The organism is Brevundimonas sp. Marseille-Q4549 (genome assembly GCF_976940555.1).
Genome location: NZ_CDRHXG010000001.1, coordinates 1,951,370 through 2,009,040, shown reverse-complemented (window position 1 = coordinate 2,009,040; position 57,671 = coordinate 1,951,370). Strand labels below are relative to the sequence as shown.

Below are 57,671 nucleotides of genomic sequence, written 5' to 3'. Positions count from 1 at the left end.
CCCCCATCAGAGCGATGATCACCACGAACTCGGTCAGCCGCTCGGTGATCTCGGGATAGGTCTGCGGCAGCGGATCGAACCCCACCTGCGGCAGGCTGAACAGCGCGGCCCCAAGCCCGACGCAGACGATCGGCAGCGAAAGCGGCGCGCGCCGGAACACCAGCGGCAGCCACGCCACCAGCGCGACCAGCGCCCCCACCACAAACAGCATGAGGATATAGGGATCGGGCATGGCTCTCCGGAGGATCGACAAGGCGTCGTTCCCTTAATGCGGCAACGCCCGTCCGGTTACCGGTCGTTTCTAGAGGCTATGGTTCCACGCCCCGTTGTTTCGATGAGGAACGTCCACTAATCACCCCGATTTGGCGTCAAGGGCGACTGCTTTCCGGCCTAACGGCCAACATCCGCGTTCGGCGCCAAAGCCCAGGACCGAAATCGACCCGTTGCGGAACTATCCGCTTGTCTCGATCCATCGGCCAGCTAACGTATTGCGATGGAAATCAGCCGCAGAATCGTCGTTGCTGGCGTGGGCTTGGCCGTCACTTCACCGCTTCGCGCGTCTGCTGCGGACATGGAAAGTTCATCGATGTACGGCTTGATCGGCAAAATGACAGCGCAGCCAGGTCATCGCGACGAGCTGGTCAGAGTCCTCATCGAGGGTGTAAGCGGACTGCCGGGCTGTTTGAGCTACATCGTTGCTTTGGACCCGCTAGAGCCGGAGGTGATTTGGATCACAGAGGCATGGCAGAGCAAGGAAGCGCACGGCGCGTCACTCACGCTTCCGGCGGTCCGCGATGCGATCTCGAGAGGGCGACCGATGATCGCGGGAATGTCGAGGGTGGCCGAGACGGCGCCCGCAGGAGGGTACGGCCTCTCGGCGCCTGCCCACTAACATCCGCTTCCCACCCAAAGCTGACCATCGCCGGGCCTGCTTCAGGGCCCGGCTTAGGGTCACAAGTCGATTTGCTCTGACATCTCCCAGGCGTCATCCACCTCGATACCGAGATATCTGACTATGCTCTCCAATCTCCTGTGGCCGATCAGGAGCTGGCATGCGCGAAGATTGCCTGTCATTCTTGTGAATGAGCGAGACCTTAGTGCGTCTAAGGCTGTGAGCGCCGTACCCTTAGGGCTGCGCCATCGGTCTATCAGCCCAGCATACGGCCTGGCGCCGATGTGCTGGCCGCACCGGCTCCGGCTTGGGAACGGCCAGTCGTCTTCAGGCTGGCGCCGCACACTCAGGCGAGCAGCGATCGCATCACGCGCAGGCTCGGTGATCTCAACGGGCACAGGTCTCCCGGTCTTCTGTTGGATGACGACCGACCGCTGACGGAGAACACCGCCTCTCGCCGCATCGCTCACGCGAAGTCGGACCAGGTCGCAGGCGCGTAGTTTCGAATCCAACGCGCAGTTGAACATGGCGAGGTCGCGAAATCTCCTGGCCACACTCAACTGTTGTCGGATGGACCAGATGAGCTTGGGCTTAAGCGGCGCCTTGGGGCCGATTAGACGGCCGGCGTTCCCTGAGGGCTTCGGTTGTAGGAACAGGTCAGACTGTCGCATGCCCCCTTCTCTGAGGTCGCCTGCCTGTCGTGACGCCTGCTTCCAGATAATGAACTTCTGTGCGCCAGTCCCAGACATTCACTGCCGCATTGTTTGGCAATAGCCGCGCCTACTCCGACGGTCGATGCTATGCTGAACGCGGCAACCGTATGGTGAAACAGCTGCCGGCGCCCGGACCGTCGCTTTCCACGCGGATGTCGCCCTTATGCAGATCGACCAGTTGGCGGACCAGGGCCAGACCGATGCCAAGGCCTTCGCTGGATCGATCGTCGGGCCCCTTCAACTGCGTGTACAGCTCAAAGACCCGAGCTTGCATATCCTTGGAAATGCCGACGCCAGTGTCGGAGACGGCGACTTCGACGTAGTCGGGCCCGGCGTTCGCCCGGAGCTGGATCGTCCCGCCCGACGGAGTGTATTTGGCTGCGTTGGTCAGCAGATTGCTGACGATCTGCGATAGGCGGGTGAAGTCGGCTGTGACCCATACGGCTTCCGTCGGTAGGTCAAACGTGAAGGCATGCCCACCCGCGTCGATCCTGGGACGGCTTGTATCGATCGCGGAGTCCAGCACGGTCTTTAACTGCACCCGTTCGAAGCGCAGGGCGATCTTGCCCTGATCGATCCTCGAAACGTCAAGCAGATCCTCGACAAGCCGCGAGAGGTGAAACACTTGGGTCGCCATCCGCTCCCGGATGACGGCGGCTTGATCTGGCTCGCCGGCGCGATCGAGCAACTTCAGCCCTGCGTTCAGGGCCATGATGGGATTGCGTAGCTCATGACCCAAGACCGCCAGGAACTCGTTCTTGCGTTGATCTGCGGCGCTCAAGGCCGTCGCATGCACGTCCAATTCGTCTCGTTGCAGGCGTATCCGCTCACGCTGCTGATAGAGTTCAATGAAGATCTCCGTCTTCATTCGCAGGATATCAGGCTCGATCGGCTTCTGGATAAAATCGACCGCGCCGGCCTCATAGCCGCGAAACCGGCGCTGCTGTTCTGCGCTGCCCGCCGTGACGAAGATGATGGGGACATGACGGACCCGGGCGTTGCCGCGCATGAATTCGGCCAGTTGGAAGCCGTCCATGCCAGGCATCTGCACGTCTAGGAGGGCGAGAGCGACGTCTTCGGCAAGGAGCAGCTCAAGCGCCTGATCTCCGGACTTCGCCTTGAGCAGGTGGAGACCTTCGCGCTGGAGCAAAGCCTCAAGCGCGAGGATATTTTCCTCGAGATCATCAACGAGAAGAACCTTTATCGGGGTGTCGAGGGTCGTCATGCGGCTTCGAGTTCCACCAGATAGTTTGCGATGTCCGCCAGACTCATGGCCGTTGCGCCCGCGCAGGCCGCGAGAGCGGCTTCTGGCATCGCTGACGCATAGGCCTCTGACGGGCGTTCGACGAAGGCCTCGCCACCCCTTTCCATAACGGCTCTCAGTCCGGCGGCCCCGTCGTTGTTGGCGCCCGTCAGCACGACACCGATCAGGCCGGCTCCATAGGCGTCGGCGGCGCTTTCGAAGAGAACGTCAATCGATGGGCGAGAATAGTTGACCGGCTCATCCGAGGACAGGGCCAGCCCGCCATCTCGCTCGACCAGAAGGTGATAATCGGGGGGCGCAAAATAGACGGTTCCAGGAAGGACCCTTTCCTTGTCCTCGGCTTCAAGCACCGCAAGGGCGCAGCTCGCTTGAAGCAGCGGCACGAGACCATTGCCTCGATCCGGGGGGACATGGACCGCGATCAGAATGGGCAAGGGATAGTCCGCTGGGAGGATGGGAAGGATGGCTAAAAGCGCCTGGACGGCGCCGGCGGAAGCGCCGATCACCACCGCGCGTTGTGATGGGACACTCATGCGCCTAGCCTTCGGTAGAGCTTTTCCTGGAGGACGAACTCAGAAAATTCGCCGGCGTGGGCTGAAAACCTCAAACTTTCCTTGGAGCCGAGGCCGAGGAAGCCTCCGCGTGGCAGGGAGTTCTTGAACAGGCCGATGGCGCGATCCTGCAGGGCGCGATCAAAATAGATCATGACATTGCGGCAGGAGATCAGTTGCATCTCGGCGAACACCGCGTCCGTGACCAGGCTGTGATCGGAGAAGACGACCCGGGCGCTGAGGCTACGGTCGAAGACGGCCCGCCCGTAGTCGGCCGTATAGTAGTCGGACAGGGACGAACGTCCGCCCGACTTCTGGTGGTTCTCAGTGAATTTGCGCAGCCGATCGAGGGCGTAGACCCCGGCTTCCGCTGCGCGGAGCGCATCGGGATTGATGTCGGTCGCGTAGAAGAGGGTGCGATCATACAGCCCTTCCTCCTGGAACAGGATGGCCAGGGAGTAGACTTCCTCGCCGGTGCTGCACCCCGCGATCCAAACCTTGAGCGACGGATAGGTGCGCAGATGTGGAAGCACGGTCTCGCGCAAGGCTTTGAAATAGGTCGGATCGCGAAACATCTCGCTGACTTGCACAGTCAGATAGCCCAGCAGCCGGGGCAGCATCGTCGGGTCGTGCAGGACAGCGTCCTGCAGCGCGGTCAGCGTCGGATAGCCCATCTGGTCGCGGGCCTGGACCAGCCTCCGCTTGATCGACGCACGGGCATAGTGACGGAAGTCGAAATGATAGCGCTGGAACAGCGCCTCCAGCAGCAGTTGGATTTCGAGGTCTTCGAGAGTGTCGGCCATGGATCAGCGCGGCATCCACACGCGGACCAGAGAGAGCAACTTATCGACATCCAGGGGCTTGGCCATGTAGTCGTTGGCCCCTGCTGCGAGACAGCGTTCCTGGTCGTCCGGCATGGCTTTGGCGGTCAGCATCAGGATCGGCAGGCCGCCCCAGCGTCCATCGCTCCGGATGCGCTGTGTCGCGGTGAGCCCGTCCATGACCGGCATCATCACATCCATCAGAACGAGGTCTATGGCGGGTGCAGAGGCGGCGGACGCATCGAGCGCGTCGAGCGCTTCCTGCCCGTTGCGCGCGATCTGCACGACGACGCCGCGCGGTTCGAGGACGCTGGTGAGGGAATAGATGTTTCGGACATCATCCTCGACGACGAGGATGCGCCGGCCTTCCAGCACGGCGTCTCGATTTCGCGCCTTCTGGATCATGCGCTGCTGTTCGGGCGGCATGTCGGCGACCACCTGGTGGAGGAACAGCGAGACCTCATCCAGCAGGCGTTCCGGCGACTTGGCGCCCTTGATGATGATTGAGCTGGAGTAGCGGCGCAGTTGTTGCTCGTGGTCCGCCGTCAGATCCTGGCCGGTATAGACGATCACCGGCGGATAGGCCTGCTGACCGTTCAGACTGAGCGTCTCCAGCAGCGAGAAGCCGGAGGCGTCGGGCAGGGACAGGTCCACAACCATGCAGTCGAAGGTCTGCTGTTCGAGGGTTTGAAGGCATTCCGCCGCCGTGCCCACCCCAACCGTCTCGACCCCGCCGCTCGACAGAAGGGCTCTCATGGCCTCGCGCTGGACGGCGTCATCCTCCACGATCAGGACTCGTCGAACGGTCCGGGTGAGGTTCTCCTCCAGGGCCCGAAGGACATCCGCCAGCGCCTCACGTTTGACCGGCTTGGTGAGATACCCCATCGCGCCAAGCGCGCGCGCGGTCGTGGCATGGTCTCCAGCGGACACCACATGAATCGGTATATGGCGGGTCTGGTCGTCGCGCTTCAGCGTGTCCAGGACCGTCAGACCGGACTGGTCAGGAAGGCCGACGTCAAGGACGATGGCGCTCGGCCGGTACTGTTTGGCGAGCTTGATCGCGTCCTCGCCATTACTGGCCACAAGACACTGGAACGCCATTTCGCGCGACAGGTCCCGGACGATGGCGGCGAAACGATCGTCGTCTTCAACGACCAGCAACGTGCGCCGGTTCACGGCCAGCGCGTCCCGATCATCCTCAACCGCGCGGGGCAGGACAGCGGGCGACGATTTCGGGGCGGCCTGCGTGACTGAGGACGCCGCGGGTTGCGGAGCAAAGGGCGCGCGCGACGCAACCTGAGCGGCGTCGTAGGCGAGGGGCGCGCTGAGGGTGAAGGTGCTGCCTTTGCCGGGCTTGCTTTCCAGAGTGATCGCGCCTCCGAGCAACCGAGCCAGTTCCCTGGAGATCGAAAGTCCGAGCCCCGTCCCGCCGTACTTGCGGCTGATCGTGCCGTCGGCCTGCTGGAAGGCTTCGAAGATGCTGTTCTGCTGTTCGCGCGAAATACCGATTCCGGTGTCTTTCACCGAAAAATCCAAGCCCCGGTCGCCGGGCGCGATCCTCAGCTTTACGCTCCCCTTCTCTGTGAACTTGAAGGCGTTCGAAAGCAGGTTCTTAAGGATCTGTTCCAGACGTTGACGGTCCGTCTCAACCAGATCGGGCGTCCCCTTGGCGACGTCGATCGTGAAGTTCAGCCCCCGCTGGTCTGCAATCGGATCGAACAGCTGGCGCAAGTCGCCGGCCAGTCTCTGGACCGAAACAGCTTCGGGACGGATCTGGACGTGCCCGGCCTCGATCTTGGAGAGGTCGAGAATGTCGTTGATCAACGTCAACAGATCGTCGCCCGAGGACTGAATGGTCCGGGCGTAGCGAACCTGCTCTTCGGACAGGTTTCCGTCGCTGTTGTCGCCGAGAAGCTTCGACAGGATCAGCAGGGAGTTAAGAGGCGTCCGGAGTTCGTGGGACATGTTGGCGAGGAAGTCGGACTTGTACTGGCTGGCCGCTTCGAGCTCCCGGGCCTTGAGGGCCAGATCGGCGCCGGTCCGTTCCAGGTCGTCGCGCTGTCCCTCCAGAACCTGTGCTTGCTCTTCCAGCTGGCTGTTGGTCTGTTCAAGCTCCACCTGCTGCTGCTCCAGCCGCACCTGGGATTCCTTGAGCGCGCGCCCCTGCTCCTCCAACTCCTCGTTGGAAACCCGAAGCTCTTCGCTCTGCACCTGTAGTTCCTCGGACTGGCGCTGGGTCTCTTCGAGGGCGTTCTGAAGATCCAGACGATAGCGCGCCGACCTGAGGGCGACGCCTATCGCAGCCGCACTTTCGTCCAGCAGCCGAAGGACCTGCGGTCCCGGGGCATGGATAAAGCCCAACTCGATCACGGCGTTGATGACGCCATCGGCGTTCGCAGGGGCGATGACGAGATGACGCGGGTCATCCCGTCCCAGCGCGGATCCAATAGTCAGATAGCCTTGAGGGACATCCGTCAGCAGCACTGACGCCCCATCAGCGGCGACCTGGCCCAGAAGGCCCTCCTTAAGTCGGAACTCCATAGGCACGGGCGCGTCTGATGGAACGCCCAGGGTGGCGGCGCGGCGGAAAACGCCGCCTTCGCCCTTGAAGATCGCTGCGGCTTGAAAGTCGACATATCGAGCCAGGAAGCCCAAGATGCTGTCGGCCAGCGCCTCGATGGTCTTGTCGCCGCTCATTGCTTCGGCGAGCCCAACCTGTCCGGCCTGAAGCCACTCCCGCCGGGCGCGTTCCCGCGTGCTGTTGCGGATGAGCAGGAACACCCCGACGGTGAGGGCGGCGCCGAGCAGGGCGGACAGGATTCCGGTCAGCAGGGCGGTCCGGTAAGCGACCTCCATCTCAGACAGCCACTGTCGCCGCTGCTGCGCGACGTCGGCGCGCATGATGGCCAAGCGTTCCCGGATCGCATTCATCGCCGTCCTGCCGCGGTCGGTTTCGATCATCGCGACGGCCGCCGCGAGGCCGCCCGTACGCCGCGCTTCGATTCCCCGGGTCAACTGCTCCATCTTGACGCCGACATGGCGCTTGACCTCTTTGAGGTTGGCCTGCTGCGCTGGGTCGCGCGAGGTCACTTCGGTGAGGATCGCAAGGTCACGGTCCATTGCGGCCACGGCGTCTTCGTAGGGCTCAAGATAACGGTCTTGGCCCGTGAGAAGGTAACCGCGCTGTCCCGTTTCAGCGTCCTGCACGGTCGACAGGACCTGGTCTATGGCCACCAGTGTCGTATGGGTTCCAACCACCTTCTGACTATTGGCGCGCAGGCCCTGGACGTTGAGGTAGGCGACGACGCCGCTAATCAGGAAGAAGGCGAGAACGAGCACGACGCCCACTCCGACCCAAATTTCGACCTTCGATCGAATGCGTCCAACGCCATGCTGCGTCTGAGCCAAGCTCGCTCTCCAACCCGAAAAGTTCATTCCGCCCGTCCATAGCTGCAAGCCACACCTGGGCAAACAGTGCTGAGGACGCCACCGATGTTTTCATAATTTCCCTGACCGAAAGCGGACGTCACCAACCGCCGCTTTGAGTCAGAAGCGGTCGTCTGGCGGCCGCGTGTTCACTTCCCCTTCGCTCTGCCACCTCGACCAGACAGGATGGCGTCCGCCTCACCCTTGGGCGATGATCCGCTCTCGACAATTCGCGGATGTTCCGGGCTCTCGTTCCGCCCGCAACTGGTCACCGAAGCGGGGAGAGTTCGCGGATCAGATCGACGAGCAGCCGTAACGCGGTCGGCACCTGTCGACGCCCGGAATAGTAGATGTGAAATCCGGGCCCCATCGATGCCCAATCCTGAAGGACGAGCCGCAAGGCGCCGTCATCAAGATGGGGCCGAAGGATAGGCTCGGCGCCGTAGATTATTCCGACACCGCTCAGGGCCAGGCTGAGCGCTGCGTGGCCTTCGTCGACGGTGACTGGACCTGGGGCAGCGATCTCCATCACTTCGGCGCCGCGCTCAAACTCCCAGTCGTAAAGCAGCTCGTTGCCCAGCCGGATGCGGATGCAGCGATGCCGCTCCAAGTCTTGCGGCGCTGTCGGCGTGCCAAAGCGTTCCAGATAGGCCGGCGACGCCGCCGTTACCCAGCGGATGTCAGGTGACAGCCGTTGGGCAATCATGTCCACGGGAACGGTGCCCCCGTAACGAATGTCGGCGTCGAAGCCGCCGGCGATGACGTCGATCAGACGGTTGCTGACACTGATGTCCACCTCAACGTCGGGATATCGCTCGACGAATGTCGGCATGACCGGTTCGAGCAGAAGCGCGACCGCATCACCAAGGACGTTGATCCGCACGCGGCCGGACGGCGTATCGCGGAACCTGTTGAGGTTGTCGGCGGCCTGGCTGATCGCCTCCAGCGGCCCTTCGATCGACGACCGGAGCTTCTCACCAGCCGAGGTAAGGGTCACGCTGCGAGTGGTCCTGTTCAGCAATCGGACGCCACGGCGGGCTTCCAGCGCCGAGATCGCGTGACTGAGAGCAGAGGCGGTAGCGCCGCCGTGGAGTACGCGCCGCGCGGGCTGGCCTCTCGGACAGAACGCGCCTTCATCGCCCGATCCGCACCGTGATCGGGCAATGGTCAGACGGATGCTCGCCCCCCTGCCACACCTACGGTTTGGTGATTTCAACCATTTTCCGGGTTAGTTGGCTCACTAAGGTTGATTTCGCGCCCCTCAGGCTTCTGGGTGAGGATCTGCAGCTGATGGCGACGTCGTTGGAGGCTTTGGGGCGCTAGGAAGGCCAGCTTTCTTGGCGAGACGCGAGAGCAAAATCGCTAATTCCGCCTCACAACCTCCTTGTCGGACTGATCAACGCCCTAGAACGCTTTTTTCTGCTGCCCCTGTTTGAACACGCGACCGCGTCTGCGCAGCGTTGGTCAGAGCGACTTTCGGATCGTGCGCGCACGACGTGAGCAGGTTGGTTCGCTCGAACCCAATGGTGCGTTTGTCCTGATCTGCACTGGAGTCGGCTTTGCGCCAGGATCGGTCATTCACTGTGGACCGCACCCACCATCGTCCCTCACTCCTTTTCCAACAAGATGGCGACGGATCGCTCAGAGCGGTGACACGCGCACCTTCCTGCGGCGACAAGCCCTGATCGCCAACACCAGCCCTCCCCTGCCCATTCAGGCCTTCTCGGAAGAAGGTTGATTTCCGGGGCACGCTCAACGGTAACTAAGGCGCATAAGCCGCTCAGGCGCAGATACTGACCATATCAGCAAGCTATTCGGACGCTTGGAACTCGCCTCAATACCCGTTACGATTTGAAATTCGGCTGAATTTGTCGAGTAGCGGATTATATATATGAGCGCGCGTTTCGCACTTCGGTCGGCCACGGCAGGCGACCATGAAAGGCTCGACGCTCTCTTCTCTCGCTTCGATCTGACCCATCGCGGCGGCTATGGCGACTTTCTGCTGGCCCAGGCTGGCGGCTTCCTCGGCGTCGAGGAGGCGCTCGACCGCGCCGGAATCGCAGACGTGGTTCCAGACTGGCCCGATCGGCGGCGGTCCAACGCCCTGGTGGCCGACTTGACCGCTCTGCATCTGGCGGTCCCCACTCCTTCGCCGGCGCCGTCCTTCTTCGGAGAGGCGGCGATGCTCGGCGGACTTTACGTCCTGGAAGGCTCGCGGCTTGGAGGGGCGATGTTGGTTCGCGCCGTTCCCGACGATCTTCCGAAATCCTTCCTTTCCGACGGGAACCCGGCGGCCTGGCGCGCATTTGTTCACCTTCTGGATCAACGGTTAAGCTCTGAACCCGTGGTCGCCGCCGCAGCCCGCGCCGCCGCCGACGTTTTCGAGACCTTTGCATCCTCTGCCCGTCGCACTCTTGGGGAGGATGATCTTGCAGTCCGAAACCGCCACGGATGATTCACGCCCGGTCGACCTGACCAATTGTGATCGCGAGCCGATACACATTCTGGGCGCCATCCAGCCCATCGGTTTTCTCCTCGCCCTGACCGCCGATTGGATGATGGCGCGCGCCTCGGCGAACACCATCGACTTTCTGGGCCTGGCGCCCGCGGATCTGTTCGGCAAGCCTCTACAGCAAGTCTTCTCCGCCCGCGCCGTGCACGATCTGCGCAATCGCGCAGCGATGCTGCGCGTCTCTGATGCGGTCGAAAGACTGTTCGACTGCGCCATTGTCGATGGCGGCCCCGCCTTCGACATCGCCCTGCACTTCTCGAACGGGCAGGTGGTGATCGAGGCCGAGCCGGCGTCGGGCGAACACGGCGACGCCTCAGGCATGGTCCGTTCGATGATCAGTCGCCTGGACCAATGTGCGGACTTCGCAAGCTTCTACAGGGAGGGCGCCCGCCAGGTCCGGGCCCTGATCGGATTCGACCGTGTGATGGTCTATCGCTTCGCCGCAGACGGCTCTGGCGAGGTGGTGGCCGAGGCAGCTCGATCAGGCATCGGAAAATTCATGGGCCTGCACTATCCGGCCTCGGATATTCCGGCTCAGGCGCGCGCGCTCTACCGGCGCAACCTTCTGCGCATCATCACGGACGTCAACGCGACGCCCGTGCCCATTCTGCCTGAGCGCGACGAAGCGGGTCGGCCGCTGGACCTGTCCTTGTCGGTTCTGCGCTCTGTCTCTCCAATCCATATCGAATATCTGAAGAACATGGGCGTAGAGGCGTCCCTGTCGATTTCGATCATCGTGGACGGGCGGCTGTGGGGACTCTTCGCCTGCCACCATTACGCTCCGCGTCGACCCAGCTTCGAACGGCGCTCGGTCGCGGAACTGTTCGTGCAGATGTTTTCGATGCGGCTGGAGAGCCGAGAGCGTCAGGAAACCGTCGATTACGAACGCCGCGCCCGCGACATCTCGGACCAACTTCTGGGCGCCGTCGCATCCGACGAGACCCTGCTCAAGGACCCTGATTGGCTAGGCGATATCCTGACCCATGCCATCCCCGCCGACGGGGTCGGGGTCTGGTTAGGTGGAAACCACGCCTTCTCCGGCGTCACGCCGCCGATCGAGGCTTTCAGAAGAATCGTTCGCGCCCTGAACGGCACAGCAGCCGGCAAGGTGTTCGCCACCGACCACATCGGCTCTCTCATTCCGGACGCGGAGGCGTTCGCCTCGGAAGCTGCGGGAATGCTGGCCATACCGATTTCGCGTTCGCCGCGCGACTATGTCGTTCTGTTTCGCAAGGAACTGATCCACTCAGTCCGCTGGGGCGGTGATCCCCACAAGCCGACGGCCTATGGTCCCAATGGACCTCGTCTGACGCCGCGCGAAAGTTTCGCCGAATGGAAGGAACTGGTCGAAGGCCGTTCTCGCCCTTTCTCGAGTTCAGAGATTCGCGTCGCCGAAACACTACGGGCGACCTTGATCGAGGTGGTGCTGCGCCTCGCCGACGAAGCGTCTACCGAGCGTCAGCAGGCCAGCGCACGACAGGAATTGCTGATCGCGGAGTTGAACCATCGCGTGCGCAACATCCTTGGTCTGATCCGCGGTCTGATCCGTCAGTCACAGCCGACGGGCGGCGACATCACCAATTTCGTCAAGGTCATCGACGGTCGCATCCACGCCCTGGCGCGAGCCCATAACCAGATCACCGACGATCATTGGGGCCCAGCGCCGATCCAGGCTCTGATCGATGCGGAGGCCGCAGCCTTCATCGATGACGGAGAACGGATCGTCACCCAGGGCGAACCCGTTCTTCTCAATCCCAACGCCTATTCGACCCTGGCCTTGGTGCTCCACGAACTTGTCACCAACTCCAACAAGTACGGGGCGCTGTCGGTCAAGGGCGGGCGAGTGACGTTGGGCTGGCATCGCAATCCAGCCGGCGACCTGATCCTTGAATGGCGCGAGACCGGTGGTCCGCCGGTCTCGCCGCCGACGCGCAAGGGGTTCGGCACCACCATTATCGATCGGTCAGTGCCCTATGATCTCGGCGGCGCGGCCAAGGTCGACTACGACCCCAGCGGCGTTCAGGCTGTCTTCCGCGTGCCGGCTCGCCACCTGTCGGACCCACAGAACGGCGCCGGGCCACGCATCATCAAATATCCCCGCCCTGCGGCCGGCCATCCCCAGGCGGCTCCGGCCAGCATTCTCAAAGGTCACGACATTCTGCTGGTTGAAGACAGCCTGATCATCGCGCTGGATGCTGAAGACATCGCCACACGTCTCGGCGCCGAGACAGTCACAACCGCCGCTACGGTTCAGGGCGCGCTCTACAGCATCGACGCCGCCCGCCCCTCCGTCGCGATGCTGGACATCAATCTGGGCGACCAGAACTCCTATCCGATCGCAGATCGTCTGGCCGAACTGAACATCCCGTTCCTCTTCGCGACCGGCTACGGGGAACAGGCCGATCCTCCGATCGCCCATCGCGGGCGTCCCATCGTTCAAAAGCCCTACACGCTCGAGAACGTGGCCCGAGCGCTGGACAGACTGTTGGGCGACGGCGGCTGATGGAACATAGCCAATAAACCATCGGCTTTTTTGGGATGAGTGACGGTTCTGACGCCCGCCTCACTTGCTTGCGCGATCATGGCGTCACTCGGCTGGGCGGCTGCAATACCACGCAATCACTCCCTGACGTGCCCCTGAGAGTTTCCTCCACGCGGAGCTAGAGTCCGGCCCTTGATGATCCGCTCCCATTCTCTGGAGCACTCGGAGCTGGAGTTTTCCGGCCCGAGTCAGGGTGACGGGCTGGCTGCGTCACCGGGATTCATCAACGTGATCGGCGGCTTGTTGCCTATGGCCCCATGGGGCCGAACCTCGTTGTAGTCTCTGCGCCAAACCTCCAACTTTTCGGCCGCATCCGCAAGCGTGAGGAACCAGTGGGCGTTCAGGCATTCGGCCCGGAAGCGTCCGTTGAACGCCTCGATGAAGGCGTTGTCTGTCGGTTTGCCGGGCCGCGAGAAGTCGAGGGTGACGCCGTGGGCGTAGGCCCATAGGTCGAGGTTCCGGGAGACGAACTCCGTGCCCTGGTCGACCCGGATCGCCTTCGGATAGCCCAGCCTGGCGCAGGCCTGATCCAGCGCCTCTTAATCAGCGGGTCCACAGTTCGAACCTGTGATCACCCACCATCGTCCCTTCATTGCAATCAAACGACTTGAACGCCGCGGGGCCGGCGCAACGAGCGTCTCGGTCGGTTCTGCCGGCCTAACGCTGACTCCCCTCTCTTGAGGGATGTCGACCTGCTCGAATCCGGTACGCGTCAGCGCCCTCCCCGTGCAGGCCGAACTGTTTCATCGAGGCCGCAGCGTCGACCGTTCCCGTCGCGGCGTTGTCGATGTCATTTGGCGGCGCCGCGGTAGTCAAGTTGCGGCGGACCGTCCCCGACCAGGGGGCGATAGACGAAGTCCGCGCCACGGCGTTCGTGGAGCTCGGCCGTCGCTGCGGCGATGGTGTCGGGGCTGACGAACAGTTCGGCAGCCGTCAGGGCCAGGGTCTTGGCCGCCACGACCGCGCCCTTGACCCCGATGCTGGAGCCTGCGGCGGCGGTGTTCTGCCAGCTGTGCCCTGCCGATCCGGGCACGAAGGTCGCCGTCGCCAGACCGACGGTGGGCACGACCCAGCTGACGTCCGAGACGTCGGTCGAGCCGCCTGCCCCATCGAAGCTCAGTTGAGCTGGCTGAATTTCGCCGACGCTCGACAGCGGCGGACGGCTGGCCAGGGTCTTCTGGAGTTCGGCCGCGAAAGCCGTTTCCTCCGGCGTCCAGGCGATGCCGCCGACGCGACGCAGATTACGGTCCATGACGCTCATCAGCGCGCCGTTGGGCATCATGCTGTAGACACCGCCGATCTGCTGGAATTCGTATCGGGTTTCGGTGCCGAGCGCGGCGCCTTCGGCGGCCTTCTTCAGCCGTTCGATGACAGACAACACGACCTGCGGATCGCCGTGGCGGACGTAATAGTAGGATTCCGCATAGTTGGGCACGACGTTGGGCGCTTCACCGCCGTTGGTGATGACATAGTGGATGCGGGTTCCGTCGGGGATGTGCTCGCGCATCATATTGGCCATGGCGTTCATGGCCTCGACGGCGTCCAGGGCCGAACGCCCGCGATCCGGCGCGCCGGACGCGTGGGACGACGTCCCGTAGAAACGGAATTTACCGCTGACATTGGCCTTGGTCGTGCCCTGGCTGGCGCTGTTGACCGTCGCGGGGTGCCAATGGAGCGCGACATCCACGTCGTTGAACAGGCCGTCGCGGACCATGAAGGCCTTGGCCGAGCCGCCCTCTTCGGCGGGCGTGCCGTAGACGCGCAATTCGCCCTTGATGTTGTTGTCGATCATCCATTGCCTGACCGCGATGGCGGCATAGCTGGAGGCGGCGCCGAACAGGTTATGGCCGCAGCCGTGACCGGCGATCCCATGCAGCGACTGTTCGACGGGCGATACGGCCTGGGACAGGCCGGGCAAAGCGTCGAACTCGGCCAGAAGGGCGACCACCGGGCCGTCCCCGTTCTTGAAACTGGCGACGAAGGCGGTGGGCTGACCGGCGATTCCCGGCGTGACGGTGAAACCGGCGGCCGTCAGATCCTGTTGCAGGCGGGCCGAACTCTGGGTCTCCTGATAGCCGACCTCGGCGAAACCCCATATGGCCAGGGCGGTCGCCCCCAGTTTCTCTTGATCGCGTTCGACGGTTCCGATGAGGGCGGACTGCTGCGCCGCCGGCAGTTCCGCCGCCCAGGCGGACGCGCCCGCACAACACGACAAAGCAAGAGCGATAGCCGTCAGGCTTGTGAATTTCATGATCTGGATCCGCTATGGATTGCGTTGAAGCTGTGATGGCGACCAAGGGCCGACGCGCCGACCAGCCCATCGTCCGAATGATCGGCCTGCGCCTGTTTCGGCGCGCGAAGTCGATGACCGGCGCGAGCCAGGAGATGGACCGAAGATCGTCCTGATCATCGAGGCGACCGACGGGGAAGACCTGCTTCCCCGTCGGCGCACGGCTCTAAAACTTCTTCGTCACGGCGATCGAGTAATAACGGCCGAGCGTATCGTAGTTCTGGCCGTCATAGGTGCCGGCGAAGTTGCCCACCTGCGGCGGGGCTTCGTTGAACAGGTTCGAGACCCCCGCCCGCAAGCTCAGGTCCTTCGGCAACGCGAAGCGCGCGTTCAGGTCGAAGACGTCATAGGAATCGACTCCCAGCGTCGTGCTGGCCGCATTGCGCACCTGTTCGGCGCTGATCATCGCGGCGGTATGGCGCCACCGCAGGCCGACGCTCATCCAGTCCCTGGAATAGGTGACGGTCGTATTGGCTTTCCAGTCCGGGTGAGCCAGGCCGGCGCCGTCTTCGACGGCGGTGCCTCGGCTGCCGGCGTAGTTGTAGGAAGCACCGCCCGGCAGGTTCTGAATCTCGAACTTGTCGAGGTAACTGATCACGGTGCCGATCGACAGGCTGCCGGCGGATGCGGGCAGGCCGATGTCGGCCAGATCGAACGACCAGTCGATCTGCATGTCCACGCCGCTGACCTTGAACGCCCCGAGATTCAACGCGGGCTGGCCCGGTTCGAACAGGAAGCCGGTGGTCGGGTTACGTTTCCCCATGACCTGGCAATAGTAGTTGTTCACGTCGTAGGTCGGATTGCCGCCATTGAGGTTGAAGCAGTTCTCGATGGTCTGGATGATCGGCAGGTTTCCGACCGCCCCGGCGACTTCGATCGAATACCAGTCGATCGAAGTCGAAATCCGCTCGAGGAGCGGCGACTTGAACGGCGACTGGATGACCGCCCCGATGGAATAGGTGTCGGTGGTCTCTTCCTGCAGATTGGGATTTCCGCCCGTCAGGGCGAACACCTGGTTGGAGCCGAACTGATAGGTCGGGAGCACGCCCGCCGGCACGCCCATGGCCAGGCACAGGGCCTCGACACGGGCGGCGTTGGCTGCGCTCTGACCAAAACCGCCGCGATAGCCGGAGCGAACATCACACGGGTCGCCGCCGTACGGCGTGGACGAGCTGGGGCTGCCGATGCCCGTGCTGCCCGACGATTCCGGGGCGTACAACTCGCCGACGCTGGGCGCGCGCACCGACCGATTATAGCCGCCGCGCAGGCGCAGCGCATCGACGACAGTCCAGTCGACGTCGACCTTATAGGCGCTCACGCCGCCAACGCTGCTGTAGTCCGAATACCGGTAGCCGACGTTCATGTTGACCTCTCGGGCCAACGGCAAGTCCTTCAGCAGAGGCAGCAGCGCCTCGACGTAGATTTCCTTGACGCTGGTGTCGCCGCCGGAAGGCCGCAGCACGCTGTAGCCGAGGATGTCGCTGCCGACGCCCGGAATATTGTAGAGTTCGTCAGAGTTATACTGGAACGCGTTGTAGCGATAGCCGATCCCCGTCGCCAACCGCACCTCGCCGGCCGGGAGATTGAACAATCCGCCCTGCAGGTTCAGTTCGGCCACCCGCTGCTTCATGTCGTTGGTGTTGGAGGTCCGGCGGCTGATGAAGTTCATACAGGCGTCGGAAATCGGATGGTTGCCGAAGAAGTTGGCGCCGCCAGTGCAAAGTACGGGATAGGCGACCATTCCCACCGGAAGACCGCTGACGCGGTCGTATTCCATCCGCGAGCCGCCGGCGCCGCCGAACGGATCGTACAGCAGTTGCATGACAGCGGATTTGCTGAGAGCGCCGTGCTGGATGTTGTTGGTCTTGGTCTGTCCCACGCTGGCGAAGACGTCCCAGGTCCAGTCGCGATACGGAAGGACGCCGTCCGCGCCCATGACGATTTGATAGACGTCATAGGTGTTGGTCTGCAGTCGGTCCCCGGCGGCGGTGAACGCCTTCTGGAAGGTGAAATCGGCGGTCGGGTTTGGCCGTGAAGCCAGGACCAGCCGGGCGTCAGGCGACAGGAAGGGGTTGGTGACGGGCGCGCTCAACGCATAGGCCGCGCCTGACGCCAGGGTGGGGTTGAAGTAGGTCAGCGCGTCATAGGTGGTGAAGGTCGCCTGGGCGAAGAACGAGGTGTCTTCGGTGATGTCGTAGGTGAGCTTTGTGAACACCGTGATGCGTTCGTTGGTGTTCACGACCTGGCTGTTCGGCCAGCCGAAGTTGAGCTGTTTGCGGCTGCCGGCGATATATTGAGTGTCCGTTTCCGGGTCGCGGAAATTCTCGACGAAATAGTTTCCGACCGGGGTGACGTGGCTGAACAGGGTGCCGTCCAGATTGAAGCCCAGTTGACCCGTATAGGTCGAGGATCCCGTGACCGGGTTCGTACCGTAGACGTTGCGGAACAGATTGTTGACCACCGCCGCGCTGGGGGCGTTTCCCGGAAACAGCATCGCGCCGGAATCCAGGGTGGCGGTGCCGTTCTGGGGCGTTCGCGCGATATTGAACGGCCGATCGTTCTGGCGAGCGGGGTCGCGCATCGAATAGTCGACCGACACCATGGCGCGGCCGCGGCCTTCGGCGAACCGTTCCCCGGCGGTGATGGTGGCGCGGAATTGCTCGCCGTCGCCATAATCGCTGATCCCGTACTGACTGCTGAGGATCAGTCCGGTGACGTCGCGGAGACGAAAGTTGACCACGCCCGCCGTGGCGTCGGAGCCATAGGCGGTGGACGCGCCGCCGGTGATAACCTCGACATTGCCGATGAGGGCTTCGGGAAGGGTGTTCAGGTCGATCGAACCATCCGGGGAGGAGGGCTGCATTCGGCGACCGTCGAGCAGGATCAGGGTGCGCTTCGGCCCCAGCCCCCGCAGGCTGGCGTTGGCCTGGCCGGCGTTCAGGGTCGTGGTGCTGCTGCCGGTGCTGGCCTGCCCGAAGGCGCCGGTGAATTGCGGCAGTTGCGTCAGGGCGCGTTCGACCGAGACCTGGCCCGTGTCCTCGATATCCTCGGTCGTGACCGACACGATCGGGCTGTTGGCCACATAGTCCGGGCGCGCGATGCGGGAGCCCGTGACGATGATGTCGGACACTTGTGTCGCCGCTTCAGATTGACCTTCTTGGGAGTGTTGGTCTTCCTGAGCGTGGGCCGCACCCGCCATCAGGGCCGCGTAGGCGCAAGCGCCGCTCAGCAACGCGCGAGACACGCCACGGCCGATCCGCGCACATCCTTGGATATTCATAAGTAGTTCCCCTCGATTGAGCCGATTCGCTCCAGCAATCAGCGAACGAAAGGCTCGCGCGCGCTAACAGATACAGCAAGACGCATTTGCGCCACAAATGTACGATTTTATTGCCACAATCGATAATGTTGCCCGCGCGATGGATCATCGCCAAACCTACTGCCTCATCCAGACAGATTGTAAGCAACTATTAAACTTATGTTTTTGCGCGCTTTGGGAGCACTAGAGATCTAGCACTGGCCTTTCCCCACTTCAGGTCGTCCAACTGTGTGCTGTCCGTCTAACGCTCAAATACGAGCCGCAGCCTTGCGACCCACGGCATCCTATTACATGAGCGGCTGCATCAGGGCGGCGGGACAGGCGGAGGTCGCCTCTTTGGACGCGGCGCGGGCGGCGTCGAACTCTTCCTTGGCGCGGGCGAAGTCGGCCTGGAAACCGGGGTCGGCCTTCAGGCGGGCCACCATCGCGGCGCCGACGATGCGGCCCGCCTCGACGTCGCTGACGTAATGCACGCCGCAGACCGCCCGGCTCTCGCCATAGGCCAGACCGCGTCGCAGGATCGGGTCGGCCCGGTCCGGCGCCATCTCGGCCAGCACCAGGGCCCAGGCCCAGCCCAGCGCCGAATGGCCGGACGGATAGGAACCGCTGGCCGCCAGCCAGGTTTCCGGCGCGATGCAGGTCGGCAAGGGTTCGACCACGAACGGCCGCTTGCGGAACCACCCTCGCTTGGCCGGCGTCTGGATCGTCTCTAGGTCGCCCAGCATCCGCCCCAGCAGCATCGTCAGGGTCGGCGTCTTTTCGGGCTCGAACTTGAAGCCCAGGGCGCAGTCGAAGGCGCGCGGGGCGCCCGGGGTCTCGATCTCGTTGTCGGCGCGGGCGATGGCCCAGCGTTCGCCGCCCTCCAACGACCGCAAAGCACGATAGGCGACGATGTCGGCCTGTTCCCTCGGCGAGCCGTCGGCCGGGGGCGGGGGCAGGAAGTTCGCGGCGTTCGGGGCGTTGTCAGCCGTTAGATAGCCGTGCGGATGGTCGCGGAAACCTTGCCAGAACGCCGGTGCGGCGGCCGACGCGGGGACCGCAGCGACCTCGGCCGTCCGTGTCGGCACTGCGCTGGCGCAGCCGGCCGTCGTCAGGACCAGCGCCAGAACCAACGAAGAAACGGACAAACGCGAGGGGATCATGGGCAAACTCCGGCTGGCGAGGATCATGCGGCGACGGCGCCGGGACGACCCGACTCCACCGTCCAGGATTTCAGCGTCGAGATCGGGGCCTGCGGATCGCGGACGTCGCTGATGACGCGATAGCGCGTATCCATTCGATCCGGCCGCACGTCGATCGACATATAGCCGCGCTGGCGACTGTCGAAGAACTTCACCTGCGGATTATTGGGCATGACCGCCATCAGCCCCTCATAGGCCGGGCCGGTCGAAGTGATGGAGGTGCCGACAAACTCGGTCGCGACGGTGGGCGAGCCAGGGTCGCGGCTGTCCAGCTTCACGTCATTGGTCCAGAAGGAATGGTAGTCCCCGCTCAACACCACCGGATTTGACGGCTTCAGCGTCGACAGCGCCTGGGTCAGACGGTCGCGCGCGGCGGGAAAGCCATCCCAGGTGTCGGTCCAGTATCGCGGCTCTTCCTCGGGCGTGCGTGACAGACGCAGGCCCGCCATCACCAGGTCCTGACCCAGAATGTTCCAGCGCGCGTCGGCGCGCGCCAGACCGTCATAGAGCCAGCGTTCCTGGTCGAAGCCCAGGAAGGTGCGCGACGGGTCCCGCCGATCCCAGCAGGTGGCGTCGGCGACAATCTGGCCCTTGCCGCCGTTCTCGCCGTCGCTGCACGGCTGTTTCGAGCGATATTGCCGCCCGTCCAGCATGAAGAACTCGGCCAGTTTCCCATATCGGATGCGGCGATAGATCGGCATCTGCAAGGCGGCGTCCAGCCGCGTGCGACGGATCGGCATGGCCTCGTAGAAGGCCTGATAGCCGACGGCGCGACGTTGCAGGAAATCGTTGGGCGCCACGCCGCGCACCTTGGACCATATGCCGGAATAGTCGTCCTGGATCTCGTGGTCGTCCCAGACGGCGACGCACGGCGCGACGGCGTGCAGGCGCTGCAGGTTCGCATCGGTGCGATGCAGGGCGTAACGATTGCGGTAGCCCGCCAGCGTCGTCGCCTCTTCCAGATTATAGGGGCGCACCACCTGATCGGCGCGATCCGGCCCCAGACTGTATTCATAGATGTAATCGCCGAGGAACAGGGTCATGTCCGGCGCCTCGTCGGCCATATGGCCATAGGCGCTGAAATAGCCGCGCTCCCAATGGGAACAGGAGGCGACAGCCAGGCGCAGCCGATCGGTCTGGGCGTTCGGCGCAGGCGTGGTGATCGCCCGCCCTGCCGGGCTCTGCTGGCCTTGGGCGGTGAAGCGATACCAGTAGGGGCGGTTCGGCCGCAGTCCCGCGACCTCGACGTGAACGCTGTGGGCTGCGTCCCGCGCGGCGGTTACGTCTCCCGCCGCGGCGATATGACGAAAGCCTTCGTCGGCGGCGACTTCCCAACGGACCGGGATCGCGTCGGAAAGGCCGCCCAGGCCGTCGGCGGCCAGCGGATCGGCCGCGAGCCTGGTCCAGATGACGAAGCCGTCCGGCGCGGGATCGCCGCTGGCGACCCCCAGCGGAAACAGATAGGCGCCGCCGGCCCAGGCGCGGCCAAAGCTCAGCACGGCGGGCGCCGCGACCAGGCCTGTCAGCACGGCGCGGCGATCGACGCGGGAAATGAAACCGCTCATGACACGCTCTTTACGCAATCGGCGGACCGGCCGACGCCGGCCAGCCTTTGGGTGGAAAGTCTCAGAAGTCCATGGACAGGCGCACCCCGTAGGTGCGGCCCTGGCTGGGCGAGGTGGTCGGGCGCGCCGAACCGTTGAAACCGTTGCGGGTCTCTTCGTAATAGGTGTTGAACATATTGCGCACCCACAGCCCCGCCCGCCAGTTGGCGCCGGTCGGCGCAACGCTGAAGTTGGCGTTCCACAGCCAGTAGGCGTCGATGATCGACGACGAATTGACCGAATACAGCTCGTCTCGATAGTTGTAGTTGGTCTCGGCCCGCAGGTCCCAGCCCGCCATTTCCCAGTCATAGGACACGGCGCCGCCGTAGTTCATCTTGGGGAAGGACAGTTGCTCGCCCGAGCGGTCGTTGGCGATGATGACGTCCCACGGACCGTTCACGGGATTGGCCGCGTCGGTCTTGGTTCCGTCGATGGCGAAGTATTCGTCGTACTTGCCGGTCTTGTAGCCGACGTTCTGGCTGATGGTCAGGCCGTCGACCGGAACCCAGGTCAGTTCGATCTCGCCGCCCCAGATATGCGACTTGGGCACATTGGTGATCTTGCCCAGCCGCCCCGTCAGGCGGTCGTACTCCAAGCCCTGAACCTGCTGGTCCTTGTAGTCGTAATAGAACAGGGCGCCGTTCACCCGCATGCGGCGATCGAACAGGTCCGACTTTATACCCGCCTCATAGGCGATGACGATTTCCGGCTTGAACGGCGTGGCCGAGGTCGCATTGTAGGTGGTGAAACCGCCCGACTTCACCCCGCGCGCCAGGCTGGCGTAGAACAGGGCGTCGTCCGTCAGCTTGTATTCCAGCCCCAGGCGGCCCGAGACCTCGTTCAGGTCGGTGTCGTAGCGAACGGTGGGCGGCGGCGGATTCGGCGCGACGAAGGTGCCCCCGCTGTCCAGGGTGCGCGTCTCCGTCTCCCAACGCAGGCCGGCGATCAGGTTCAGGCGCTCATTCACCTGATAGGAGTTGTGGGTGAAAAGACCGAAGGCCGACACCGACTGGCCATAGCCGGTGTTGATCAAGTTCGCGTTGCCGCGGAAGTTCGTATAGAAGCCGCCGTCGTTGCTTTCGTCGGCGTAATAGGCGCCGACCATCCAGCTGAACGGGCCTTCGCCGTTGGAGCTCAGGCGCAGTTCCTGTTCGAAGACGTCGATGCTGTTGTAGAAGAAGACGTTCGACTCGTTGAAACGAGTGCTGTCCCAGTCGTTGAACTCATTGCGCGAGAAGGTCTGGTAGGCGGTGATCGACGTCAGATCGGCCCAGCCCAGGTTCGCCTTGATGCGGGCGCTGATGTCGAAGCCGTCGTTGTCCCGGAAGGGCTTGGCGTCCAGTCCGACACCCGCCACGGCCGCCATGGCGGGCGAGATTCCCCAGCCGGTTATGCGCCAGGCGGTGTCCTTGGGATAGACGATGCTGCTGCCGGATACCGCGTACGGCCCCAGCAGGCGGAAACCCCGACCGTCCGACTTGTCGACCGAATAGGTCGCCGCCAGTTCGACGCTGACGTCCTCGTTGACGTCCCAGGTCAGGCGGCCGCGGATGGCGGTCTTGTCCAGATCGCCCAGCTTCTCGCCGGTGTCGCGGTTGTACTGCCAGGCGCCGCCCTGTTCGGTGACGGCGGCCAGGCGGCCCAGGAGGTTCGGCGCGATCCGACCCGAGACATAGCCCTCGACCTTGAAACGGTCGAACGTGCCGTATTCGGCGTTGAAGCCGGCGCGAAAATCGGCCGTCGGCGCGTTGGTGATGATGTTGACCGCGCCGCCGGTGGTGTTGCGGCCATACAGGGTGCCCTGCGGTCCGCGCAGGACCTCCATCCTGGCGATGTCGAACAGGGCGCCTTGGGTCGTGACCGTATAGGGGTGGGCGACTTCATCGACATAGATGCCGACTGTCGAGGCGTTGTTCGAGGAATATTCGCGGGCGCCGATGCCCCGGATGCGGAACTGCGGCTGGCCGCCGCCGAACTGGCTGTCGACCTCCATATTGGGGACTGCGTTCTCCAGGTCGTTGACGACCGAGATGCCCTTTTCGTCCAATTGCTCGCCGCCGACGACGCTCAGCGAGACGCCGACGTCCTGGCTGGCCTGCTCCCGACGTTGGGCCGTGACGATGATGTCATCGACTTGAGCGGCCTGAGGTTCCCCGGAGCGCGCCGTCGACTGCGCAGAAGCATTAGAGAACACTGAAATCGCCACCAAACTGACAGACGACGCCAACAGATACTTTTTCATCCCACTTCCCCCTGCATCTAAATTATTTCAATGTAAGAATTAATTTTACTTAAGCTCAACGATAGATAATAGATCTATTCAATCTCGATATACAGTTATGACGACAGAGACGTGACGCTTGAAAAGATTTTCACCAAAATTTCGGCCCCGATTTGCGAATAAACATTCCCGCACGCATCTCGATCATCAATCCGCCGCGTACCTTCCCCTGGAGAATTTCAACGTTTTCTGCGGTAAAATATTGCGCAGTCGATCGCCCAGTTTCCCCTCATCCCTCGTTCAAGCCTCTCCGAGACCAGTAGGGTTGGAATGGCGTTGCACGACAAGCCTGTTTCTTACCTTGCGTAAGGCGCTGACCGCGCACGGCTTTCCGGCCGTTCGATCAGTATTTTGATCAATAAATCGGTCGCGCGAGGCCGCCCCGCGCTTCAGCCGCCCAACGGCGTCCACCGCAGCGACAGCCCCACGGTCCGGGGACGTAGCGGTGTGGTGGCCAAGGCTTCGGGCAGTCGGAAGGGGTCACCGAACGAAAAGGTGTTGGCGCGCGTATCCAGCGGATTGTCGACGAAGACGCTCGCGCTCCAATCGCTGCGCTCCAGGCCGACGGACAGACGCCCGGTGACATAGTCGCCCATGCGGTAGCCCCGCGCGGCGTCGAACGTCAAACGCGACGGGCCGACATAGGCAAGGCGCCCCTCGGCGACCATGTCCACTCCCCACGGGGTTCCGCGCCGCCAGGCGACGTTCACATTGGCCGAGACGGCCGGCACCCCCGGCAGGCCCGCATCCCCGCGAGAGTTGAAGGCGTCGCCTGGACGAACGATCTTCGGGTCCGCGAACAGGGCGTTGGCGCGCATTTCCAGTTCAGCCGTCGCACGCCAGTTCGCTTCCAACTCCAGCCCCGTGTTCGCCCCGTCGCCGACATTGACCGCATAGACCAGCCCGCTGCGCAGGAACTGATCGCTCTGCAGAGAGTCCCATTCCGCGTGAAACAGTGCGACACGCGCCTGAAGCCGACCGTCGAACAGGCGTCCCTTGGCGCCGGTCTCGAAATTCCACAGGGAATCGCCCTCGTAGCGACGCGCGGGCTTGCCGACGGCGCCCGAAAACGACTGGCCGATCGGACCGCCCGTATTGAAACCGCCGACCCGGTGCCCCTGGCTGGCCAGGACGTAGACAGACCAACGGTCGTTCAGGGTGAAGTCCACGACCGCCTTGGGCGAAATCCCGCTGGTTCGTCCCGCGCCCCGGAATTCGCGTGCGGCGTCGCCTTGTTCGACCAGGGAGTCGACCTCGTAGTCGATCCGATAATATCGCGCGCCGACGATCACCGACAGCCGGGAGGTCAGGTCATAGGCCGCCTCCCCGAACACCGCCGCCTCCGAGCGGCGGTCGTCGCGATGCTCCGAATAGACGCGCCCGTATTGCGGCCACAGTTCCTGAAGGCGGGTGTCGGTGTTCGACCGGCTGTCCGACCAGAACCCTCCCGCCAGCCATCGGAAACGCCGCTCGCGCGGCGATACGAAGGCGACGTCGCCGACCCACAGGTCGGTGACCCGGCCTTCGTCCAGCGCTCCGATCCGGCCGTTCGATCCGAACAGACGCAAGGCTGACGACGCGTCATAGCGGCTGGAGAAATCGTGGCTGACCTTGGCCAGGGTCGCCTCGACCCGCCCCCACGCGCCATGCCCTTCCAGGGTCGCATAGGTCTGGGCGAAGGCGTTGGCGTGCGGTTCGCGCACCAGATTGGCGCGCGTCAGCCCCTGCGACGTCCTATAGATGTAATGCGTGTCCTGGGTGTCGATCTGCTGCCGGACCGCACCGGCCGTGATCGTCCACTCCGGGCTCAGACGGTACAGGGCCGACAATCGCTGGCCACGTCGTTCGCCGGCGTTCACCCGCCGAAGGTTCAGATTGGCGTCGTTGATGTAGCCATCCGCCGCTTCGCGATAGGCGACAGCCCGCACCGCGCCGCGTTCACCCGGCAAGGGGGCGTTGACGATCACGCCGTACTCGGAGTTCTCGCCGCCGGAACGGGTGTTGGAGATCGAGCCGAACAGCTCCAGCGTCTCGTCGTCGGGATCGGGCGTGCGCGGCACGATGCGCAACACGCCTCCGATGGGACCTGTCCCGTAAAGGGTGCCCTGCGGCCCCCGCAGAATCTCCACCCGATCGATATCGACCAACTTCAGGTCCGGGTCCGGCGCGCTATAGGTCAGGGGCACCCGGTTCAGATAGACGCCGACGGTCGATTGGGTCAGGCCCGTGAAAGCCCCGTCAGACATGCCGCGCAGCAGGATCTTGTTTCGCCCGGACCCCAGGTTCGTGACCGTCATTCCTGCGACCAGAGCGCTGAGGTCGTTGGCGTCGGCGGCGCCCGCCGCGACGATCTGCCCCCCGGACACCGCCGTCAGCGCGGCGGCGGTGTCCTGCGGCGACTGAGGTTGGCGTTGCGCCGTGACGATGACGTCGCTGACCATCGTCGTCTCGATCGGCGAAGACGGGCCGGCGACCGGGCGCGAAGGCGGCCGGGGCGTGCGCGGCGGCGCGGGCCTGGCGCCTGTCGAAGCTTCCGGCGGCGGCGCACGACGGATCATCACCGCGCCGTCCGGTCGGATCGAATGAACGCAGCCGCTGCCTGCCAGAAGGCGCGACAAGGCGGCGTCCACCGTCATGACGCCGGAAACGCCCGCTGTCAGGCCGCGACAACTTCCCAGGTCGCCGCCCAGCGAGACCCGCGCCTGAACCGCCAGGTCCAGCAGCGCCTCGCGCACGGCCTGACGCGGCACGTCCAGTCTCACGACAGGCGCGGAGGCCCTCGCCGCCAAGGGCGAGGCGACGCCGGCCAAGGCGACGATCAGGGCAAGAGAGGCATGACCCGCCAGACCGCCATTTCGGCGGTCAGTGTCCGCCACGCGCGGTCACGCGCACTTCGGAGCCCGTCCGTTCGACGGCGATCGGCGCGAACGCCTGAAGTTGGTTCAGCATCGTCGTTTCGTCTCCCAGACGCAGAGCGCCTGTGAAGTGCAACTCTTGCGCCGAAGCGGAAACCTTAACCGACTTGTCCAGATAGCGCGAGAGGTCGGCCCCGACCTCGGACAGCGGCGCGTCGCGATACAGCAACACCCCGTCCCGCCAGGACGAAATCCGCCTGGGATCGACCTGCGAAAGAACGACCTTCCCGCGCGCATCCTTGTCCAGGCGGCGCCCAGCGGTCAATCGGATCGGCGCCGGATGACCGGACGCCCTGACCGCCACCACGCCGCGCTCGACGCCCACCGAGAACCGGCGATCATGATTGACGATGTCGAAGGCGGTTCCCAGCACCTGCACGCTGCTGTCGCCGGCTGCGACCGTGAAGGGACGTGCGGCGTCGTGCGCCACGTCGAACGCAGCCTCGCCTTCGCGCAAGGACACGCGGCGCTCGCCTCGGGTGAGGCGCACCGTCATGTCGGACCGGCGATTCAGTTGGATCACCGATCCGTCGGCCAGTTCGATCCGTTGCGGTTCCGTCGTGGTGGCGAAGTGGCGCTCGCGCCCCTCGTACATCGGCCAGACCAAGACGCCGATCACGGCCGCCGCCGCGACCGTCGCCAGCGAGGCCCAGACCCGGCGTCGGGTCGAGGCGTTGTCGTTAGCCGGCGCGCGGAGCGGCGTCACGGCCGGGGCCTCGTGATGTCCTCGTTGGCCCGGCGCGATGTCGTCCAGGTCGATCCACAGTTGCTCCAGCCTGTCATAGGCCTCGGCGTGAGCCTGTGAGAGGGCGGCCCACCGAGAGAATCCCTCCCAGTCGGCGACGTCGGCGTCGGCGTCCTGCAGGCGGACGAACCACCCCAGCGCCTCCTCCTCGATCCGTCGCTGATCCGTCATCTGCACGACCGCATGCCCGGCGCGAAACACGGCGCCCATTTCCAAGACGTCACGGACAGCCCCCCGCCTCCAACCACCGGCTCGCTCATCGTCCTGCTCCGGTCGTCAGACGGCGCAGCGCCTCCATCATATGCTTCTCCACCGAACTGCGCGAAATGCCCAGCATGGAGGCCGTCTCGGCATAGCTGAGACCATCGAACTTGTGCAGCTTGAACACCCGCCGCGTCTTTTCCGGCAGGTTTTCGACATCGACCCTCAGCCGTTCGAGCCGCTGACGAGCGGCGACCACCGCCTCGGCCGAGGGCGCGTCGTCCAGGCCGCCGTCGGCCCCGTCGCCCGCCGAAATCTGGCGCCAGGCGCCGTCGCGGGCAGCCGCGCGCCGGCCGGAGCGCCACCGATCCATCATCAGATTGGACGCCAGACGATAGAGATAGGCGCGCGGATCCCGCACCTGCGCCTCCGGCCCCACGACCGAGGCCTTCAGATAGAGATCCTGAAGCACGTCGTCGACATCCTGACCGCTGCGGCCCAGGCGCGCGGCGATGAACCTCTGCAGGTCCTCCCGATACGCAAAATAGGCTTCAACAAGCATGGGCGCCGCAGCGGTGTCGAAAGGGACGGCGCCCGCGCGGAGGCGGTCGCGGCAGGCGACCGATCCGCAGCCCGCCAACCCCTCATGCCTTCATGAAAAAGATGAGGCAAGCGCCCTCCGGCGCCGTCTTTCCTTCGAGGCGTCGAAAAGGGCGCCCGTCCATTGAGGAAAGATCATGCACGGCTGCGTGCTGGCCAGCGGCATTTTCGGCACGGGATCGCCGCATGTTTGACGACTGGCGCGTGGGCTTCATTCGGCGTCCGCTTTCGCATGTGCTGGACGAAACAGGTCTTGGCGAAGATTCGATCGTGTGGCTGCCGCCTCGCCCCCGGTCCTTCCAATTCATCGCCGACCCCTTCGGCGTCGAGCGCGACGGCCTGACCACCGTCTTCTTCGAGCATTTCGACTATCGCGTTCGGCGCGGCGAGATTCATTACGCCCAGTATGACGGCGACCGGCTGGTGCGCGAGGGCGAGGCCCTGATCGAGCCGTTCCACCTGTCATACCCAGGCCTGATCGAAAACGACGGCGAACTCTACATGCTGCCGGAAGGTCACAAGAGCGGCGCCCTGACCCTTTATCGGTGCGAGCGTTTTCCCGACCGCTGGACGCCGGTGCGACGTCTGCTGGACGTCCCCGCCATCGACGCGACCGTCGTTCAGCATGACGGCCTGTGGTGGATGTTCTACGCCCTGCCCGGCCCCGACGACCGGGCCATGCGCGAACTGCATGTGGCCTGGGCGCCGCGCCTGGACGGTCCCTGGACCCCGCATGCGGCCAATCCGGTCCGCGCAGACTTCCTGAGCTCGCGTCCCGGCGGCACGGCCTTCGTCCACGACGGCGCCGTGCATCTGCCGGTGCAGGAGTGCCGTCCGACCTACGGCGCCGCCGTGCGGCTGTTGCGCATCGACGAACTGACGCCCGACGATTTCTCGGCCGTGGAGGTGCGCCGTTTCACGCCGGACGGCTTGCTGAACGGCTATTCGGACGGCCTGCACACCCTGTCCGGCGACGACAGGCTGACCTTCATCGACGTGAAGGGCCTGCGCCGCTCACCGGCCGAGGGCGGCGTGCGCACTCTCTACAAGATGCGGCGGCTGCTGGGCCTGAACGGCCCGCGCCGTCCCGTCGCACCGCTGGCGGCCTGACATGCGTATCGCCGTCGTCATGCCCCGAGGCGGAGTCATGGATCGTGACCGCCTCAACTCCATGGAAAACGTCGCCCTGGCTCTGAACCGGCGCAGTCAGTTCAAGGCCGAGACCCGCTTCATCTGCGAGGCCGGCGCCGACACACCGGCGGCGCCCGACATGACGATCACCGTCCCGGCCGGACTGAACAAGGCCGCCCATTCACGGGCCGTGCTGAAGGCGCTTCAAGATTTCGCGCCCGATCTGGTGGAATACCACCAACAGCTGGGCTGCGCGGCCGAGTTCGCCAAACGCCTGCCGGGCGTGAAGCACGTCCTCTATCGCCACACCCGCATCCGTCCGCCCCGTCATCTGATCGACCGCATGCGCTATCGGGCGCGACTGCGCGCCTTCGATCGGCTGATCTTCGTCAGCCGGGCCGCTCGGACCGAGTTCCTGGCCGACTATCCGGCCTTCGACGCCCGGGCGTCGGTAGTGTGCAACCCGATCGACATGGACTGCTGGCGCGGGGCCCCGGAAGATCGGGAAAAGCTGATCCTGTTCTCGGGCCGCGCCATGGCGGAAAAGGGTCTGGACGCCTTCTGCGAAGCCCTGGCCGTCGTGCTGGACCGCAAACCGGAATGGCGCGGCGCCCTGATGCTGGGCGACTGGGACCAGCACCGCGAATGGGCAAGGCCGCACATCCAGGCCCTGTCCCGCTTCGGCGACCGCGTCGAGATCCGCAAGTCCGCGCCCCTGGCCGAGGTTCGCGACGTCGCCCGCCGCGCCGCGATCGCCGCCGTTCCCTCCCGCGTCGCCGAGGCCATGGGCCTGACGGCGCTGGAAGCGCACGCCGCCGGCGCCGCCCTGATCTCTTCCGGACGCGGCGGATTGCGCGAGGCCAGCGGCCTGCACGCCCTCTATACCGAGCCGGAGACGGACGGTCTGATCCAGGCGATGCTGCGTCTGATCGAGGACGACGCCGGCCGCATCGCCATGGCCCGCGACGCCCAGGCCTTCGTCGCCCGCACCCACGCGCCCCAGTCGCGCGCGGCCGAATTGGATCGCCTGCGGATCGAAGTGACGGGCGCGAGCGAATCTGGCCCCGCCGCGCGCCTGACCGCATGACGACCCGGATCGATACGCGCCTTCCCGAGTTTCCATGACCGGCAAAACCGCCCTTTCCCGCCTTTTCCGTCGCCTGGCCGGGCGCGACCGCATCGACGACATCCGGGCCTTGCCCGACCGGCGTGTACTGATCGAAACCTATATCCCGGCCCTGGCCAGGATCGGCGGCCGGGTCCTGTGGATCGGATGCCGCGCCTATACACGCCAGGATTACCCGGCCCTGGCCCGTCATGGCGCCGAGGTCTGGACCACCGACATCGACCCCAAGGCCGTCCGCTGGGGACAGCCTGGGCGGCATCGCACGGGCGATGTCTGCGCCATCGACCAGGTTTTCGCCGAACAGACCTTCGACGCCGTCGTCTGCAACGGCGTCCTGGGCTTCGGAGCGGATACGCCCCAGATGCAGGATCAGGCCCTGGCCGCCATGGGCCGCGTCCTTTGTCCCGGGGGCCTGCTGCTGCTGGGCTGGAACACCGACAAGATCGACGACCCTCTGACCGTCCCGGCGGCCGCCGCCTACAAGCCTGCGCCCTTCGCCGGCCAGCCGCCGCGCGTGCGCTTCGACGCCGTCACCCATGTCTATGACACCCTTCACCGTCTCTGACGGGGCCGTCAGCGCGTTTTCGGCCTGCTGAACCGGACGAAAACCTGTAAAGGCGACCGCCACGAACGGCCGCGCCCGCGCGCCGGGGCTCCCCACCCGTCGAGATTCGCCATGACCACCCCGTCGCCGATCACCATCGGCATCGACTTCGGCACGACCAACACCGTCGTCGCCGTCACCGACGCCGAAGGCCGCGCTCGGTTGACGACCTTCGGCGCGGCGGGCGCCACCTTCCGCTCGGCCCTCGCCTTCCAGTTCCACCCCAGCCAGGACGGGCAGCCCCCCGAACGCGTGGTCGAGGCCGGTCCCTGGGCCGTCGAGACCTATGTGGAGGACCCGCTGGAGACCCGCTTCATCCAGTCCTTCAAGACCTTCGCCGCCAGCGCCGCCTTCACCGAAACCCGCATCGACGACCGCCGCTATCGGTTCGAGGACCTGCTGTCGGCCTTCCTTTTGCGCCTGCGCCACCATGCCGGAGACCATCTTTCGGACCTGCCGCCCCGTGTCGTCGTCGGCCGCCCCGTCACCTTCGCCGGGAACAATCCGGACGAGGCCCTGGCCCTGTCCCGCTATCAGACCGCCTTCGGCCGTCTGGGCTTCACCGACATTCGCTACGCCCATGAACCGGTCGGCGCCGCCTTCTATTTCGCGCGTCAGCTCAAGGAGGACGCCACCGTCCTCGTCGCCGACTTCGGCGGGGGCACCAGCGACTTCTCCATCATTCGCTTCGAACAGGACGACGGCGTCCTGCGCTCCATTCCGCTGGCGCGGTCGGGGGTGGGCGTAGCCGGCGACGCCTTCGATTATCGCATCATCGACAACCTGGTCTCGCCCGCCCTGGGCAAGGGCGGCCTCTATCGCGCCCTGGACAAGCAGTTGCCGATCCCCCAGCGCTACTATTCCGCCTTCGCTCGCTGGGACCAGTTGGCCCTGCTGCGCGCCTCGCGCGACATGCGCGATATCCGCACCCTGGCGCGCACCGCTCTGGAGCCGGAGAAGATCGAGCGGCTGATCGAGATTCTGGACGACAACCACGGCCACGCCCTCTATCGCGCCGTCTCGGCCCTGAAGACCGCACTGTCGTCCCAGGAAACGGCGACCTTCGACTTCGCCGCCGGCGACGTCCGGATCGTGCGTGAGGTAGCGCGCGCCGAGTTCGAGGGCTGGATCGCGCCCGAACTGTCCGCGATCGCACAGGCCGTGGATCGGGCCATGGATCAGGCCGGCCTGCCGCCCGAAGGCGTCGACCGCGTCTTCCTGACCGGCGGCACCTCCTTCGTCCCCGCCGTGCGCGCCCTGTTCCACCAGCGGTTCGGTACGGAGAAGATCGAAACAGGCGGAGAGTTCGAATCCATCGCCGCCGGCCTGGCCCTGATCGGTCTTGAACCCCAACTGGACCTGTGGAGCGAAAAGGCCGCCTGAGGCGGGACTTGCGCTTGTCCGTCCTGGCCGGGGCGCCTAAGTCGGAGCGACCCCGAGGCCTGACCTCCGGCGCCGAATTCGGACAATTCGGACTGATCGGACTCTTTGGACTCTGTTTTTCGCGCGCGCCGGAGACCCAGATGGCGGACTATGACTACGACCTCTTCGTCATCGGCGCCGGCTCCGGCGGGGTTCGCGCGGCGCGCCTGACCGCGCTGGACGGCAAGAAGGTCGCCATCGCCGAGGAATTCCGCGTCGGCGGCACCTGCGTCATACGCGGCTGCGTGCCCAAGAAGTTCATGGTCATGGCCTCCGAGGTCAGCCATGCGCTGGAGATCGCCCAGGGCTACGGCTGGTCGTTCGACAATGCGACGTTCGACTGGCCGACCTTCCTTGAGGCCAAGGATGTCGAGATCGCGCGCCTGTCCGGCCTCTACGCCGCCAACCTGGGCAAGGCGGGGGTCGAACTGGTCCACGGCCGGGCGGTGCTGAAAGACGCCCATACGGTCGAGATCGTCGGCAAGAACCGCACCATCACCGCCGAGAAGGTCCTGATCGCCACCGGCGGCCGACCATGGAAGCCGGAAGAGCTTCCCGGCATCGAACACGCCATTACGTCGGAAGAAGCCTTCCACCTGCCCCAACTGCCCAAACGCATCCTGATCGCGGGCGGCGGCTATATCGCGGTGGAGTTCGCCGGCATCTTCGCCGGCTTGGGCGTCGAGACGACCCTGATCTATCGTGGGCCGAACATCCTGCGCGGCTTCGACGACGACGTGCGCGCACATCTGGCCGGCGAGATCGAGAAACGCGGGATCAAGGTCATTCTGGGCTGCCAGCACAAGTCGATCGAGAAGACCGAGACCGGCCTGGTCAACCATCTGGAAAACGGCATGAGCCTGGAGACGGACGTGGTCATGTTCGCCACCGGCCGCATACCCTACGTCAAGGACCTCGGGCTTGAAGCGGCGGGCGTCGAGTTGAACGACGAGGGCGCGATCAAGGTCGATCCCTATTCGAAGACCACCGCCGACAACATCTGGGCCATCGGCGACGTGACCGACCGGATGAACCTGACCCCTGTCGCCATCCGCGAGGCGGTCGCCTTCCATCAGACCGTCTATCGCGACAATCCTCAGCACTTCGACTACGAGGCCGTCGCCACCGCCGTCTTCAGCCAGCCGCCGGTCGGCGTCGTGGGTCTGACCGAGGCCGAGGCGCGCCGGTCCTGCGCCAAGGGGGTGGACGTCTATGTCACCCGATTCCGCCCGATGAAATACGCCTTCACCGGCTCGGACGAGCGGGTGCTGATGAAGCTGGTCGTCGACGCCGAAAGCCAGCGCGTGGTCGGCGTCCACATCGTAGGCCCCGACAGCCCCGAGATGATCCAGCTGGCCGCCATCGCCGTGAAGGCGGGCCTGACCAAACCTCAGTGGGACGCCACCTGCGCGGTCCACCCCACCATGGCCGAGGAACTGGTGACGCTGAAGGAGAAGCAGAACGCCGCCAACCTGGCCGCCTGAAGCGGCCTTATGGGCGGGCCCGCTCGCGGAACCGTTCCAGCAGGTCCAGTCGCGCGCTGAACGGCACGGGCGTCACCGTGGGCCCGCCGTTTCCGAAGTTCAGCAGCTGGGTGTCTCCGCCCCGCGCCCTCGGCCATTGCGGCCGCCCGACGCCGTTGGGATCGCCCGACCGCGCAAAGGCCGTCCAATAGCTCATCATGACGTCCGACGCCTTTCGGTCCCGCTCCTCAACCGGATACGGCAGGGTGTTCAGGGTGCCGAAGACATAGGGACGCTCGATCGCATGGGTCGCCCCGCCGTGGGGCTCGGGGTTCTGCGGCGAAGTGACGTCGAAGCGGTAGAGCCAGGCCCTGTTTCCCGCCGCATTGTGCAGCCGCGCCAGTCGCCGCGCCGGCTCCGAAAAGACCAGGTCGGTGATCACATGCTTGTCGAACGCCTCCAGCCCGCCATAGGCCTGAACGATGTCGGCTCGCTCCAGCCAGGTCATGTCGTCGTCGATCAGGCCATAGCCGTTGCGGTCCGTGGGGCGCATCCACCAGAACTCGGCGCTGTTGGAGCCGATGATCAGCGGCACGCGGGCCTGCCGACCGGCGCGAAAGGCCGCCTCCACCGTCGTCGGCACGATCTTGCCGTCGATCAGGGTCAGGTCGCCGTTGGCGAACACCGGCGCCGGCGTCAGGAACATCTCGGGCGGCGCGGCGCGCAGGTCCGCCGCCGTTCGCAGACCAGCCGCATAGGCCCAGACGGCGCCACGGTCACGCGCCGACGGCGCCCCGCCCGGCCCCTTGGCGTCCAATGGCGTCTGCAACTCGCGCCCCAGGCCCGACTGCACCACCGCGCGGTCGAACAGGCCCCGCGCGGGCGGCGAGATCATCAACCGGGTGACGATGGCTCCACCGGCCGACTCCCCGAAGACGGTGACGTTCTCCGGGTCGCCGCCGAAGGCCGAGATATTGGCCTTCACCCACTTCAGGGCGGCGATCACGTCCATCAGGCCGTAGTTGCCCGCCGGCTCGTTCGCCGGGCGTTCGGCGGCCAGCGCGGGATGATCGAAGAAGCCCAGCCGTCCCAGGCGGTAGTTCAGCGTCACCACCACCATGCCACGCCGCGCCAGGTTCGACCCGTCGTACAGGGGCGCCGTGCCCGATCCGTTGACCAGGCCGCCGCCATGGATCCAAACCATCACGGGAGCCGGCTGGATCGTGCTAGTCGGCCGCCAGACGTTCAGGTTCAGGCAGTCCTCGCTCATCGGCAAAGGACCGACGCCGGGATCGCCGCCGGGCGGGGCCTGGATGCAGATCGGTCCCACGGTTCCGGCGTCGCGCTGCCCGCGCCACCGCGGTGCGGCCCCGGGCGGCCGCCAGCGCCGCTCGCCCGTCGGCGGTGCGGCGTAGGGGATGTTCTTGAACGCCGTCACATCGGCTTCGGCGCGCCCGATCAGGACGCCCTGATCGATCTGGACGGTGGGCTGGTCAGCTGTGGGCGCCATCATGAGCGAGAGGGTGGCGAAAACGCCTGCGATTGTCATGCCCGCTGATTACCAAATCCTGCGCGCGCGCCAATGCCGATAGGATCACACTCTGCGACATCGTCCGATCGGCTTGCGACGCAAATGTACGAAACCGAACACAATACAGCCGGTATCGACTTGTTTGGGCGTAGAATTCATCGCTGGCGACGACGTTCGATCTGGTCTAGGGCGTCATCAAACCTTTGCGGAACAACCCGCGCCGCATACCAGGACGCCGCATCATGACCCAGCCTCTTTCCGGCCGCCGCGTCCTTGTGGTCGAGGACGAATCCCTGGTCGCCATGCTTCTGGAGACGATCCTGGAAGACATGGGCTGCACCCCCGTCGGTCCTGCGTCGAACGTGGATGAGGGAGAGGCCATAGCGCGCGACACGGTCGATCTCGACGCCGCCTTGCTGGACGTCAATCTCGCCGGCCGTCAGGTCTTCCCTGTCGCCGCCGTCCTGAAGGCGCGCGGCGTCCCCTTCGTCTTTTCGACCGGGTACGGCGAAAGCGGCCTGCCCGACGAATGGCGCGGCAATCCGACCATCCAGAAACCGTTCACCGAAGCCGCCGTGCGCGACGCCCTGATGCAGGCCTTGGGCGTCGCCGACGTCTAAAAGGCTCACCCCGGCATCCGCCGCGGTGCGAACCACCCCGCATCGGTCTGCTGAACCGAGCCCGCCACCGCCAGGACCGCAAGGGTGCGGTCGATCATGCGGCGTGCACGGGGCCGACTGCCGTCGAATTCGTCGATCAGCGCGGCCGGCGGCAACGGCCTCCCAGCCTTGCGGAGCAGCGACAACAGAGTGGACGCCAGCACGGCCTGCTCATCGGGCAAGGGCGGCTTCTCGCGCGGTTGCGGCAAACTGAGCGGCGCCTGCTTGACCGACGTTCCCGTCTTGACCCGACCGGCCTGATAGACTGGCCGCAGGAACCGAACATGCCCCAGCGCTTCTTCTTCGGCGCGCGCTTGGTTCAGATCGATCAGCCGATCGACGATCTGGGCGTCGCTCAGATCATCCGGCCAGCCGTAGGCCTGGGCCACCAGCCGGTCCAGCCGCTGATGCAGATGATCCAGCACGCCGACGCAGCCTTCCTCATGCACGGTCTGTTCGGCTTCGGTCAGCGCACAGTTCGCGCCGATACGGGCACGCGCGTTATAGAGCCCCGTCATCGTCAGGAACGCGTGACGTGACAGGACTTTGGCCCTCAGCGCGTCGATCTCCTCGGCCACCGCCCCGACTTCGGCGGCGAGGTCGCCGCTGAGCGCGGGAAAGGGAAAGGCGTCGAAACACGCGCCCTTCACATAGACCGATTCGCGTTCGTATTCCCCGATCCGCCCGGCGTTCGCGCCGAACCAGGCCCGGTGCTGGCGCGACGACAGGACGCCCAGGACGATCGGGTCGTCGCTGGCCACGACCACCAGCTTGTTGTCCGGCAGCGTGTCGGCGTCCATGAAGCGGAACCAGCGATGCTTGGCCGTTTCGACCGTCACGATATAGCGGTTCAGGCCCTCCAGCGCCGCGCGAAGGTCGCGGCGCGGCTCGCCGAAAACCCACCAATTGTCACGATAGGCGGCGCGGTTGTTGCGATCCCGCTCCGGCTTCACCGTTTCCAGAAGATGCTGATAGACCAACGGATGACGCCGCCTGGCATCCGCCTCGTCCCATCCAAACAGGTCGATGACCTTCAGACCGCGCGGCCGATCCGCCAGGTCCCGACCGTTGCGATACTCGCGAAACGGAGACGGCGCGTCCGGGTCCGATCCCGACAGCAGCGCCTGGGCTCTGGCCGGCGGCGTCAGGAAGCCGCCGCCCATCAGTTGCACGCCGCGATAGGCCAGGCCGGCGTTGGCCTTCAAGGCGGCGACGCGGGTCAGGCGGCTGTCCAGCATCAGGTCGGCGCCGATGTCGCCGTGCCGTTCCTCGAACGTCAGCGCCTCGTCATCGAGAGCCTTCAGCCAGCGTCCCTGCCCGTCCGGCTCGCCGCGTTCGGCGACGGACATGGCGATCCTGACATCGGCGCAGCCCGCCCCCCTTACCCACGGGTGATCGGGTATGGCGAACACCAGTCGCATGGCCGGCGACTTTTGCAGGTGATGCTCGAGGACGCGCCTCGAAAACGTCTGGGTGATCGAATTCGTCGTGATGAAGCCGAACCGTCGAAGGATAGAACCTTCGGCGGTCAGGATCTCGGCCGCGCGATCCCACCACGCCGTGACGAAATCCGCCGACCGGAACCGGCCGCCACGTATCGCCGACAAGGCGTCGACATAGCCGTCGCCCAGTTCGCTCCGCAAATCCTTCCCGCCGATGAAGGGCGGATTGCCGACGATGAAATGGACGGAAGGCCAGGGCTTGGGTCGAGGATCGACATACCGCACGCTCTCCTTCGACGTCGCGTCGAACAGTCTGTCGCCGGTGGTCGCTTCGCCCTTGGGCTCGATCTCCACACGGGCGCATTCGATCAAGGCGTCCGTATGCTGCACGGTCTTGAAGTCCTTCAGGATCGGCTCACTGGGCATGGCGTCCTTGAAGGTGCGGAAATGCCATTGAAGGTAGCCGATCCACATGACCATCTCGGCGATCCAGGCGGCGTTGGCGTTCTTCTCCAGCCCATAGAATTGCTCTGGACTGACGACGTGGCCCTCCAGCGCCAGCACGCCCTGCTGTTCGCCCATTTCGGTCAGGGTGCCGAGAACCTCCTCCTCCAGCTCCTTCATCATCCTCATGGCGACGTAGAGGAAGTTGCCGGTTCCGCAGGCGGGATCGAGCACGCGGATCTTGCACAGCCGCTCGTGAAACTCGTGGATCACGCCGCGCGCCCTGACGCCCTCGCCGGTCAGGTACAGGCCTATCGCCTCCACTTCCACGGCCTCCCATTCCGTCCGCAAGGGCTCCATGATGGTCGGTTCGATCAGTCGCTCGACATAGGCGCGCGGCGTATAGTGCGCGCCCAGTTCGGCCCGCTGCGCGGGATCCAGCGCCTGTTCCAAAAGAGCGCCGAAGATCGCCGGCTCGACATTGGCCCAGTCGCACCGCGCCGCCGCGATCAAGGCCGATAGTTCGTCCTCGGTGATCGGAACCGGCTCCATTCGGCGATAGAGGCCGCCGTTGAACCGCCGAACCAGCTGTTGCGTCGCCACGCAATAGCCGCCCCGATCCATGTTCGTGAACAAGGTCCGGGCGGCCTCGTGAAAGCGGTCCGCCTGACCGCGATAGCTTTCCAACAGAGCCAGGAAGCTGCGCCGTTCGATCAGACCGACGCTGTCGGCGAACATGGCGAAGATGCATTGCATCACGAACAGAGCGGTCTTCTCGGACTGGGCGGCCGCTTCCACCCGGTCCATGCCGACCTGACGCCGATCGTTGATCGAACGCACCGTCCAGGCCAGCCGCGCCGAGATCGCCGTCGTGACCTCGATAGCCTTGGCCGCCGGGTCCAGCGACATCGGGTCGGTCCAGACCCGGCGCAGACGCTCGCGAACCTCGGGGTCGCGCAGATGATCCAGGGAGATGCGATAGCTGGCCCTGTCCGGGAACGGCGCGTAGATCTTTCCCTGCCGTGCGAAGTCGGACCAGAGCTCAATGGAGCGGCCGACGTCGACCAGCACCAGGAACGGCGGCCATTCATCCAGCGCCTTGGCGTAGTTTTCCGCCTGCCGCTTGGCGACCCGCATGAAGCCGTCGGAGGCCGCCGCCCCTACCGACGCCCGGGGCTTCAGCCGCGTGAACAGCGACAGCTGGGCCTCCGGGTCCAGCGGCCCTCCTGTGCGACGCTTGCGGGACTGTTTGGCCTCCAGCACGAAACAGCCGCGTTTGGAGCAGTCGATATAGCCCGGCTGGCCGGAACCGTCCTCGTGCCGAAATCGGATCGGTCGTTCGAAGCAATAGTCCAGATCGCCGACACGCTCGTCATCCGGGGCCGCAACGCCGATCAGGCGGCAAAGCTGGATGATGAAGGTCTGGTAGTGGGCGCGTTCGCTGATCGGTGCAGCGGACCATTGGGCGATGAACGATTCGACATCGTCTGATTGCTTCCCCGACATGGAAACAATCTAAAGTTACTCATTATAGAGACGCAACCTATAAGAGCGACCCCTCAAGATATCGGCCTTCGCATTGCGGCTTGCCCAGCCAATAGGCCAGTTCGGCCGGGCGAGTGATGGCCCAGATCGCCAGGTCGGCGACCTTGCCGACTTCCAGCGTGCCGATCCGATCCGACAGGCCCAGCGCGCGCGCCGCCTCGCGCGTCGCGCCGGCCAGGGCCTCCTCCGGCGTCAGACGGAACTGGACGCAGGCCAGGTTCAGCGCCGCCGTCATGGAGGCGACGGGCGAGGTGCCGGGATTGCAGTCGGTAGCGACCGCCATCCTGACGCCATGGCGGCGCAGCAGGTCGATGGGCGGCGTCTTGGTCTCACGCAGCATCAGATAGGCGCCGGGCAACAACACCGCCGTCACGCCCGCAGCGGCCATGGCGGCGACGCCCGCTTCGGTCGAATGCTCGATATGATCCGCCGACAGGGCCCGATAGCGCGCCGCCAGCGCCGCGCCGCCGCCGTCCGACAGCTGGTCGGCGTGCAGCTTGACCGGCAGGCCCAAGGTTCGCGCCTGGTCGAACAGCCGCGACACCTCCTCGGTCGAAAAGGCGATGGGTTCGCAATAGGCGTCCACGGCGTCGACCAGTCCCTCGGCGCAGGCGGCCGGCAGGATTTCGTCCACAGCCTTGTCCAAATAGGCGGCGCGGTCATCGCGATATTCGGGCGGCACGGCGTGAAGGCCAAGGTAGCTGGTGCAGACACGGACCCCGCCCTCGCGCCCGATCCGGCGGGCGACACGCAGCATCTTCAGCTCGCTGTCCCAGTCCAGCCCATAGCCGGACTTGATCTCGACCGTGGTGACGCCGGTGGCCTTCAACCCCTCCAGCCGGCTCATGGCAGAGGTGAACAATTCGTCCTCCGAGGCGGCGCGCGTGGCCCTGACCGAGGAGACGATGCCGCCGCCCGCACGCGCGATCTCCTCATAGGTCGCGCCCTCAAGCCTCTGTTCGAACTCGCCCGACCGGTCGCCGCCGAAGACCAGATGGGTATGGCAGTCGATCAGGCCCGGCGTGATCCAGCGGCCGTCCAGCCGCTCGGTCTCCGCCGCGTCGATGTCCGGCATCGCCGCGCGCGAGCCGACCCAGGCGATCCGCCCGTCCGCGACGGCCACAGCCGCGTCCTCAATGGCGCCATAGGGGACGCCGCCCTGGGTCATGGTCGCGACGTGACAGTCGATCAGCAGGCGGTCGGCCTTCATCGGCTTTGATCCTTGGCGTGGGCGGACGAGAAGCGGGCGACCAGATCGTAGCGGTCGCCGGGGAAGGTCTGCCAGACCCGCGTCACCCCCTGCCCGTCCCGCCACGTTCGACGTTCGACGCAAAGGCAGGCGGCGCCGGGCCGAAGCTGCAGCAGGCGCGCCGTTGCGGCGTCGGCCTCGACAGCCGAGATGCGGTTTTCCGCCTCGGTCCAAGGCGCCGAGTCCAGAAGCCAGCTTCCGGGCGGAACCGTCTGAAAATCCACATCGACGGCCTGGGGCGCCGCGCCCAGGGCGATCAGCCGTCGCTCCAGCGCCAGCGGCGCGCCGTCCGCCCGGTGCAGGCAGATCAGGTCCAACAGCCGCCCCCCCGAGGCCAGTTCGACCTCATCGGCATCGGACGGCCCACGCTCGATCCGCTCCAGCAGGGCGTAGTCATAGGTCTGGCCCCGCTCCCGAACCTCGGCCCGCAGGTCCGGGATGGCCAGCACGGCGGCATGGGCCTTGGGCTGGGCGACGAAGGTGCCTGCGCGTCGCCGACGCGTGACCAGCCCCCGACCCGCCAGTTCCGAAATCGCCTTGGACACCGTCATCCGCGAACAGCCGTAACGCGCCGTCAATTCGTGCTCGAACGGAATACGGTCTCCAGGCGCCAGTTCGCCGGACAGGATACGGCCTTCCAATTCGGCGTAGATGCGCCGGTGCAGCGGCGCGCTCATCCCAGAACCGTCGCCAGGGCGCGACGATAACGGGCCTGGATCGCCGCGCGCGCGACATGCCGCCCGTCCTTGACCATCTCGCGGCCCGCGCGCCAGACCGAGCCGATCGACCCGCTCGGCGCGCCGAATATCCAGCTGTCCAGCACCGCATCGCCCGACCGCCCGGCGAAGGCGATCCCGCGCGTATCCAGCGACACCACATCGGCCGCTGCGCCGACGACCAGGCCCGACGCGGCGCCGGTCGCCTGCGCGCCCCCCGCGACGGCTCGCTCAAAAAGGGCGCGTCCGGTGGAACGGTCGGGGTCGGCTGTCACCGCGCGTCCGCGCCGCGCCAGACGCTGGCTATATTCCAGCATCCGCAACTCCTCGGCGACGCCGATCTGGACGTTGGAATCGGTTCCTACGCCGAACCGCCCGCCTGCGTTCAGATAATCAACGGCCGGAAACACCCCGTCGCCCAGATTGGCCTCGGTGATCGGACAAAGACCGACAACGGCGCCGCGTTCGACCACGCCGCGCCATTCGGCCTCGGTCACATGGGTCGAGTGGATCAGGCACCAGCGCGGATCGACCGGGGCGTTGGCCAACAACCACTCGACCGGCCGCGCGCCGGACCAGGCCACGCAGTCCTCGACCTCCCGGGTCTGTTCCGCAACGTGGATGTGGATCGGCCCGTCGCCGGCCAGAGCGGGCAGGACGGCCAGTTCCTCAGGACTGACGGCGCGCAGGCTGTGTGGCGCGACGCCCACGACCGCGTCGTCTATTTCGGCGGTCAGGGCCCGGCAGCGAGCAACTAGGTCTGCGAACCCGTCCAGATCGTTGATGAACCGCCGTTGACCATGCGACGGCGGTTGTCCGCCGAACCCTGGATGGGCGTAAAACACCGGCAGCAGCGTCAGGGCGATCCCCGTCGCCTCAGCCGCCGCCACGATCCGCGCGGCCAGTTCGTCCCGGCCGGCATAGGCGGCTCCGGCCGGATCGTTGTGCAGATAGTGGAACTCGGCGACGCGGGTAAATCCGCCCTCCAGCATCTCCATGAAGGCCAGGGCGGTGATGGCCTCGATCTCCTCCGGCCCGCCCCGGTCCAGGAAGCGATACATCAGCTCGCGCCACGTCCAGAAGTCGTCTTCGGACGGTCCGCGCGCCTCGGTCAGGCCCGCCATGGCGCGCTGAAAGGCGTGGCTGTGAACGTTGGCGACACCTGGCAGAGCCACGCCCCCGCCCTCGTCGCCCGCGCCCCGCGCCGCGCCCGTTTCCAGCCCTGCGATCCGTCCGCCCGCGATGGTCAGGCGCACGTCGCGCGCCCAGCCGTCCGGTGTCAGGGCAGCCTCGAACCAGAGGGTGCGATCCACAGGCTGCGGCTGAAGGGTCACTGGACAGGTCCGTCTCGTTGCGATCAATATGTCTAGACATACCACGACGGAATGATTTGGCGAGGGAGGCTGACATGACGCGCGACTGGCTGACCGTGCACGAGGGTTCGGCGCCGCTGGTCATCGGCCTGCCCCACACCGGGACCGACATTCCGGCCGCCACCGAGGCGCGGATGACATCGCCCTGGCTGGCGCGCAAGGACGCCGACTGGTGGGTGGACCGGCTTTACGATTTCGCGACGGAGATCGGCGCGACGACGGTGCGCACGGGCGTTTCGCGCAGCGTGATCGATGTGAACCGCGATCCGTCCGGCGCCTCGCTCTATCCCGGCATGACAACCACGGGCCTGTGCCCGACCGAAACCTTCGACGGCGAGCCGCTGTATCGCGACGGCCAGGAGCCGGATGCGGACGAGATCGCCGAACGGCGCGAAACCTGGTTCGTCCCCTATCATGCCGCGCTCCAGGCCCAGATCGACCGACTAAGGGCCAAGGGTCCGGTCGTTCTCTACGACGCCCATTCGATCCGTTCGGTCGTTCCGCGCCTGTTCGAGGGGGAACTGCCGCAGTTCAACATCGGCGACAACGACGGGACGACCTGCGCGCCCGAGCTGACCCGCGCCGTCGAGAGCGCCTGCGCCGTCAGCGGCGACAGCCTGGTCGTCAACGGCCGCTTCAAGGGCGGTTGGACCACGCGTCATTACGGCCGTCCCGAGATGGGCGTCCACGCCATCCAGATGGAGTTGGCGGATCGTGGCTACATCCTCGACCCCACGGAACCGGTCACGCCCGACAACTGGCCCAGCCCCTACGAGCCGGACCGCGCCGCGCCGATGCGCGACCATCTGCACCGGGTCCTGACCGCCTGCATCGCCTTCGCCGAGAGCCACAGATGAACACGCCCAACAACCGCATCATCCGCAGCCCGCGCGGCCCGGAGAAGACCGCCAAGACCTGGGCCGCCGAGGCGGCCCTGCGCATGCTGATGAACAATCTGGACCCGGACGTCGCCGAACGGCCCCAGGACCTGGTCGTCTATGGCGGCATCGGCAAGGCGGCGCGCGACTGGGCGGCCTTCGACCGCATCGTCGAGACGCTTCGGGCGCTGGAGGCGGACGAGACCCTGCTGGTCCAGTCGGGCAAGCCGGTCGGCGTCTTCCGCACCCATGCGGACGCGCCGCGCGTTCTGATCGCCAACTCCAACCTGGTCCCGAAATGGGCGACCTGGGAGCATTTCAACGAACTGGATCGCAAGGGCCTGGCCATGTACGGCCAGATGACCGCCGGATCGTGGATCTACATCGGCACCCAGGGCATCGTTCAGGGCACCTACGAGACCTTCATGGAGGCGGGCCGCCAGCATCACGGCGGAGACTGGTTGGGCAGGTGGATCCTGACGGCGGGCCTGGGCGGCATGGGCGGCGCTCAACCCCTGGCGGCGACGATGGCCGGCGCCTCGTGCATCGCCGTGGAATGTCAGCGCAGCCGCATCGAGTTCCGCATCCGAACCCGCTATCTCGACGTCATGGCCGAGACGGTGGACGAGGCCCTGGCTCTTCTGAACCGTTCTCTGGAAGAGAAAAAGCCGATCTCTATCGGCCTGTTGGGCAATGCAGCGGAGGTTCTGCCTGAACTGGTCCAACGCGGCGTCCGCCCCGATCTGGTGACGGACCAGACCAGCGCCCACGATCCCGTCAACGGCTATCTACCCGCCGGATGGACCGTCGCCGAGTGGGAGGACAGGCGCGTATCCGATCCCGCCACCGTTGAGGCCGCCGCCCGCGCCTCAATGGCCGTCCATGTCCAGGCCATGCTGGACTTCCACGCCCAGGGCGTGCCGACCACCGACTATGGAAACAACATCCGCCAGGTCGCCTTCGATCAGGGCGTCGAAAACGCGTTCGACTTCCCCGGCTTCGTGCCCGCCTATATCCGCCCGCTGTTCTGCCGCGGGATCGGCCCCTTCCGATGGGCCGCCCTGACCGGCGATCCGGAAGACATACGCAAGACCGACGCGGCGATGAAGCGTCTGTTTCCCGACAACGCGGGCCTGCACCGCTGGCTGGACATGGCGGGCGACCGCATTGCGTTCCAGGGGCTTCCGGCCCGCATCTGCTGGATCGGCCTGGGCGACCGGCACCGCGCGGGGTTGATGTTCAACGAGATGGTGGCGTCCGGCGAACTGTCCGGCCCCATCGTCATCGGCCGCGACCATCTGGACTCAGGCTCCGTCGCCAGTCCGAACCGCGAGACCGAGGCCATGATGGACGGCTCCGACGCCGTCAGCGACTGGCCGCTGCTGAACGTCCTGTTGAACACCGCGTCGGGCGCCAGCTGGGTGTCGCTGCACCACGGCGGCGGGGTCGGCATGGGCTATTCCCAGCATTCGGGCGTCGTCGTCGTCGCCGACGGCACGCCCGAGGCGGCGCGGCGGCTGGAACGCGTCCTGTGGAACGACCCGGCCACCGGCGTCATGCGTCATGCCGACGCCGGCTACGACATCGCCCGCGCCGCCGCGCGCGAACACGACCTGAACCTTCCAAGCCTCAAGGCCTGAGCCATGACCACCCTGACCCTCGGCCGCGTGCCCCTGACCCTGAACCAGTTGCGCGCCGTCCTGGACGGGCCGGCGACGGTGGCCCTTGATCCCGCCGCCTGGGCCGATGTCGAAAAGGGCGCGGCGACCGTCGCCGCCATCGTCGCCGAGGGTCGCACCGTCTATGGGGTCAACACCGGCTTCGGCCTGCTGGCCAACACCAGCATCGCGCCGGAAGACCTTGAAACCCTGCAGAAGAACCTGGTGCTCAGCCACGCCTGTGGCGTCGGCGAGCTGTTGCCGGACGCGGTGACGCGCCTGCTGATGGTCTTGAAGATCGCCAGCCTGTCCAAGGGCGCCTCGGGCGTCCGGCGCGAAACGCTGGAGGCCCTGATCGCCCTGGTCAACGCCGACGTCCTGCCCTGCATTCCGTCCAAGGGATCTGTCGGCGCCTCGGGCGACCTGGCGCCGCTGGCCCATATGTCCTGCGTCCTGATCGGCGTGGGCGAGGCGCGTCGCAACGGCCGGACGCTGAACGCCGAGGCGGCCCTGGCCCAGGCCGGGCTGACGCCGCTGACCCTGGGGCCCAAGGAGGGCCTGGCGCTGCTGAACGGCACCCAGTGTTCGACCGCCCTGGCCCTGGCCGGCCTGTTCGCGGCCGAGGCCGTTTTCGCCGCCGGGATCGCCGCCGGCGCCCTGTCGGTCGATGCGCTGAAGGGGTCCGACGCCCCGTTCGACGCCCGCATCCACGCCCTGCGCGGCCAGCCGGGCCAGATCGCGGTCGCCGCCCGCCTGCGCGACCTGATCGGCGGTTCGGCCATCCGCGACAGCCACCGCGACGACTGCGCCAAGGTTCAGGACCCCTACTCCCTGCGCTGCCAGCCCCAGGTCATGGGCGCGGTCCTCGACGTCTTGAAGACCGCCGCCGCGACGCTGGAGCGCGAGGCCAACGCCGTGACCGACAATCCGCTGGTCTTCATCGAAGACGGCGACGTCATCTCCGGCGGCAACTTCCACGCCGAACCCGTTGCTTTCGCGGCCGATCAGATCGCCATGGCCCTGTGCGAGATCGGCAATATCTCCGAGCGCCGCACCTCGATCCTGGTCGATCCGAAGATGAGCGAACTGCCCGCCTTCCTGGTCAAGGAAAGCGGCTTGAACTCCGGCTTCATGATCGCCCAGGTGACGGCCGCGGCCCTGATCGCTGAAAACCGCATGGTCGCCCATCCGTGCAGCGTGGACACCGTCCCCACCAGCGCCAATCAGGAAGATCACGTCAGCATGGCCACTCATGGCGCGAGACGCCTGCTGGACATGGCCGAGAACACCGCGACGGTCGTGGGCATCGAGCTTCTGGCCGCCGCTCAAGGCATCGAGTTCCATCGCCCCCTGACCACGTCGCCCGCGCTGGAGCAGGTCTTCGCCATCGTCCGCGAGGCCGCCGCCCCCTATGCGTCCGATCACTATTTCGCCCCGGACATCGCCCGCGCCACCGACGGCGTTCGCGCGGGCCGCTATCGGTCTTTCGCCGGGGCCCTGCTGCCCTCGGCCTGACGGGCCTCACACTGCCTGGCGCAGCAGGTCGCCCGCCTGCGCCAGGCTGGCGGGCACGCCGATGTCGATGAAGGCGCCGTCCATCACGGCCGCGCCCAGCCGCCCGTCGGCGCACAGCCGGGGAAAGACGTCCCGTTCCAGCGATCGGCGTCCGGCGTCCCCCTCGAACACCGCGCGGCGCAGGCGATAGACCCCGCCGTTGATCAGCCCTTCGTCCAGGTCGGCGCGCGGGCGGATGGCGCGCACGCGGCCCTCCGCGATCTCCAGCGTCTCGTAGCGGTCGGCGTGCGCGACCCTTCGCGCCGCGATCTGACCGTCGATCCCGTCGGCCAGCGTCAGGCCGGACCAGTCGAAATCGAACCAGGTGTCGCCGTTCACCACCAGGAACTGGTCGTCCAGCAGGTCCCGCGCATGGGCCACCGCCCCCGCAGTATCCAGCGGCTCGGGCTCCACCGAGACGCGCAGGCGGGCGCCCCGCCATTGGCCGGCATAGGCTTCGACGGCTTCGTGGCGATAGCCGGCCAGCAGGACCAGGTCGTCGAACCCTTCGCTCACGGCCTTGTCCAGCAGATGCTCGACGAACGGCCGCCCCGCCACCCGCAGCAGCGGCTTGGGCGTCCGCGCCGTCAGGTCGCCCAGGCGCGAGCCCAGTCCGCCGACCAGGAACAGCGCCTGTCCCCCGCTCATCGCGGCACGCTCCAGGCCTCGGCGCCGTCCAGCGTGAACTTGACCGCGCTGGCCGCCCCGCCCGCTTCGTTCAAGGCGGCGGTCAGCCGATAACGGTTTTCGGGATCGGTGCAGAACATCAGGAAGCCGCCGCCGCCCGCCCCCGACACCTTGCCGCCCCAGGCGCCCTCGCGCATCGCCAGATTGAACAACTGGTCCACCAGAGGCGTGGCGATGCCTGAGGCGGTCATCTTCTTGGCCTCCCACGAGCGCATCAGAACACGGGCGATGCGGCGCATGTCGCCCTCCAGCACGGCATCCTTCATCGCCGTCGCGTCCTGCTTCAAGCGGTGCATGCCATCAAGGACGGAAGGGTCCAGATCGGTCAGCCCCCTCACCTGCTCGTTGATGATGGTCTCGGACTGCCGCGACTGGCCGGTAAAGCAGATGACCAGCGAGGATTCCAACTCGGCCAGATAGGCCCGGCGCACGCGCAACGGATTCACCACCACGCGGTCGTCGGCCAGAAACTCGATATAGTTCACCCCGCCGAAAGCCGCCGCATACTGGTCCTGACGTCCGCCGGACAGGCCCAACTCCACCCGTTCGATCTGATAGGCCAGCCGCGCCACATCATAAGGGCCAAGCGGCAGGTCCAGCGCGACCCGGAACGCCTCGACCAGGGCGACGACGATTGCCGAGGACGAGCCAAGCCCCGACCCCGCCGGCGCATCCGATGTGGTCGAGACGGTCAGGGCCGGCGTCTCGCCGCCCAGCCAGGTCTGGACCACATGACGATAGACGGCCCGGTGCAGCGCCAGGTCGCCATGATCCGGCGCAGGCAAGCCGGGGGCCATCACCTCCTCCACGCCGATGTCGCGGGCGCGGAAGGCCAGGCGTCCTTCGGGATTGAGGTCGATATGGGCGAAGGCGAAACGGTCGATGGTGGCGTTCAGAACCGCGCCGCCGAATTGATCGCAATAGGGCGACAGGTCCGTGCCGCCGCCCGCCAGACCGAGCCGCAGCGGCGCCCGTGCGCGCACGCCCCAGTTCGGCGTCTGGCCCGCCCGCGTCATCATCGCGGCGTTTCCATCATCTGACAGGAACCGGTCCGGTCGATGCCATACCGCAGGCGCGGCATGTTCTGGGCGGCCATATAGGCCTCAAGCTCGGCGCCGTCGCCGGGCTGGAACAGCATCAGGAAGCCCCCGCCCCCGGCCCCGATCACCTTGCCGCCGGTCACGCCCATGTCGCGCTTCACATGGTCATAGAGGTCGTCGACGGCGGACCAGCTGATCTTGCCCGACAGCCTCTTCTTCTGGGTCCAATGCTCGTCCAGCATCCGGCCCCAGCCGTCCAGATCACCCGCCGTCCAGGCGTCGCGGATGCGGTAGCCCAGGTCCTTGATGAAGCCCAGGCTGTCGCTGACCGTCTCGCGGCGCGGGGCGGTCTCGGACAGCATGGCCGTATGCTGGTCGGCCAGAACCACGGCGGCGTCGCGACGCAGGCCGGTGTAATAGATGTGGGTGTGCGCGATGAAGGCCGCCTCGACCTCGGCGTCCAGATCGACGCGCTTGACCTTCACCTGCCCGTTCGGCGCGATGTCCAACGTGGTCAGGCCGCCATAGGCCGCCATATACTGATCCTGCTTGCCGATGCCCTTGTTCAGGACGCGGATCTCCAGGTCGCAGGCCTCTTCGGCCAGGGCCTGGGGCGACGGCGTGTTTCCCTTCAGGCCATGCAGGGCGTTCAGGAATCCGACCATGAAGCTGGACGACGAGCCCAGCCCCGTCCCGCCCGCGATGTCGGCGAGCGAGGCCGTCTCCACCCGGTCGTCAAAACCGTGGGCCATCAGGGCAGCGCGCACCAGTTCGTGCTGAACCTCGGTGGCGCGCGAGGACACCTCGGGCTGGGGGCCATAGACCACCACGCGGTCGTCGAAGGCCGGACGGTGGGCGACGACGCGGATGTATTTGTCCAGCGCCATGGCGAAGATGAAGCCGCCGTCGTGCCGGTAATAGCTTTCCAGGTCCGTGCCGCCGCCGCCCAGGGTGACGCGCAGCGGCGTGCGTGTGGTGATCATGATGCAGGCCTCAGACGGCCGGCGCGGCGACGGGGGCGATCTGCTCCCAGTGGCCCTTGTGCAGGGCCAGGGCCGGGTGAGACACCAGCAGATGCCAGACCACGGCGGCCAGCCCCTCGACCAGCGGCGTGATCAGTTGCGGATCGACCGTCGGCACGATGACGCAGGCGTCCGCCGCCTCGGCCGTATAGCCGCCGTTGCGGCCGACGATGCCGGTCACGGTCGCGCCGCGCGACTTGGCCAGTTGGATGGCGCGCACGATGTTGGCGCTGACCGGCGGTTCGACGCTGCCGCCGCCGACCGAGAAGATCAGCAGGCCGTCTTCGGCCTTCAGGCGGCTGGTCTCCAGCCAGGTCGACAGGGTGCCTTCCCAGCCCTCGTCATTGATGCGCGCCGTCAGCTCGGACACGTTGTCGGTCGGGCAATAGGCCTCGAAGCCGCAGATCTTGCGGAAGTCGTTGGTGGCGTGGCTGGCGTGACCCGCACTGCCGCCGACGCCGATCAGGAACAGGCGGCCGCCGCGCTCGCGCACCTCGGCCAGACGCTGCGCCATGGCCTCGACAGCGTTGCGGTCGATGGCGGCCATCGCCTTTTCGGCGGCGGCGAAGAAATGGTCGGCGAACATTCTAGGTCAGTCCTGAAGCGCCGGCGCGCGCGACGCCGACTGGGTTTCGAGTATCCAGGCCGCGGCCTGAGCCAGATCAGGCAGGACCACGTCCGCCCCGGCGCCGCTGTTGTAGGGGCGATCCAGCAGCACGGTCCCCACGCCCGCCGACCGGCCGCATTCCACGTCGCGATCCATGTCGCCGATCATCCAGCTGGCGCCGAGGTCGATGTTCCAGCGCGCCGAAAGGTCCAGCAGCATTCCGGCCCGGGGCTTGCGGCAGGCGCAGCCGTCGGCGGTGTCGTGCAGACAGGCCCGCACCTCGTCGACGGGAACCTGGGCGACCAAGGCAGCGTGAATGGCGTCCAGGGCCTCGGCCGTCATCTTGCCGCGCCGCACGTCGGGTTGGTTGGTGACGACGAAGGTCAGATAGCCCGCCGCCCGGAACGCCGCGACCGCAGCGGCGGCCCCGTCGGCGACGACGAGTTCCTCGGGCGTTCGCGGCGAAGCCGGCTTGCGGTCGCGCCAGACAACGTCGTTCAGCACACCGTCGCGATCCAGGAAAATGGCCGGTCGTTTCGCCACGATCAGAGACTGAAACCGGCCGCCACGGCGTCGGCGCGGAACATGGCGACGGTGTCCAGCGACAGGGCCTCCAGATCGCGTCCCTCCATGTCCAGCTTCTTCAGGATGTCGGGCGTGGCGGTGATGATGTGGCAGCCGCACTCGGCCGCCTGAAAGACGTTCAGCACCTCGCGGGTCGAGGCCCACAGCACCTCGGCCAGCGGCTTGCGCGCCGCCATGGCGACCGCCGCGCGCATGACCGGCACGGGATCGACGCCGGTGTCGGCGATGCGGCCGGCGAAGACCGAAAGGATGGCGGGGACGTCGTCCGCCAGCACCTCGATCGCCCCGGCGACCTGTTCCAGCGTCAGCATGGCGGTAATGTTCAACTTCACCCCGTCTGCGGCCAGGGTCTTGATCATCGGCAGGCTGGACTGGCCCCGCGTGTTGGTGATCGGGATTTTCACATAGACGTTGTCGCCCCAGCCCGCGATCAGCCGCGCCTGGCGCTCCATCTCGTCGAAGTCGTCGGAAAAAACCTCGAACGACAGAGGCATGTCGGGGATCAGGGTGATCAGCTGTCGCGCGAAATCGGCGTAGTCGGTGATCCCCGCCTTGAACATCAGGGTCGGATTGGTGGTGAAGCCGGTCACGCGACCCTGATCGTACAGACGCGAGAAGTCCGCCAGGCTGGCGCCGTCGCCGAACACCTTCAGCCCGCCAAGCGACGAAGCGCCGGCTGTCTTGATGGGAGCGGATGGATCGACCTGGGTAAGCATGACGTGTCCTCGGTATCAGCGTGCGGCGTCATAAGTCCAAGATGCATGCCATGCGAGCGCCCATTCGCGCTTTTCCTGCATCAGGGTTAATTCGACCGGCTCAGACCAGCGTCGGAGTTTCGTCGATATAGCCGACAGGACGCCGCCAGCTCAGCTTGCCAAGTCCATGTTCCAAAAGAAGCCTCCAGCGCAGGCGGGTGGCCGAACGCCCCTCCAGGGTGACGAAGGCCAGCACGCCGCCGACCGCCGCCTGTATTAACCCTTTCAGAAAAAGTTCCGCGCGCGCCAGTCGCGGGCAGCGGGCGCCGTCGACGTAGATCGAGACATAGTGTTGCGTTTCGCGACGGGTGCGGATCAGGCGATACGGGATTTCCGTCCTGTTCCGAGACACGGTTTCCGTCACCTTCGCCCGGGCCGCCCAGACGATGCGGCGCCCTTGACGGTGCAGACGCACGAACAGTTCGGCGTCCTCGCCGCCCGCGTCGCCGAACGCCTCGCGCATCGCCCCTTGGCCTTCGGGAAAGCATCGCTCCATGTCGAAAATGGAGTTGCCGGTGCCGAGGCCGTAGCGCGGTCGTCCCGACGCCGTCGTCAGTTCGATCTCGGCTAGGTCGGGCAGGTTCAGGTCGCGCACGAACTGGCGGCCCTCGGGGTCGTAGGGCGGCGGCGCGCCCGCTTCGAACAGGGCGAAACGCGGCCCCACGGCGATGTCGGCGCCGGTCGCCTGCAAGGCGCCGGCCAGGGCGTCGGTCCAGTCGTCCGCCGCCGTCTCGTCGTCGTCGATGACCGCCAGCCAGCGCCCCCTCGCCTCCGAAAAGCCCCGGTTGCGCAGCGTCGCCATGTTGCGCGTCAAGTCCTGGACGTAGCGGATCGGCCAGGCCGAGCCCACCGCCATAGCCTCGACCACCGGCCGTCCGCTCCCGCTGGGATGGTTGTCCACCACCACGATCTCGATGCTCAGCCCCAGCCGGTTCCGCTGCTCCAGGCACGACCGCAGCGTCGCCGCCAGCCCCTCAGGCCGGTCGTAGGTCAGTATCGCCAGCGTCAGGTCGGGCGACGCCCCGCTCACGCCGCCTTCTCCTCGATGAAGCCGATGGGCGCCGTCCAGGTCAGCTTGCCCAGCCCCTTGGCCATGCCGATGCGGTGGTCATAGCGATGCCGGCGATCCAGACACTCGCCGCTGACCACATAGAGACCGGCGTGAACCGCCATCTGCGCCAGTCCGAGCAAGGCCACCTTGGCCGTGGTCAGGGGCTTGTTGCGACTGGTGTCGATCCGGCAGACGGCATAGTGCTGCGACCCGCGCTTCATCCGCGTGACCATATAGTCGGGCCGCGCCCGGCTGCGTTCGATGAACTCATGCACCACCGCGCCGGGGCACCAGACGAACCGCCTCCCCGCCATCGCCAGCCGGAACAACAGTTGGGTGTCCTCGCCGTTGGCGTTTCCGAAGGCGACGCTGAACGGCTCCGGTCCTGACAAACAGGTGGCGACGCGGAAGGCCGCATTGCCGCTGCCCAGCCCCTTGCCGCGTTTGCGCAGACGGCCGAACATATGGATCTCCTCGTCCGCCGGCATCTGGAAATCCAGGGTGTAGCGCCACCCCTGCGGGTCCCAGTCGGGCGCGCGGCCGCCCTCGAACTCGGGCAGTTTGGGGCCGAACGCCGCGTCGGCGCCGGTGCGGTCCAGACAGGCGGTCAGTTCGGCCAGCCAGTTCGGCTGCGGTTCCTCGTCATCGTCGATGAAGGCGACGTAACGCCCCGACGCGGCGGCGATCCCCTTGTTGCGGACGATGGAGATGTTGCGGCGCGGATCGGCCAGATAGGTCATGGCCACGCCCATCTCGGCCGCCAGCCCCTCGACCAGCGGCCGCGCCAGTTCGTCGGGATGGTTGTCCACGACGATGATCTCGAACCGGCCCCAGTCGCCGCCCTGACGCGCGCAGCCTCGCAGGGTCCGTTCCAGCAGGTGAACCCGGTCGTAGCTCAGAATGACGACGCTGATGTCCACGCTCATACGCCCGTCCCCCGCAGCACCACGCCCGCCGTGCGGACCAGGATCTTCACGTCCAGCCACAGCGACCAGGTTTCGATATAGCGCACGTCCAGCCGCACCCAGTCGTCGAAGTCGCTGATCCGATGGCGGCCCTCGACCTGCCACAGGCAGGTGATGCCCGGCTTCACCGCCATCTTGCCCATCTGGAACGGGGTGAAGCGCGCATATTCGTGGGCGCGTGGCGGGCGCGGGCCGACCAGGCTGAGGTCGCCCTTCAGCACACTCCACAACTGCGGCAGTTCATCCAGGCTGTAGCGCCGCAGGAACCGGCCCAGCGGCGTGATGCGCGGATCGTTCTCCATCTTGAAGGCGGGGCCGTTCATCTCGTTCTGCGCCTGCAAGGCCGCCTCCTGACGGTCGGCGTCCACGACCATGGTGCGGAACTTGTAGCCCCTGAACCGCCGCCCGCCCTGCCCGACCCAGTCCAGTCCGTACAGCGCCGGTCCCTGCGACGTCGCCTTCACCGCCAGCGCCACGGCCGCGAGCAGCGGAGACAGGACGACCAGCATCACGGCGGAAATGACGACATCCATCGCCCGCTTGACCGCCAACCCGGCGCGCACGTCGCGGCCTCCCGCCAGTCGCGGGCCGGCCACGTTTCGTTTCGGCAAGGGAAGAGCGGCGTCGATCATGGCCTCTCTCTATCAAGAACCGCGCCATGACGCGCGGGCTGTCACGCCGGATCGGCGGTCATTTCCGGCAAGCGAATTGCATTCACCGGGCGCGTAGAGCACAGCGATCAGGTTCATGAACAGTCTCGCGCCCCGTCACAGCTTCGAACCTCAGGCGGAAATCCGCTTCGCCGGTCTGCGTTTTCACGCCCTGACCCTGGACGCCGCCGTCTCCGCCGTCGCCGCACGTCCAGCGGACCTGCCGTTCGATCTTCTGATCACGCCCAACGCCGAACACGCCTGGCTGCGTCGTCAGGACCGCGAGTTCGACCGGGTCAGCGCGAACGCCTGGCTCAGCACCAACGACAGCCGCGTCCTGCGTCAGGCCGCCAGGCTCGGCGGTGTCGAACTGGGATTCGCCCCCGGCGCCCATATCGTCGATATCCTGTTTCAGCGCATCATCGCACCCGACGAGGCCGTCACCATCATCGGCGGAGAGGATGCGGTTATCGCAGCCCTCGCCGCCCAATTCGGCCTGACCAACATCGCCCATCACAATCCGCCGATGGGTTTCATACACGATCCGGACGCCGTCGCGGCGGCCGTGGACTTCGTCGTCGCCCATCCCGCGCGCTTCGTCTTCGTCGCCATGGGGCCGCCCCAGTCGGAGAAGTTCTGCCAGCGTCTGATCGACGACGGGCGGGCGACGGGCCTGGGCCTGTGCATCGGCAGTTCGATCAACATGATCACCGGCCGCCTGCCCCGCGCGCCGCAGTGGATGGAGGATCGAGGCCTGGTCTGGCTGTACCGCTTGACGCGTGAACCGGGGCGGCTGTGGAAACGCTATCTGGTGCGTGGATTCTATGGATTGGGTCTGGGGCTGCGAGACGCCGTTCGTTTTCGCTTGCGGCTAAAGACGCCGGGACATGGCTGACGCTTCAGCAACAGAAGCCTGGCGCGATCGCCTGGATGCGGATCGACGCGCGCGAGATCGCCAGTCAGACCGTATCCTGTCGTTGTGGGCCGGGGCCGTCCTGGTTCTGATGCTGTTGTACATCTGTATCGGCCCCAATCCCTACCAGCACGAAATCACTCTGGACCCCTTGACCGGCGGCGCCGAGACTTCGCCGGTCAATCGCCTGGTATGGCTGGGATTGCTGGGATTGGCGGCGCCGATCCTGTGGTTTCGACGCGCCGATATCCCGGCGATGGGCCTGCGCCTGGCGCCGCTGCTCGCGCTGTTCGTCTGGTTCGCTCTGACGACGCGCTGGGCGCTGGACCCGGCCGTTTCGACGCGACGGCTGATCCTCTATGTCGTCAATCTGGTGATATGCGTCGCCATCGTCCTGGGGCTGAAGGACAGTCGTCGCCTGCACCTGGGCCTGGCCGTCGGCTGCGCGATCCTGGTGGCGATCGACCTGGGGTCCTGGGCGGTCGCGCCGGGCGTATCGATGACGCCGCTGGGCCTGGCCGCCATCCATTCTCACAAGAACACCCTGGGCGCCGTCATGCTGCTGTCGGCCTTCGTGTGCGGAACCTGCGCCTGGTCGCGCGAGACCTGGCGCGAACAGCTCTTCTGGTGGATCGTCACCGCGCTTTCGGTCGTCCTGCTGATCGCCAGCCTGTCCAAGACCAGCCTGGCGCTGTTCGCCGCCCTGGCCTGTGCGACGCCCCTCATTGTCTTGATCGTAGCCCAGCGCCGCCTGGTCCGGGCGGGCCTGCTGACCGTCGCCGGCCTGGTCCTCGCCTGCGCCCTCTTCGGCTGGCTGGCGTTCAACGCCGTGAACGGGACCGACCCCTGGGCGCCGTTCGCGGGCGTCACCTTCACCCAGCGCACCGACGTCTGGGCCTTCGTCTGGGACGAGTTCCTGAAGCGGCCTTTGCGCGGCTGGGGCTTCGGATCCTTCTGGGACATCGATCCGGCGGTCCAGCCCAGCCTCCAGACCGACGCCTGGTTCGCCCGCCCCGACGCCTTCACCAACGAGGCGCACAATGGTTTCCTAGATTTGGCCGTAACCACCGGTCTGGTCGGCCTGGTCGGCGCGATCGTCATCTTTCTGCGCTGGATCGGCGGCGGCCTGTCGCTGATCCGCGCCTCTTTGGGCGAAGGTCATCGCCGATCGTTGGGCGCCGCCCTGGTGTTGGGCGTCTTTCCCCTGATGGTGTTCGGGCACAACTTCATGGAGAGCAGCTATTTCACCGCCAACTCCATCTTCGGCACGGTGCTGCTGCTGTTGGGGATAGAGATCGAGCGGCGTCTTATCCGCGCCTGAACCGCCGCAGCAGGACGATCAGGACCGCCAGCATGGCCGCCGCCTCCAGGGCCTGTCCGGCCGCCGTCCCCAGGATGGCGCCGCCCGGCCCCATGCGTCCCATACCCCACAGCACCCCCAGAGCCGCCACAGCCGAAGCGGTCGCGTTCGACAGGGCCAGGGCCTTGAACGCCTTCAGAATCTGCAACCCGGTCGAGACGACCACCTGCACGAATCCGAATGCGGCGCTCAGCCCCCACAGCGGCAGCATCCACCGCGCCTCGGCGTATTTCCCGGCGAACAAGGTCCCGGTGATCGTCGGCCACGCCGCCCAGACCACGCCCGCCCACAGGACGGCGAAGACCACGCCCGCCGCCGCCGACACGGCCAGCAGCCCGACATAGCCGCGCCAGTCGCCCGCGTCGCGTCGCGCAGCCAGATCGTTGCGGGCCGCCATGCTCCACGAAGAGGCCAGCAGCGGCGCGGGCCGTAGGAAGGTCTGGCTGAACGACAAGGCGGCCAACACCCCCGGCCCATAGGCGGCCCCAACCGCAAACACATAGAAGCGCGCCAGAATCTCGGTGCTCGACACGCCCAGGAACAGCCATCCCGAAGACCGCGCATAGGCCATATAGCCCGACAGCGCGCTCGACAGGCCGTGCCTAAGCCCATCGCTGGCGCGCCACAGGCCCGCCATGCCTACAAGCGCGTACGCCGTTCCCATCAGACCCAGCACATGCTCGGCCGTCAGGGGGCGAAGGACCGCCGCGCCGACGGCCAGCAGCCCGACGGCAACCAGCAGAACCGCCCCGGTCTGGAGCGCCGCCGCCCCGCCCTCGCCCCGGCTGAAACAGGCCAGACGCACATATTGCTGCAGCAGATAGGCCGGGACGAACAGCACCGCCGTCCAGACCCCGAACGCCCCGGCCCGCCCCAGAATCCCCGCCGCCAGGGCCGTCCCGACCGCCGTCAGCAACAGGAAGACGCCGGTCGCGGCCAACATGACCCGCTCGGTCTCCAACCGCGCCGGATCATGCCCCCGCGCGGCCGGCAGCACCTGCAGGTGCGCCACGCTGACCGCGTTCTGCACGCTGGCCAGGACATAGGCGACCGAGAACCACAGCACGCAGGCGCCGAACTGCTCGGGCGACATCAGACGTCCCAGGGCCAGGACCACGCCCAGGTTCAGCAGCGAGAACAGCCCCTGCTCGACCACCGCCGTCAGATAGCGCGAGGCGCCGCCCAACCGGGTGCCCAGCCGGACCGGGGCCCTCATCTGAAGCGGTTCAGGTCGTAGCTGAAGCCGAAGTTGAACGGCAGGACGCCGTTCAGATACTGGCGCACGAACAGATTGACCTCCGCGATCCGGCTGCGCGGCACGAAGATCAGGTCGCCGGGATGCAGCAGGAAGTCCTGCCGCTGATCCGCGTTGATCAGAGCGCGT

At 66.1% G+C, this 57,671-nt stretch carries 45 protein-coding genes and 1 pseudogene (2 of these 46 running past the window's edge); 14 read left to right on the top strand and 32 right to left on the bottom strand.

Annotation, left to right across the window (positions count from 1 at the left end; genetic code table 11):
- Positions 1–232: the 5' end (the start) of a cation:proton antiporter gene (locus ACWPV3_RS09805; RefSeq protein WP_185225699.1), read on the bottom strand. It extends 1,064 nt beyond the left edge of the window; only the first 232 of its 1,296 coding nucleotides appear in the window; the start codon lies at positions 230–232; the stop codon falls past the left edge of the window.
- A 261-nt stretch (positions 233–493) separates the two neighbouring features.
- On the opposite strand from ACWPV3_RS09805, the gene ACWPV3_RS09800 reads away from it, so the two are divergent.
- Positions 494–892, top strand: coding sequence for a putative quinol monooxygenase (locus tag ACWPV3_RS09800; protein ID WP_165116481.1), 399 nt, complete (start codon positions 494–496; stop codon positions 890–892).
- Between the two features lie 59 nt (positions 893–951).
- On the opposite strand, the gene ACWPV3_RS09795 is transcribed toward ACWPV3_RS09800, so the two are convergent.
- The 6 genes from ACWPV3_RS09795 to ACWPV3_RS09770 form a co-directional block, all read right to left on the bottom strand.
- On the bottom strand, positions 952–1,563 hold the full coding sequence (locus tag ACWPV3_RS09795) for a tyrosine-type recombinase/integrase (protein WP_185225697.1): 612 nt from the start codon (positions 1,561–1,563) through the stop codon (positions 952–954).
- A 127-nt stretch (positions 1,564–1,690) separates the two neighbouring features.
- On the bottom strand, positions 1,691–2,830 hold the full coding sequence (locus ACWPV3_RS09790) for a sensor histidine kinase (protein WP_185225696.1): 1,140 nt from the start codon (positions 2,828–2,830) through the stop codon (positions 1,691–1,693).
- Positions 2,827–3,402 (bottom strand): chemotaxis protein CheB, encoded by a 576-nt coding sequence (locus tag ACWPV3_RS09785; protein ID WP_165116476.1) that lies wholly within the window; start codon positions 3,400–3,402, stop codon positions 2,827–2,829. The genes ACWPV3_RS09790 and ACWPV3_RS09785 overlap by 4 nt, the downstream gene beginning before the upstream one ends.
- Positions 3,399–4,223 carry a CheR family methyltransferase gene (locus ACWPV3_RS09780; RefSeq protein ID WP_185225695.1) on the bottom strand — a complete coding sequence of 275 codons (825 nt, stop codon included), beginning with the start codon at positions 4,221–4,223 and terminating at the stop codon, positions 3,399–3,401. The genes ACWPV3_RS09785 and ACWPV3_RS09780 overlap by 4 nt, the downstream gene beginning before the upstream one ends.
- Positions 4,224–4,226: 3 nt before the next feature.
- Positions 4,227–7,649, bottom strand: a complete 3,423-nt coding sequence (locus tag ACWPV3_RS09775; RefSeq protein ID WP_235969013.1) for a response regulator — start codon at positions 7,647–7,649, stop codon at positions 4,227–4,229.
- Positions 7,650–7,935: 286 nt separating this feature from the next.
- On the bottom strand, positions 7,936–8,883 hold the full coding sequence (locus ACWPV3_RS09770) for a LysR substrate-binding domain-containing protein (RefSeq protein ID WP_453977761.1): 948 nt from the start codon (positions 8,881–8,883) through the stop codon (positions 7,936–7,938).
- 675 nt (positions 8,884–9,558) lie between these two features.
- On the opposite strand from ACWPV3_RS09770, the gene ACWPV3_RS09765 reads away from it, so the two are divergent.
- Together ACWPV3_RS09765 and ACWPV3_RS09760 are read left to right on the top strand one after the other, a co-directional pair.
- Complete coding sequence (locus ACWPV3_RS09765; RefSeq protein ID WP_453977760.1) at positions 9,559–10,122, top strand: biliverdin-producing heme oxygenase; 564 nt, start codon at positions 9,559–9,561, stop codon at positions 10,120–10,122.
- Positions 10,097–12,682, top strand: a complete 2,586-nt coding sequence (locus ACWPV3_RS09760; protein WP_453977759.1) for an HWE histidine kinase domain-containing protein — start codon at positions 10,097–10,099, stop codon at positions 12,680–12,682. Before ACWPV3_RS09765 ends, ACWPV3_RS09760 begins: the two co-directional genes overlap by 26 nt.
- A 227-nt stretch (positions 12,683–12,909) precedes the next feature.
- Here the strand turns inward: ACWPV3_RS09760 and ACWPV3_RS09755 are convergent.
- From ACWPV3_RS09755 to ACWPV3_RS09715, 9 genes and pseudogenes are all read right to left on the bottom strand, one after another.
- Positions 12,910–13,254 (bottom strand): annotated as a pseudogene (locus tag ACWPV3_RS09755) (integrase core domain-containing protein); the annotation flags it as partial.
- A 257-nt stretch (positions 13,255–13,511) separates the two neighbouring features.
- Positions 13,512–14,972, bottom strand: coding sequence for an amidohydrolase (locus ACWPV3_RS09750; protein ID WP_453977758.1), 1,461 nt, complete (start codon positions 14,970–14,972; stop codon positions 13,512–13,514).
- A 205-nt stretch (positions 14,973–15,177) separates the two neighbouring features.
- Entirely contained in the window at positions 15,178–18,141 is a 2,964-nt protein-coding gene (locus tag ACWPV3_RS09745) for a TonB-dependent receptor domain-containing protein (protein WP_453977757.1), read from the bottom strand.
- Positions 18,142–18,617: 476 nt separating this feature from the next.
- Complete coding sequence (locus tag ACWPV3_RS09740; RefSeq protein ID WP_453977756.1) at positions 18,618–19,472, bottom strand: acid phosphatase; 855 nt, start codon at positions 19,470–19,472, stop codon at positions 18,618–18,620.
- Between the two features lie 23 nt (positions 19,473–19,495).
- Positions 19,496–21,076: an alkaline phosphatase D family protein gene (locus tag ACWPV3_RS09735; RefSeq protein WP_453977755.1), complete on the bottom strand. Its 1,581-nt coding sequence runs from the start codon at positions 21,074–21,076 to the stop codon at positions 19,496–19,498.
- Positions 21,077–21,137: 61 nt separating this feature from the next.
- Positions 21,138–23,357, bottom strand: coding sequence for a TonB-dependent receptor (locus ACWPV3_RS09730; protein WP_453977754.1), 2,220 nt, complete (start codon positions 23,355–23,357; stop codon positions 21,138–21,140).
- Between the two features lie 428 nt (positions 23,358–23,785).
- On the bottom strand, positions 23,786–26,272 hold the full coding sequence (locus ACWPV3_RS09725) for a TonB-dependent receptor domain-containing protein (protein WP_292085879.1): 2,487 nt from the start codon (positions 26,270–26,272) through the stop codon (positions 23,786–23,788).
- The gene (locus tag ACWPV3_RS09720; RefSeq protein WP_453977753.1) at positions 26,259–27,257 is read right to left on the bottom strand and encodes a FecR family protein; all 999 of its coding nucleotides are present in this window, start codon (positions 27,255–27,257) and stop codon (positions 26,259–26,261) included. Before ACWPV3_RS09720 ends, ACWPV3_RS09725 begins: the two co-directional genes overlap by 14 nt.
- Before the next feature lie 55 nt (positions 27,258–27,312).
- The gene (locus ACWPV3_RS09715) at positions 27,313–27,819 is read right to left on the bottom strand and encodes an RNA polymerase sigma factor (RefSeq protein ID WP_453977752.1); all 507 of its coding nucleotides are present in this window, start codon (positions 27,817–27,819) and stop codon (positions 27,313–27,315) included.
- Between the two features lie 224 nt (positions 27,820–28,043).
- Here ACWPV3_RS09715 and ACWPV3_RS09710 point away from each other — a divergent pair, with 224 nt between their 5' ends.
- The 5 genes from ACWPV3_RS09710 to gor all read left to right on the top strand — a co-directional run bounded on the left by ACWPV3_RS09710 (position 28,044) and on the right by gor (position 33,624).
- Positions 28,044–28,967, top strand: a complete 924-nt coding sequence (locus ACWPV3_RS09710) for a glucosamine inositolphosphorylceramide transferase family protein (protein ID WP_453977751.1) — start codon at positions 28,044–28,046, stop codon at positions 28,965–28,967.
- 1 nt (position 28,968) lies between these two features.
- On the top strand, positions 28,969–30,075 hold the full coding sequence (locus tag ACWPV3_RS09705; RefSeq protein ID WP_453977750.1) for a glycosyltransferase family 4 protein: 1,107 nt from the start codon (positions 28,969–28,971) through the stop codon (positions 30,073–30,075).
- 34 nt (positions 30,076–30,109) lie between these two features.
- Positions 30,110–30,679 carry a class I SAM-dependent methyltransferase gene (locus ACWPV3_RS09700; RefSeq protein ID WP_453977749.1) on the top strand — a complete coding sequence of 190 codons (570 nt, stop codon included), beginning with the start codon at positions 30,110–30,112 and terminating at the stop codon, positions 30,677–30,679.
- Positions 30,680–30,790: 111 nt separating this feature from the next.
- A complete protein-coding gene (locus tag ACWPV3_RS09695) occupies positions 30,791–32,101 on the top strand; it encodes an Hsp70 family protein (protein WP_453977748.1) in 1,311 nt (436 codons plus the stop codon).
- A 140-nt stretch (positions 32,102–32,241) separates the two neighbouring features.
- Positions 32,242–33,624 carry a glutathione-disulfide reductase gene (gene gor, locus ACWPV3_RS09690; protein ID WP_453977747.1) on the top strand — a complete coding sequence of 461 codons (1,383 nt, stop codon included), beginning with the start codon at positions 32,242–32,244 and terminating at the stop codon, positions 33,622–33,624.
- A gap of 7 nt (positions 33,625–33,631) precedes the next feature.
- On the opposite strand, the gene ACWPV3_RS09685 is transcribed toward gor, so the two are convergent.
- Positions 33,632–35,152, bottom strand: coding sequence for a carboxylesterase/lipase family protein (locus tag ACWPV3_RS09685; RefSeq protein ID WP_453977746.1), 1,521 nt, complete (start codon positions 35,150–35,152; stop codon positions 33,632–33,634).
- Positions 35,153–35,376: 224 nt separating this feature from the next.
- On the opposite strand from ACWPV3_RS09685, the gene ACWPV3_RS09680 reads away from it, so the two are divergent.
- Positions 35,377–35,754, top strand: coding sequence for a response regulator (locus ACWPV3_RS09680; RefSeq protein WP_292085889.1), 378 nt, complete (start codon positions 35,377–35,379; stop codon positions 35,752–35,754).
- Between the two features lie 5 nt (positions 35,755–35,759).
- On the opposite strand, the gene ACWPV3_RS09675 is transcribed toward ACWPV3_RS09680, so the two are convergent.
- The 4 genes from ACWPV3_RS09675 to ACWPV3_RS09660 are packed head-to-tail and all read right to left on the bottom strand — an operon-like array spanning position 35,760 to position 42,523.
- Positions 35,760–39,185 (bottom strand): class I SAM-dependent DNA methyltransferase, encoded by a 3,426-nt coding sequence (locus ACWPV3_RS09675; RefSeq protein ID WP_453977745.1) that lies wholly within the window; start codon positions 39,183–39,185, stop codon positions 35,760–35,762.
- 37 nt (positions 39,186–39,222) lie between these two features.
- Complete coding sequence (gene hutI / locus ACWPV3_RS09670; protein WP_453977744.1) at positions 39,223–40,434, bottom strand: imidazolonepropionase; 1,212 nt, start codon at positions 40,432–40,434, stop codon at positions 39,223–39,225.
- Complete coding sequence (gene hutC / locus ACWPV3_RS09665) at positions 40,431–41,150, bottom strand: histidine utilization repressor (protein ID WP_453977743.1); 720 nt, start codon at positions 41,148–41,150, stop codon at positions 40,431–40,433. The genes hutI and hutC overlap by 4 nt, the downstream gene beginning before the upstream one ends.
- On the bottom strand, positions 41,147–42,523 hold the full coding sequence (locus ACWPV3_RS09660; protein WP_453977742.1) for a formimidoylglutamate deiminase: 1,377 nt from the start codon (positions 42,521–42,523) through the stop codon (positions 41,147–41,149). Before ACWPV3_RS09660 ends, hutC begins: the two co-directional genes overlap by 4 nt.
- Positions 42,524–42,597: 74 nt before the next feature.
- On the opposite strand from ACWPV3_RS09660, the gene hutG reads away from it, so the two are divergent.
- Genes hutG through hutH form a run of 3 tightly spaced genes read left to right on the top strand, consistent with a single transcriptional unit; the run spans position 42,598 to position 46,613 of the window.
- Complete coding sequence (hutG, locus tag ACWPV3_RS09655; protein WP_453977741.1) at positions 42,598–43,419, top strand: N-formylglutamate deformylase; 822 nt, start codon at positions 42,598–42,600, stop codon at positions 43,417–43,419.
- Positions 43,416–45,080, top strand: coding sequence for a urocanate hydratase (hutU, locus tag ACWPV3_RS09650; protein WP_453977740.1), 1,665 nt, complete (start codon positions 43,416–43,418; stop codon positions 45,078–45,080). Before hutG ends, hutU begins: the two co-directional genes overlap by 4 nt.
- Positions 45,081–45,083: 3 nt before the next feature.
- Positions 45,084–46,613, top strand: coding sequence for a histidine ammonia-lyase (gene hutH, locus ACWPV3_RS09645; RefSeq protein ID WP_453977739.1), 1,530 nt, complete (start codon positions 45,084–45,086; stop codon positions 46,611–46,613).
- A gap of 6 nt (positions 46,614–46,619) precedes the next feature.
- On the opposite strand, the gene ACWPV3_RS09640 is transcribed toward hutH, so the two are convergent.
- The 9 genes from ACWPV3_RS09640 to ACWPV3_RS09600 form a co-directional block, all read right to left on the bottom strand.
- Positions 46,620–47,300: a sugar phosphate nucleotidyltransferase gene (locus ACWPV3_RS09640; RefSeq protein WP_453977738.1), complete on the bottom strand. Its 681-nt coding sequence runs from the start codon at positions 47,298–47,300 to the stop codon at positions 46,620–46,622.
- Positions 47,297–48,358: a GHMP family kinase ATP-binding protein gene (locus ACWPV3_RS09635; RefSeq protein WP_453977737.1), complete on the bottom strand. Its 1,062-nt coding sequence runs from the start codon at positions 48,356–48,358 to the stop codon at positions 47,297–47,299. The genes ACWPV3_RS09640 and ACWPV3_RS09635 overlap by 4 nt, the downstream gene beginning before the upstream one ends.
- Entirely contained in the window at positions 48,355–49,362 is a 1,008-nt protein-coding gene (locus ACWPV3_RS09630) for a GHMP family kinase ATP-binding protein (protein WP_453977736.1), read from the bottom strand. The genes ACWPV3_RS09635 and ACWPV3_RS09630 overlap by 4 nt, the downstream gene beginning before the upstream one ends.
- Before the next feature lie 10 nt (positions 49,363–49,372).
- Complete coding sequence (locus ACWPV3_RS09625; protein WP_292085902.1) at positions 49,373–49,987, bottom strand: SIS domain-containing protein; 615 nt, start codon at positions 49,985–49,987, stop codon at positions 49,373–49,375.
- Between the two features lie 6 nt (positions 49,988–49,993).
- Positions 49,994–50,551 (bottom strand): D-glycero-alpha-D-manno-heptose-1,7-bisphosphate 7-phosphatase, encoded by a 558-nt coding sequence (locus tag ACWPV3_RS09620; RefSeq protein ID WP_453977735.1) that lies wholly within the window; start codon positions 50,549–50,551, stop codon positions 49,994–49,996.
- 2 nt (positions 50,552–50,553) lie between these two features.
- A complete protein-coding gene (locus ACWPV3_RS09615) occupies positions 50,554–51,309 on the bottom strand; it encodes a transaldolase (RefSeq protein WP_453977734.1) in 756 nt (251 codons plus the stop codon).
- Between the two features lie 100 nt (positions 51,310–51,409).
- Positions 51,410–52,378, bottom strand: coding sequence for a glycosyltransferase family 2 protein (locus tag ACWPV3_RS09610; RefSeq protein ID WP_453977733.1), 969 nt, complete (start codon positions 52,376–52,378; stop codon positions 51,410–51,412).
- Positions 52,375–53,325, bottom strand: a complete 951-nt coding sequence (locus ACWPV3_RS09605) for a glycosyltransferase family A protein (RefSeq protein WP_453977732.1) — start codon at positions 53,323–53,325, stop codon at positions 52,375–52,377. Before ACWPV3_RS09605 ends, ACWPV3_RS09610 begins: the two co-directional genes overlap by 4 nt.
- Positions 53,322–53,996, bottom strand: a complete 675-nt coding sequence (locus tag ACWPV3_RS09600) for a sugar transferase (protein WP_453977731.1) — start codon at positions 53,994–53,996, stop codon at positions 53,322–53,324. The genes ACWPV3_RS09605 and ACWPV3_RS09600 overlap by 4 nt, the downstream gene beginning before the upstream one ends.
- Positions 53,997–54,111: 115 nt before the next feature.
- Here ACWPV3_RS09600 and ACWPV3_RS09595 point away from each other — a divergent pair, with 115 nt between their 5' ends.
- Both ACWPV3_RS09595 and ACWPV3_RS09590 read left to right on the top strand, forming a co-directional pair.
- Positions 54,112–54,909, top strand: coding sequence for a WecB/TagA/CpsF family glycosyltransferase (locus tag ACWPV3_RS09595; RefSeq protein WP_312734419.1), 798 nt, complete (start codon positions 54,112–54,114; stop codon positions 54,907–54,909).
- Positions 54,902–56,248: an O-antigen ligase family protein gene (locus tag ACWPV3_RS09590; protein WP_453977730.1), complete on the top strand. Its 1,347-nt coding sequence runs from the start codon at positions 54,902–54,904 to the stop codon at positions 56,246–56,248. The genes ACWPV3_RS09595 and ACWPV3_RS09590 overlap by 8 nt, the downstream gene beginning before the upstream one ends.
- Here the strand turns inward: ACWPV3_RS09590 and ACWPV3_RS09585 are convergent.
- The gene (locus tag ACWPV3_RS09585; protein WP_453977729.1) at positions 56,235–57,503 is read right to left on the bottom strand and encodes a hypothetical protein; all 1,269 of its coding nucleotides are present in this window, start codon (positions 57,501–57,503) and stop codon (positions 56,235–56,237) included. The genes ACWPV3_RS09590 and ACWPV3_RS09585 overlap by 14 nt on opposite strands.
- On the bottom strand, positions 57,500–57,671 hold the 3' portion of the coding sequence (locus ACWPV3_RS09580; protein ID WP_453977728.1) for a polysaccharide biosynthesis/export family protein. The gene runs 530 nt beyond the window's last position; only the last 172 of its 702 coding nucleotides appear in the window; the start codon falls outside the window, past its right edge — the gene reads right to left on this strand; it ends in the stop codon at positions 57,500–57,502. Before ACWPV3_RS09580 ends, ACWPV3_RS09585 begins: the two co-directional genes overlap by 4 nt.

Bases quoted from the DNA above. Each gene is read 5' to 3' on its own strand.
- ACWPV3_RS09800 (WP_165116481.1), top strand. From the start codon at position 494: ATGGAAATCAGCCGCAGAATCGTCGTTGCTGGCGTGGGCTTGGCCGTC.
- ACWPV3_RS09795 (WP_185225697.1), bottom strand. From the start codon at position 1,563: ATGCGACAGTCTGACCTGTTCCTACAACCGAAGCCCTCAGGGAACGCC.
- ACWPV3_RS09790 (WP_185225696.1), bottom strand. From the start codon at position 2,830: ATGACGACCCTCGACACCCCGATAAAGGTTCTTCTCGTTGATGATCTC.
- ACWPV3_RS09785 (WP_165116476.1), bottom strand. From the start codon at position 3,402: ATGAGTGTCCCATCACAACGCGCGGTGGTGATCGGCGCTTCCGCCGGC.
- ACWPV3_RS09780 (WP_185225695.1), bottom strand. From the start codon at position 4,223: ATGGCCGACACTCTCGAAGACCTCGAAATCCAACTGCTGCTGGAGGCG.
- ACWPV3_RS09765 (WP_453977760.1), top strand. From the start codon at position 9,559: ATGAGCGCGCGTTTCGCACTTCGGTCGGCCACGGCAGGCGACCATGAA.
- ACWPV3_RS09750 (WP_453977758.1), bottom strand. From the start codon at position 14,972: ATGAAATTCACAAGCCTGACGGCTATCGCTCTTGCTTTGTCGTGTTGT.
- ACWPV3_RS09740 (WP_453977756.1), bottom strand. From the start codon at position 19,472: ATGATCCCCTCGCGTTTGTCCGTTTCTTCGTTGGTTCTGGCGCTGGTC.
- ACWPV3_RS09735 (WP_453977755.1), bottom strand. From the start codon at position 21,076: ATGAGCGGTTTCATTTCCCGCGTCGATCGCCGCGCCGTGCTGACAGGC.
- ACWPV3_RS09730 (WP_453977754.1), bottom strand. From the start codon at position 23,357: ATGAAAAAGTATCTGTTGGCGTCGTCTGTCAGTTTGGTGGCGATTTCA.
- ACWPV3_RS09715 (WP_453977752.1), bottom strand. From the start codon at position 27,819: ATGCTTGTTGAAGCCTATTTTGCGTATCGGGAGGACCTGCAGAGGTTC.
- ACWPV3_RS09710 (WP_453977751.1), top strand. From the start codon at position 28,044: ATGTTTGACGACTGGCGCGTGGGCTTCATTCGGCGTCCGCTTTCGCAT.
- ACWPV3_RS09705 (WP_453977750.1), top strand. From the start codon at position 28,969: ATGCGTATCGCCGTCGTCATGCCCCGAGGCGGAGTCATGGATCGTGAC.
- ACWPV3_RS09700 (WP_453977749.1), top strand. From the start codon at position 30,110: ATGACCGGCAAAACCGCCCTTTCCCGCCTTTTCCGTCGCCTGGCCGGG.
- ACWPV3_RS09695 (WP_453977748.1), top strand. From the start codon at position 30,791: ATGACCACCCCGTCGCCGATCACCATCGGCATCGACTTCGGCACGACC.
- gor (WP_453977747.1), top strand. From the start codon at position 32,242: ATGGCGGACTATGACTACGACCTCTTCGTCATCGGCGCCGGCTCCGGC.
- ACWPV3_RS09685 (WP_453977746.1), bottom strand. From the start codon at position 35,152: ATGACAATCGCAGGCGTTTTCGCCACCCTCTCGCTCATGATGGCGCCC.
- ACWPV3_RS09680 (WP_292085889.1), top strand. From the start codon at position 35,377: ATGACCCAGCCTCTTTCCGGCCGCCGCGTCCTTGTGGTCGAGGACGAA.
- ACWPV3_RS09675 (WP_453977745.1), bottom strand. From the start codon at position 39,185: ATGTCGGGGAAGCAATCAGACGATGTCGAATCGTTCATCGCCCAATGG.
- hutI (WP_453977744.1), bottom strand. From the start codon at position 40,434: ATGAAGGCCGACCGCCTGCTGATCGACTGTCACGTCGCGACCATGACC.
- hutC (WP_453977743.1), bottom strand. From the start codon at position 41,150: ATGAGCGCGCCGCTGCACCGGCGCATCTACGCCGAATTGGAAGGCCGT.
- hutG (WP_453977741.1), top strand. From the start codon at position 42,598: ATGACGCGCGACTGGCTGACCGTGCACGAGGGTTCGGCGCCGCTGGTC.
- hutU (WP_453977740.1), top strand. From the start codon at position 43,416: ATGAACACGCCCAACAACCGCATCATCCGCAGCCCGCGCGGCCCGGAG.
- hutH (WP_453977739.1), top strand. From the start codon at position 45,084: ATGACCACCCTGACCCTCGGCCGCGTGCCCCTGACCCTGAACCAGTTG.
- ACWPV3_RS09640 (WP_453977738.1), bottom strand. From the start codon at position 47,300: ATGAGCGGGGGACAGGCGCTGTTCCTGGTCGGCGGACTGGGCTCGCGC.
- ACWPV3_RS09635 (WP_453977737.1), bottom strand. From the start codon at position 48,358: ATGATGACGCGGGCGGGCCAGACGCCGAACTGGGGCGTGCGCGCACGG.
- ACWPV3_RS09630 (WP_453977736.1), bottom strand. From the start codon at position 49,362: ATGATCACCACACGCACGCCGCTGCGCGTCACCCTGGGCGGCGGCGGC.
- ACWPV3_RS09625 (WP_292085902.1), bottom strand. From the start codon at position 49,987: ATGTTCGCCGACCATTTCTTCGCCGCCGCCGAAAAGGCGATGGCCGCC.
- ACWPV3_RS09615 (WP_453977734.1), bottom strand. From the start codon at position 51,309: ATGCTTACCCAGGTCGATCCATCCGCTCCCATCAAGACAGCCGGCGCT.
- ACWPV3_RS09605 (WP_453977732.1), bottom strand. From the start codon at position 53,325: ATGAGCGTGGACATCAGCGTCGTCATTCTGAGCTACGACCGGGTTCAC.
- ACWPV3_RS09600 (WP_453977731.1), bottom strand. From the start codon at position 53,996: ATGATCGACGCCGCTCTTCCCTTGCCGAAACGAAACGTGGCCGGCCCG.
- ACWPV3_RS09595 (WP_312734419.1), top strand. From the start codon at position 54,112: ATGAACAGTCTCGCGCCCCGTCACAGCTTCGAACCTCAGGCGGAAATC.
- ACWPV3_RS09590 (WP_453977730.1), top strand. From the start codon at position 54,902: ATGGCTGACGCTTCAGCAACAGAAGCCTGGCGCGATCGCCTGGATGCG.
- ACWPV3_RS09585 (WP_453977729.1), bottom strand. From the start codon at position 57,503: ATGAGGGCCCCGGTCCGGCTGGGCACCCGGTTGGGCGGCGCCTCGCGC.